Source organism: Stenotrophomonas sp. BIO128-Bstrain (assembly GCF_030128875.1).
GTDB classification, from domain to species: Bacteria; Pseudomonadota; Gammaproteobacteria; order Xanthomonadales; family Xanthomonadaceae; genus Stenotrophomonas; species Stenotrophomonas bentonitica_A.
Genome location: NZ_CP124620.1, coordinates 1,839,865 through 1,895,613, shown reverse-complemented (window position 1 = coordinate 1,895,613; position 55,749 = coordinate 1,839,865). Strand labels below are relative to the sequence as shown.

Genomic DNA, 55,749 nt, shown 5'->3' with positions numbered 1-55,749 from the left:
AGTCCGGGCTGCGGGTCATGGTGGTCTCGGTCACCGATGGCGAGGCCTGCTATCCCGACCAACCGGCATGGTCGCCCGAGCGGTTGCGAATCGCCCGTGCGGCAGAGCTGGATGACGCGCTCCATTGCCTTGGCTTGTCAGGCGCAGAGCGTATCTCCTGGCACATCGGCGATGGCGAGGTAACGGCCAATGAGGCGTGGATCGCCGCGCAGTTGGCGGCCGTGCTGCAGCGGGACGATCTGGTGCTGGCGCCGTGGCGGTTCGATGGCCATCCGGACCACGAAGCCGTGGCGCGTGCGTGCCTCCAGGCATGCAGTGAGCGCGGTGCCGACCTGAAGGAATATCCCGTGTGGGGCTGGCACTGGCTGGACCCGCAGGCGGCGCCGACGGCCTGGGCGTCGGCCACGCGTGTTGCGCTGGATGACGCCCTGCTGGACCGCAAGCGCGACGCCATCCAGCAATTCGTGACCCAGACCGGCGCGGTGGAGGGGCTGGACTGCGACCCCATCCTGCCGGCCGCCGTGCTGCAGCGCTTCGAACGGAACTACGAGGTACTGATCGGATGAGTGATATCGCCTACTTCAACGCGCTGTACGAGAAGGACGATCCCTTCCAGTACCGCACCCGCTGGTATGAGCAGCGCAAGCGCGCGCTCACCCTGGCCAGCCTGCCGCGGGAGCGCTTCGCCCGTGGCTGGGAGCTGGGCTGTTCCAACGGAGTGCTTACCGCCGCCCTGGCCGAGCGCTGCGATCAACTGCTCGCGACCGACCTGAGCGACGGCGCGGTCCTGGCCGCGCGCGCGATGACGCGGCGCCATGCGCATGTCAGCATCGAGCAGGCGCGTCATCCACAGGACTGGCCAGCGGGGCGCTTCGATCTGATTGTGCTTGGTGAGATGGGTTACTACCTGTCTCCGGAGGACATGCAGCAAACGGCCGCGCAGGTGGTGCGGTCACTCACGCCGCAGGGCGTGGTGATCGCCTGTCATTGGCGTGTGCCGTTCGAGCAGGCACGCTGCAGCGCCAGCTTCGTGCATGCCCAGCTGGATGACGGCCTGCCACGGCTGTTTTCCTATCGTGACGAGGACATGCTGCTGGAAGGCTGGTCGGCCGATACCACCTCGGTGGCGGAGCGGGAGGGCCTGCGATGATCGCGGTGACCCTTCCTGCGCACAACGAAGAACAATTGATCGCAGCCTGCCTGCAGTCGCTCAAGGTGGCTGCGCTGCATCCTGCCCTGCGCGACGAGCAGGTGGTGATCGTGGTGGCGCTGGATCGTTGCAGCGACGCCACCGGGTGGATCTGCGAGCGCTTCGGAGTAGAGGTGATCACGGTGGATGCCGGCTGTGTCGGCGTCGCGCGCGCGGCGGCGAGCGAGCGCGCCCTGGCCTTGGGCGCCCGCTGGATCGGCTGCACCGATGCCGACAGCGTGGTCCCGCCGGACTGGCTTGCACGCCAGCTGCAATGCGGTGCGAGCGCGTTCTGTGGCGTGGTGGCCGTGGGTGACTGGCTGGACTATCCGCAGGCCGTGCGCGAGCAGTTCCTGCAGGGCGAGCATGCGGTGGACGGGCATCCGCACGTCCACGGCGCGAACATGGGCTTCAGCGCGGTGGCGTATCGGCAATGCGGCGGTTTTGCGCCGCTGACGACCGGCGAGGACGTCGCGCTGATCCAGGCCATGCATGGTGCCGGCATGCAGGTGGCGCGCCTGGCCAGCCCGCGGGTGATGACCAGCGCACGTCGGCACGCCCGTGCACCGCATGGTTTCAGCGAGTTCCTGCGTCGGCTGGAACAGCGTGTTGGCTTGGCGACGGACGAGGTGGTTGTGGGCGACGCGGCGCCGCTGTCGTTGCTGGCGCGTTGATGGAAACCATTGACCTGCTCGGCTGGGCGGCGACGGCCGTGCTGATCGCCACGTTGTGGCGGCAGATCTGGAAGCAGTGGACGGCTGACGATCCCGAAGCGGTATCGACGTGGTTGTTCGTCGGTCAGATCACGGCCTCGGTGTTGTTCATCGCCTACAGCGCGGCAACCGGATCGGTCGTCTTCGTTGTGACCAATTCCCTGATTCTGCTCACCGCCATTGCCGGGCAATGTCTGTCCTGGATCAAGCGCAGGCTGGCAGGGAAGTAACACGCATTTCGCGCCTCGACGACGCGCCGTGCACATTCATCGCGCAGTGCGTTGAGCTCGCTGAACACTCGCATTTCAGTGTCACGCCGACTTCATGGCCAATGCGGAAAAGTCGACTCACCCCGACAACAACACACGGGTCAAACCGGACCAACAGGAGTACATCGCAGTGAATACCGAATCGAAGACCGCGCATAACTTGAACGACCTGATCGAAATCGCCCGCGATGGCCAGGAGTTCTACACCGAGGCCGCAGGCAAGGTCGAAGATGCCGAGTTGGCGGCGCTCTTCACCCGTATCGCCGGTGTCAAGAATGAGATCGTCCGCTCGCTGAGCGCCACCGTTGTCGCCGCCGGCGGCAAGCCGGCCGACCATGGCACCTTCGTCGGTTCCATGCAGCAGTTCTACGGCAAGGTGCGCGCCACCCTGGGCGACAAGCAGTACGGCTACGTGGCCGAGCTGGAAGAGTCCGAAGATCGCCTGCTGAAGGCGTTCAAGGACACCCTGACCGACGCCGACACCTCGCCGGCCGCGCGCCAGGAAGTCCAGCGCCTGCTGCCGCAGGTGCAGGAATGCCATGCCGTGATGCGCGACCGCAAGCACGCCATGAAGCACTGAGTTTCAGACAGGCGGTGCGCTGGCGATGCCCCATGGTCGCCAGTGGCCCGCTTCCTGAAGCGGTACCCGAACAGCCCCGGCCCTGCCGGGGCTGTTCGTTTTTGCCCGACACCGCCGGTGGCCGCCAGCGCACCGGACGGCCCCGAACGGTAGCAGGGGAATTGGTGCATACTCGGGACAAAGAGCCGCTTGGATTTGTCATGGAACACATGCGTTGGCTGACGCTTCGTCTCAGCAACAATCAATCCATCGGCCCGAAGGTGCTGATGGACCTGTGGGCCAACGCGTGCGAGACCAATCAGTCTTCGGTGACCCGCGAAACGCTGCCCGGGAAATCGACCTCCTACGCGCTGCATGCCCCCACCTCGCTCGCCTACCCAAAGCGTGCCGAGCTGCGCATGCGCAAGCTGCTGGAGGAGGCCGGGTACACGTTCACGCTCGGCTCGCTGGCCGACCGTCCGGCGCCGCAGCCGGTGCGCTTCCGCTGACGCGTTCATCGGCCACGCATTGATTCACTACCCCACCGGGCTGCCGCGGCCGCGCGTTCAGTCGATGCGGTCGGCGGCGGCGCTGCGCACCATGATCCGGACCGGCATGCCGGCGGCATGCTGCAGCGATTCCAGCGGTGCCCAGCCCAAGCGGCGATACAGCCCGCCATCATCGGCTTCGGTCTGCAGGTAGACATCTCGTACCCCGAGCGCACGGCCGCGTGCCAGCAATTCCCTGATGACCTTCTCGGCGAGGCCGCGCCCGCGGTGCGCCGGATGCACGTAGACGCCCCCCAGCCAGTGCAGGCGTTCGGGGCGTTCGGTACGTTCATGGAACTTGAGCTGCGCCGCGGCGACCGGAACCCCGTCGTCCAGGGCGATCAGCAGCAGGGGCAACTCGTCGTCCTGAAGGAAGACTTCCAGCCGCTGCTGTTCATCGAGCAGGGTCAGGCCCGGTACGTGGCTTCCCCACTCCTGGAAATACCACTGGGCCAGCACGGGTAGCAGGTCGGGGCGGTCACTGAGGGGAACGATGCTGCAGGCCACGGTGAACGCTCCATGTTGTACGGGTCGGCCGCCATGGTACGCGGATGCGGTGGCTTGCAGCGCCCTTCGCCCTGCGCGCAGACTATCGCCATGCTTGCCAGCGCCTGCCACCTGCGGTGTTACGGAACGTCCAGCGATGTGGACCGGCATGACTTTGCGCAATGGGTGCTGCCGCTGCGCGGTGATCTGGATTTTGAAGTCGACGCCTTCGGCGGCCGGCTGGATGTGCTGCAGGGGGCCTTCGTGGCGCCCGGCGAGGGGCATGCGCAGACCGGTGATGGCGAGCATCTGATGCTGATCGTGGATTGCCCGGCGGGGCTGATCGATGATGACACCCTGGAACATCTGCGCCGGCAGCGCTGGCTGGCCCTGCCGAAGCGATTGCGGCAGGGGTTGTCCGGCACGCCGCCGCAGGGCAGCGATGCGCTGCTGGCCACACTGCTGCAGCAGTACGCCCCCGCCGGCAGTGCGGCGCGTCTGCATGCCTTGTGCACCCGCTTGTCCGCCAACCCGGGCGCGGACTGGAACGTGGCCCGCATGGCCGCGCTGGTCGGCATCAGTGCCAGTCGCCTGCATGCAGCGTTCGTGCAGGAGTTCGGCGTGCCGCCGCACGCCTGGCTCAGTGCCTGCCGGCTGCGCTGGGCCAAGCACCGCTTGCTGACCAGTGCCGACAGCATCGCCACGATCGCGCTCGATGCCGGCTACTCCGAGCACAGCGCGCTGACCCGCGCCCTGCGGCGGGAGACCGGGCTGACCCCGCAGGCCTTCCGGCGGCAGTAGCCTGGGTCAAGACGCCGCCGGGCGCGGCTTCTACACTGCGCGGCCAATGCACATGCGTGAGCCGTAATGAATCGATCGATGGGAGTGGGCATCGCCAACGGCATCGCCGCCGGCGCGCTGTGGGGCGTGGTGTTCCTGGCCCCGGCGATGCTGCACAGCTTCAATGCGGTGCAGCTCTCGGCCGGCCGCTACCTGGTGTACGGCCTGATTGCCGTGGTGCTGCTGGCACCGCGTTGGCGGCAGCTCAAGGATCGGCTGGCCTGGCCCGAGTGGCGCGGCCTGCTGTGGCTGAGCCTGGCCGGCAACCTGGTGTACTTCCTGCTGCTGGCCAACGCTGTGCAGTGGGCCGGCGGCGCGGCCGCATCACTGATCGTGGGGTTGATCCCGGTGGTGGTGACCCTCGCCGGCGTGCGCGAGGAGGGCGCCGTGCCACTGCGGCGGTTGGCGCCGGCGCTGCTGCTGTGCCTGCTTGGCGTGGCGTTGGTGGGCTATGAGGCCTTGATGGCCGAGCATGCACAGGGCTCTGCCGGGCGCCGCCTGCTGGGCCTGCTGTGCGCGATCGGCGCGCTGCTGTCCTGGGCGGTGTACTCGATCGGCAACAGCCGCTGGCTGGCGCGCCGGCCGGACCTGTCCGGGCACGATTGGTCGCTGCTGACCGGCATCACCACCGGCGGCCTCGCCCTGGTGCTGGTGCCCAGCGCCTTCCTGACCAGCACCACGGTGCATGCGCCCGGCGCGTGGCTGAACTTCTGGCTGATCAGTGCGGGCGTGGCGGTGGTCGCTTCGGTGCTCGGCAACGCCTGCTGGAACCGTGCCAGCCGCCACCTGCCGCTGACCCTGACCGGCCAGATGATCGTGTTTGAAACGCTGTTCGCGCTGCTGTACGGGTTTGCCTGGCAGCAGCGCTGGCCGACCCTGATGGAAACCGTGGCCATCGTCTGCCTGATCACCGGCGTGATGATGTGCGCGCATGCGCATCGTCCGCCTGCCGCAGTGGCCGAGCATGTGGGATAGGGCAGCCCTTGCTGTATCTGGATGGTCACAATCGCAACTGTTTGGCCGACGATCGCGGCGGTTTACGTGGCGCGATCTTTTGCAGCGCAGCACTTGACAAGCAGGGCGGCAGCGTAGTTTTCTTGGCCCATGGTCATCACCGCCGCCCACATCCAGCTGCTCCTTCCCGCCTCCGCGGGCGGGCAGACCGTGTCGACCGGTACCACCATCATTACCACCGCCACCACTCGCCCGGTGCGGCCCGTCGTCTTCGCGTAATTTCCGAAAACCACGGCCCCGCACCCAGATCAGGTGGCGGGGGAAACTCTCAAGCCTGATATGCCGCGGGGCCTCGCATCGAGGTCAGCATGTCTTCTGTCGCCGCTTCCGCTCCACCCTCCGCCCAGCCTGCCGTCTCCGTCGCCTCGCGTGCCGGGGTGGCGACCGTCGTCCACAAGTTCGGCGGCACCTCGGTCGCCGATGCCGAGCGCTATCGTCACGTGGCGCAGCTGCTGCTGGCGCGTGACGAGGCGATGCAGGTCACCGTGGTGTCGGCGATGAAGGGCGTCACCGATGCGTTGATCGACGTGGCCACGCTGGCGGCCGAAGACGGTTCGGCCTGGCGCGAGCATTGGCATGCGCTGCGTGCGCGCCACCGTGGCGCCGCAGTGGCGTTGCTGGGCGAACACGCCGGCGCGACGGTGGAGTGGCTGGACCAGCGTTTCGATCAGCTGGCCGAGGTGCTGGGCGCGCTGGCGGTGATCGGTGGCCTGCCCACCGAAGTGCTGGACCGGGTGCAGGGGATGGGCGAGGTGTACTCGGCGCAGCTGCTGGGCCAGTACCTGCAGACGCTTGGCGAAGACTGCGCCGTGCTGGATGCGCGCGATGTGCTGGTGATCGAGCGCGGCGAACTGGGTGTGGACGTGGACTGGGTGCGCAGCGCCGAACGCCTTGCGCAATGGCGGCTGCAGCACCCGCAATCGCGCATCGTGGCCACCGGTTTTGTCGCCCGCGACCGCCAGGACCGCATCACCACGCTGGGCCGCAACGGCAGCGACTACTCCGGGGCGATCTTCGCCGCCTTGTTCAATGCCGATGAGCTGCATATCTGGACGGATGTGGACGGCGTGCTCTCCGCCGACCCGCGCGTGGTGCCCGAGGCGGTCCAGCTGGAGGCGCTGAGTTACGACGAAGCCTGCGAGCTGGCCTATTTCGGCGCCAAGGTGGTGCACCCGCAGACGATGTCGCCGGCGATCGAGCGCGGCCTGCCGATCATCATCCGCAACACGTTCCACCCGGACCATCCGGGTACGCGCATCACCGCCGAGCGCACCGCCTCCGGCCCGATCAAGGGCCTGACCTTGAGCCCGGACCTGGCGGTCATCAACCTGGAAGGCACCGGCCTGATCGGCGTGCCTGGCACGGCCGAGCGGGTATTCGCGGCGCTGCGCAATGCGCATGTGTCGGTGGTGATGATCTCGCAGGGGTCTTCCGAGCACTCGATCTGCTGCGTGGTGAAACAGGCCGAGGCGGTACGTGCGCGTGAGTCGCTGCTGCAGGCGTTCGCGCATGAGTTGAGCCTGGGCCAGGTGCAGCGCGTGCAGCTGACCGACAACGTAAGCGTGCTGGCGGCGGTGGGGGACGGCATGGCCGGGCAGCCCGGCGTGGCTGCGCGCCTGTTCGAGTCGCTGGGCCGCGCGCAGGTGAACATCCTGGCGATCGCGCAGGGCTCGTCCGAGCGCAACATCTCCGTGGCGGTGGACAGCCGCCATGCGACCAAGGCCCTGCGTGCGGCGCATGCCGGCTTCTGGCTGTCGCCGCAGACGTTCTCGGTCGGTGTGATCGGCCCGGGCAACGTGGGGGCGGCCCTGCTGGATCAGCTGCAGGCCGCCCAGGTGCAGCTGCTGGGCCGCGCCAACGTGGATCTGCGCCTGCGTGCGGTGGCCTCGCGCAGCCGCATGGTGCTGGACGAACGGGGCTTGAAGGGCGACTGGCGCGCGGCGCTGTCCGGCCCAGCGCAGCCGAGTGACCTGGAGGCGTTCACCGAGCATCTGCTCTCTGCCCACCTGCCGCACGCGCTGATCATCGATTGCAGTGGCAGCGCCGATGTGGCCGACCGCTATGCCGGCTGGCTGGCCGCGGGCATCCACGTGGTCACCCCGAACAAACAGGCCGGCGCCGGTCCGCTGGAGCGCTATCACGCAATCCGCGAGGCGGCCGCCGGCAGTGGCGCGCGCTTCCGTTACGAGGCCACGGTGGGGGCAGGGCTGCCGGTCATCACCACGCTGCGCGACCTGGTCGATACCGGCGATGAGGTGCTGGCGATCGACGGCATCTTCTCCGGCACGCTGGCGTGGCTGTTCAACAAATACGACGGCCAGGTGCCGTTCTCCGATCTGGTCAACCAGGCGCGTGGCATGGGCTACACCGAGCCGGACCCGCGCGATGATCTCTCCGGCGTGGATGTCGCGCGCAAGCTGGTGATCCTGGCGCGTGAGGCGGGCCGTGAACTCAGCCTGGAGCAGGTGCGCGTGGAGAGCCTGGTGCCCGAAGCGCTGCGCCAGGCCAGCGTGGAGAATTTCATGGCCGGCCTGCCGCAGATCGATGCGGTGTTTGCCGAGCGGCTGGCCGTCGCCAGGGCCGAGGGTGCGGTGCTGCGTTACGTGGCACGCCTGACCCCCGACGGCGCTGAAGTAGGACTCGTCGCGCTGCCGGCGGCGCATGCCTTCGCCAACCTGCGCCTGACCGACAACGTGGTGCAGTTCACCACGCGCCGCTACTGCGATAACCCGCTGGTGGTGCAGGGTCCGGGTGCCGGGCCGGAGGTGACCGCCGCGGGCGTGTTCGCCGATGTGCTGCGCGTGGCGGTGGGCGAAGGAGCGCGCCTGTGAGTCACGGCAGCAGCATTGAAGCACGCGCGTTCGCACCGGCCTCGGTCGGCAACGTGGGGGTAGGGTTCGATATTCTTGGCCACGCGATCGAAGGCGTTGGCGATACGGTCACGGTCCGCCGGATCGACGAGCCCGTGGTTCGCATCCACGCGATCCGCGGCACCACGGTGGACCTGCCGCTGGTGGCCGAGGACAACACTGCCGGTGCTGCGCTGATCGCGCTGTGCGCCGCCCTGGATCTGCCCTTCGGCTTTGAGGTGGAGATCGACAAGGGCATCGCCCTGGGCTCGGGCATGGGCGGTTCGGCTGCCTCCTGCGTGGCGGCGCTGGTGGCCGCCAATGCGCTGTTGCCGCAGCCGTTGTCGCGCGAAGCGTTGTATCCGTTCGCGTTGACTGGCGAGGCGGTGGCCAGTGGCGGCCGCCACGGCGATAACCTCGGGCCGATGCTGCTGGGCGGGCTGGTACTGAGCACGGCCGACCGCCTGGTGCCGGTGCCGGTCCCGGCGGCGTGGCACAGCCTGCTGGTGCATCCGGATGCGGTGCTGGAGACCCGCCGCGCACGCGCTGCACTGCAAGGGCACTACGCGCTGAGCGAGTTCGTCGCGCAGAGCGCGAACCTGGCACTGGTGCTCAGTGGCTGCTACACGTCCGATGCCGGGCTGGTCCGGGCGGGCCTGCGCGACGTGCTGGTGGAGCCACGCCGTGCCGGGCTGATCACCGGGTTTGCGGCGGCGCGCGATGCCGCGCTGTCCGCCGGGGCGATGGGCGCCAGCATTTCCGGCGCGGGGCCAAGCGTGTTTGCCTGGTTCGAACACCGCGAGGCCGCACTCGCCGCGCAGGCCGCGGTCCAGCGGGCGTTCGCCGAGGCAGGCTTCGACAGCCAAAGCTGGGTGTCGCCCTTGAATGCTCCTGCCGCCCGACTGCTGTGACGCCTCCACTCTTTCTACTTTGGGATCTCCGATGAAGTTTGTCTCCACGCGTCACGCTGCTCCCGCCACCTCGCTCAGCCAGGCGCTTGCCGCAGGCCTTGCCCCGGATGGCGGTCTGTATGTGCCCGAACACCGCCCGCAGTTGCAGAGCTGGTCAGCGCAGGCGAGCTTCGCGCAGACCGCGGCCGCAGTGCTTGCACCGTACTTCCAGGACGATGCCTTGGAAACGGTGCTGCCCGAACTCTGCGCGCAGGCCTTCAATTTCGATGCGCCGCTGCGCGCGCTGGCAACCGCCGATGACCATGTGCTGGAGCTGTTCCATGGCCCCACGGCGGCGTTCAAGGATTTCGGTGCGCGCTTCCTTGCGGCCTGTCTTGCCCGGTTGCAGCAGGGGCGCGAGCGCCCGCTGACGATCGTGGTGGCGACCTCGGGCGATACCGGCGCGGCGGTGGCCGCTGCCTTCCATCGGCAGCCGGGGATCCGCGTGGTGGTGCTGTACCCGGATGGCCGCGTCTCGCCGCGCCAGGCGCATCAGCTCGGCTGCTTCGGCGACAACATCCACACGCTGCGGGTGGCCGGTTCCTTCGATGATTGCCAGGCGATGGTGAAGCAGGCGCTGGGCGATCGTGAGCTGCAGGACGCGGTGCCGCTGAGCTCGGCCAACAGCATCAGCCTGGGCCGTTGGCTGCCGCAGATGAGTTACTACGCACACGCCGCACTGCTACATCAGGCGCAGACCGGCCATGTGCTCAATCTGGTGATTCCGACCGGCAACCTGGGCAACGCGATGGCGGCCATCCTGGCGCGGACGATGGGGCTGCCGCTGGGGCAGATCGCCCTGGCGACCAATGCCAACGATGTGTTGCCGCGCTATTTCCAGGGCGATGCCTACCAGGCGCAGACCAGCGTCGCGACCATCGCCAATGCGATGGACGTGGGCGCGCCCAGCAATTTCGAGCGGCTGCGGTGGTTGTACAACGAAGATGACGTGGCCCTGCGGGGCGCGTTCACGGCCGAAGCCGTGGATGATGCGGCGATCCGTGAAGTGATCAAGCGGCGCCATGACCTGCATGGCGAGGTGTTCTGCCCGCATACGGCGACCGCGGTGGCGCGCCTGGAGCACCTGCGTGCTGCCGGCGTGCAGGGGCATTGGGCGGTGGCGGCCACCGCGCATCCTGCCAAGTTCGAGTCGGTGGTGGAGCCGTTGATCGGCCGGCCGTTGCCGGTGCCGCCGGCCCTGGCCGCGTTGCTGGAGCGGCCGGCGCGGGCCGAGGCATGCGCGCCGGCGTATGGCGCGCTGCGTGAGGTGCTGCTGCGCGGCTGAGGCGGGGTCAGTAAGACTCGTCGGCCGACAGCTTCTGGAGACCGGCTTCGTCGAGGATCTCGACGGTGTTCAGATGGGGCAGGGCGATCAGGCCCTGCTGGCGCAGCTTGGTGAAGGTGCGGCTGACGGTTTCCATGGTCAGGCCGAGATGGTCGGCGATGTCGCCACGGCCCATCGGCAGGGTCACGCGCAGCCCCGGTTCGCCGAGCAACGCTTCGCGCGCGGCCAGGCGCAGCAGGAAATCGGCGACCTTCTCGGCCGGCTGCAGCCGGCCCAGCGCCATCGCAGCATCCTGCGCGGCATCCAGTTCCTGGCAGGCGCGCTGCAGCAGCTTCCGTTCCAAGTGGGGGAAGCGCGAGCGCAGGTCCTTCATCTGCGGCAGGGCCACGCGGCAGACCCGGCTGTCGGCGATGGCCTCGATGTCGTAGCGGTGGTGGTCGCTGCCGCTCAGGCCGAGGAAATCGCCGGGCAGCACGAAGCCGCTGATCTGGCGGCGCCCGTCGGCCAGCGTGCGGACCAGGCGCAGCGCGCCGGCCGTAATCGTATAGACATGTTGGCGCGGCTCGCCGGCACGGGCCAGGGTAGATCCCAGCGGCAGCGCCTGCGAGACGGTGACCCGCTCCAGCGCCTGCACTTCATCCGGCGACAGCGCCGAGCAGACCGCCAGGTGCCGTACCGAGCAATGCAGGCAGTCGCGCAGGGGCGAGCAACCGGGGGCGGCGGGGTCTTCAACAGCGGAAAGCGCGGTACCGGAGTGGGGCCGGGTCATGTCAGGTCAGCAAGCGGGGCCTGCCTATGATACTTCATGCCGCCATTGGCCCGGTCCTGACGCAGGATGCGGCCCGTCGCGCTGGCTGCGGCTAGAATATGCCGCTCGCTCATCCCCCCGTTTCCGCAGGAGTCCCGCAAGTGATCAAGCCCCGTACGCCGCCCGGCATCATGGAATTGCTGCCGCGTGAGCAGATCGCGTTCCAGCGCATGCTGGACGTCATCCGCCGCAACTACGAGCGGTTCGGGTTCCTGCCGGTGGAAACCCCGGTGTTCGAGCTGTCCGATGTGCTGCTGACCAAGTCCGGCGGCGAGACCGAGCGCCAGGTGTATTTCGTGCAGTCCACCGGCGCGCTGGCCAATGCCGCCGAAGCCGAAGAGAAGGCGCTGCCCGAACTGGCCCTGCGCTTCGACCTGACCGTGCCGCTGGCGCGCTACGTGGCCGAGCACGAACACGACCTGACTTTCCCGTTCCGCCGCTACCAGATGCAGCGCGTGTACCGCGGCGAGCGTGCCCAGCGTGGCCGCTTCCGTGAGTTCTACCAGTGCGATATCGATGTGATCGGCAAGGACACGCTGAGCACCCGTTACGACGCCGAAGTGCTGGCGGTGATCCATGCGGTGTTCGCTGAACTGCGCATCGGTGATTTCTCGGTGCAGCTCAACAACCGCAAGCTGATGCGCGGCTTCTTCGAAAGCCTGGGCGTGGCCGATGGCGAGCGCCAGCTGGCCGTGCTGCGTGAAGTGGACAAGCTGGACAAGCGTGGCGCCGATTACGTGCGCGAGACGCTGGTGGGCGAGGGCTTTGATATTCCCGCCGAGCAGGTCGAGCGCATCCTGGCCTTCGTCGCCGTGCGCTCGAGCAGCCATGCCGATGCGCTGGCCCAGCTGGACGCACTGCTGGCCGATGCGGCCGCCAGCGAGACGCTCAAGCAGGGCGTGGCCGAGCTGCGCGAAGTGCTGCAGCTGGTCAAGGCGCTGGGCGTGCCGGAAACCGCGTACTGCCTGAACTTCTCGATCGCGCGCGGCCTGGACTACTACACCGGCACGGTCTACGAGACCACGCTGACCGACCACCCGCAGATCGGCTCGATCTGCTCGGGCGGCCGTTACGAAGACCTGGCCAGCCACTACAGCAAGTCCAAGCTGCCGGGCGTGGGCATCTCCATCGGCTTGACCCGCCTGTTCTGGCAGCTGCGCGAGGCCGGCCTGATCGCCGGTATCGAGGACAGCAGCGTGCACGCGCTGGTGGCCCTGATGGACGACAACGGCCTGCCGGAGTCGCTGGATATCGCCCGTCGCCTGCGCGTGGGCGGCATCAATGCCGAAGTGCAGATGGAGCCGAAGAAGATCGGCAAGCAGTTCCAATACGCGGCCAAGGCGGGTATCCGTTTCGTCGTGCTGGCCGGTGAGGATGAGCTGGCGCGTGGCGTGGTGGCGGTCAAGGATCTGCTGCGCGAGCAGCAGTTCGAGGTCGCCCGCGACGAATTGGCCAGCGCGCTGCAGGTCGAGCTGGAGCAGGCCAAGGCGATGGCATGAAGCGGCTGGGGGCGGGGGCACTGATGGTGCTCCTGCTCGCCGGCTGCCAGAGCGATCCGCAGCTGCGCAGCAAGCGGATCGGCCCCGGGCATTTCCGGTTGACGGTCGACCGCTGCCACATGGTTGACCCGCAGTTGTTGGAACACGACCTGCGCGAACTGGCCAGCAGCGCCTGCCCCAAGGGTACGGGCCCGCTGGAAGCGCTGGAGTCGCTTCCCAGCCGCCAGGGCGGCCTGCTTGGCGAATGCCTGCGCAGCGGTGCCCTGCGTGCCGAGGTCCGCTGCCGGTAGGTGCCGACCGCTGGTCGGCACGCTTCTCCGTGGATACCCATCCAACGCCCGCCAACGCGGGCGTTGTTCGTTTCCAGACCCTGAACCGGCCCATTCCGCCTGCGCAGCGGTTTGACCGTGCGCCGTCATTTGCGCTAATGTAATAGCACGCTATTACATTGATACGATGAAACTACGTCCGATCCCCCGCGAAAAAGATGCCCAGGCCGATCTGGCCTCGCTGGCGCGTGCGTTTGCTGCCCTGTCCGATCCGGAGGCAGTGACCGCGTTCCTGCGCGACCTGTGCACGCCTGCCGAGCTGGAGGCGCTGTCCGACCGCTGGAAAGTGGTGCCGTTGCTGCAGCAGGGCGTGCCGTATCGCGAGATCCATGAGTTGACCGGGGTCAGCGTGACCACCACCGGGCGCGTGGCGCGCTCGCTGGACCACGGCCACGGCGGCTATGCCGCCGCCATCGCCGCCACGCCGACCTCCCCCGAATCCGAGTAGAGACCTCCCCATGAGTGCAACCCAGACCGCCCCGGCACGTGACCGGCTGCGCATCGCCATCCAGAAGAACGGGCGGCTGGCCGAGCCCGCGCGCAGCCTGCTGACCGCCTGCGGGCTGAGCTGGCGGCAGAGCCGAGACAAGCTGTTCTGCTACGGCGAATCGCTGCCGGTGGACCTGCTGCTGGTCCGCGATGACGATATCCCCGGCCTGATCGCCGATGGCGTATGCGACTTTGGCATCGTCGGCCGCAACGAGCTGGACGAGCAGGGGGCCGCGCGCCGCCGGATCGGCCTGCCGGACGCCTACCAGGCGCTGCGCGGGCTCAACTTCGGCCAGTGCCGCTTGATGCTGGCGGTGCCGGAGGAATGGGAATGGACCGGCGTCGAACAGCTGGCCGGCAAGCGCATTGCCACCAGTTACCCCGCGATCCTGGCCGACTGGCTGGCCGAGCGTGGCGTGGATGCGCAGGTGGTCGAGCTGTCCGGATCGGTCGAAATCGCCCCGCGCCTGGGTACGGCCGATCTGATCTGCGACCTGGTCTCCAGTGGCGCGACGTTGGCCGCCAACCAGCTCAAGCCGGTTGAAACCCTGCTGGAGAGCGAAGCGGTACTGGCCGGCCCGGTGCGCACGCCCGATGACGCCCGTGCCGGCCTGATGGCGATGCTGCTGCGCCGTCTCGATGGTGTGGTGAAGGTGCAGGACAGCAAGCTGCTGATGTTCCGCGCCGAGCTGGATCGCGTGTCCGAGCTGACCCGCCTGCTGCCCGACGCCGACCCGCTGGTGCAGCTGCCCGATGATGGCGGCCACCTGCGTTTGCAGACCATGTGCCACGGTGCGTTGACCTGGCAGCGGTTGGAGGAACTGGAGCGCGCGGGCGCGCAGGGCTTGATGGTATTGAGTGTGGAGCGGTCGCTGGCATGAATCGTTTGACGTGGTCCCAATTGGATGCCGGCGCCCAGGCGCAGGCGCTGCAACGCCCGGTCCAGGCCGTGGCGGCACGCACCCGCGAGTCGGTCGCGGCCCTGATCGCCGCGGTGCGCGAAGGCGGCGATGCTGCGCTGCGCGAGATCACCCTGCGCTTTGACGGGGTGGCGCCGGATACCTTCGAGGTGAGCGAGGCGGAATTCGCCGCCGCCGAGCAGGCCGTCTCCGCCGAACTGCGGCAGGCGATGATCGATGCCGCCGCCCGCATCCGCACCTTCCACCAGGCGGGCATGAGCCAGGGCTATGCGGTCGAGACCGCGCCCGGCGTGCGCTGCGAGCGCGTGGTGCGTCCGATCGCCCGAGTGGGGGTGTATGTACCGGCCGGCAGTGCACCGCTGCCATCCACCGCCTTGATGCTGGGCGTGCCCGCGCAGCTGGCCGGCTGCCGCGAGGTGGTGCTGTGCACGCCGCCGCGAAAGGACGGCAGTGCCGACCCTGCGGTGCTGGTGGCCGCGCGCCTGACCGGCGTGCACCGCGTGTTCAAGCTGGGCGGCGCCCAGGCCATTGCGGCGATGGCCTATGGCACCGACAGCGTCCCGGCCTGCGACAAGCTGTATGGCCCGGGCAACAGTTTCGTGACCGAAGCCAAGCAGCAGGTGGCCCAGGACGGCGCGGCGGCCATCGATATGCCGGCCGGCCCGTCCGAAGTGCTGGTGATCGCCGATGCCGGCGCCAATCCGGCGTTCGTCGCCGCCGATCTGCTCTCGCAGGCCGAGCACGGCCCGGATTCGCAGGTGCTGCTGCTGACCGATGACGCGGCGATGGTGGATCGGGTTGAAGCGGCCGTCGAGGCGCAGCTGGCGCAGTTGTCGCGTGCGCAGATCGCCGCGCAGGCGCTGGCGTCTTCGCGCCTGATCCTGGTGGATTCGCTTGATGAGGCCTTCGCGATCAGCAACCGGTACGCGCCGGAGCACCTGATTCTCGCGCTGCGCGAGCCGCGCGCGTGGTTGGAGAAGGTGGAGGCCGCCGGTTCGGTGTTCCTCGGCGACTACACCCCCGAAGCGCTGGGCGACTACTGCAGTGGCACCAACCACGTGCTGCCCACCGCCGGTGCGGCACGCGCCTACAGCGGCGTCAGCGTGGCCAGTTTCCAGAACCTGATCAGCGTGCAGTCGGCCACCGCCGCCGGCATCGCCGCGATCGGGCAGTGCGCGCGTGTGCTGGCGCGCGCCGAAGGCCTGGATGCCCATGAGAACGCAGTGACCCTGCGCATGGAGGCGGCCGCATGAGCACTGCTTCCGTCCTGTCCCTGGTCCGCGAGGACCTGCAGGCCTTTGCCGGGTACTCCTCGGCGCGCAGCAGTGCGCTGACCGGTGATGTCTGGCTCAACGCCAACGAATCGGCCTGGGCCAACCCGGCCGACGCCGAGGGTGGCGCGCGCCGCTATCCGGATCCACAGCCGGCCGCCCTGCGTGATCGCCTGGCGGACCTCTACGGCTGCGCCCCCGGACAACTGCTGATCGGCCGTGGCAGTGACGAGGCCATCGATCTGCTGGTCCGTGCGCTGTGCGAGCCGGGCCGCGATGCAGTGGTGACCACGCCACCGGTGTTCGGCATGTATGCCGTCTGCGCCCGCCTGCAGAACGCGCCGCTGATCGAGGTGCCGCTGGTGGACCAGGGCGATGCACTGGTCGCCGATATCGACGCGGTCATCGCCGCTGCGCTGGCCGGCAAGGCGAAGCTGGTGTTCCTGTGCTCACCCTCCAATCCCGCTGGCAGCGTGATCCCCCTGGCGGAGATCGAGCGAGTGGCCGCCGCGTTGCAGGGCAGGGCACTGGTGGTGGTGGATGAGGCCTACGTCGAGTACGCCGAGCAACCGTCCGCAACGACGCTGCTGAGCCGTTACGACAACATCGCCGTGCTGCGGACGCTGTCCAAGGCGCATGCCCTGGCGGCGGCGCGCATCGGCAGCCTGATCGCGGATGCCGCGCTGATCCAGTTGCTGCGCCGCTGCCAGGCCCCGTATCCGGTGCCGGCGCCCTGCGCGGATCTGGCGCTGGCGGCGCTCTCACCCGAGAGCCTGGCCGTCACCGCCCAGCGCACCGCGCAGATCAAGGCAGAACGCGCCCGCCTGCAGTCCGGCCTGGCCGCGCTGCCCGGCGTCGCGCGCGTCTATCCTTCGCAGGGCAACTACCTGCTCGCCCGCTTTGCCGATGCACAGGGTGCCTTCGACGCGTTGCTCGCCGCCGGTGTGGTGGTGCGTGACCAGCGGGCTGCACCCCAGCTTGGCGATGCGCTGCGCATCACCATCGGCAGCCCCGAGCAGAATGACCGTGTACTTGCCGCCCTGATGGCCCGGAGGGCTGCCGCATGATCCCGATTCTGTTCGTCGACCGCGACGGCACCCTGATCGAAGAGCCCGCCGATTTCCAGATCGACGCCTACGAGAAGCTGCGCTTCGTGCGCGATGTGATCCCGGCGATGCTCAAGCTGCGCGATGCCGGCTACCAGTTCGTGATCGTCAGCAACCAGGACGGGCTCGGAACCGACGGCTACCCTCAGGCCAGCTTCGATGGCCCCAACGAGCTGATGCTGCAGATCTTCGCCAGCCAGGGCATCACCTTCCGTGACGTGCTGATCGACGGCACCTGGCCGCAGGACAACGCGCCCACCCGCAAGCCGGGTATAGGGCTGATGCTGCCGTACCTGCAGGACCGCAACATCGACTGGGCCCGCTCGGCCATGGTGGGCGACCGCCTGACCGACATCCAGTTCGCCGAGAACATGAAGATCCGTGGTTTCCAGCTGCGCACCGAGCAGTTCGGCGGTGACTGGGACTGGACCTCGATCGCGCACGAGCTGGCCGACGCACCGCGCCGCGCCAGCGTGCAGCGCAACACCAAGGAGACCAGGATCCGGGTCGAGGTCGATCTGGACCGCACCGCCGAACCGCAGACCCACACCGGCCTGCCGTTCTTCGATCACATGCTGGAGCAGATCGGCAAGCACGGCGGTTTCGCGCTGAGCGTGCAGGCCGAGGGCGACCTGCACATCGATGAGCACCACACGATCGAAGACACCGGCCTGGCGCTGGGCCAGGCCCTGCGGGAGGCACTCGGCGACAAGCGCGGGATCGGCCGCTATGGGTTCACGCTGCCGATGGACGAAACGCTGGCCAGTGCCGCGCTGGATTTCAGCGGCCGCCCGTATTTCGTGTTCGAAGGCGAGTTCAAGCGTGAGCGCGTGGGCGACATGCCGACCGAGCTGGTGCCGCATTTCTTCCGCTCGCTGTGCGATGCGGCCGGGCTCAACCTGCACCTGAGCGTGCGCGGTGACAACGACCACCACAAGGTCGAGGCCTGCTTCAAGGCGCTGGCCCGTGCACTGCGCCAGGCCTTGCCGCGCCAGGGCACCGCGTTGCCGAGTACCAAGGGGGCGCTGTGACGGAGGTTGCGCTGATCGATGCGGGTGGGGCCAACCTTGGCTCGGTCCGCTATGCGCTGGAGCGGCTGGGCGTGCAGGTGCGCCTGGTGCGCGATGCGCAGGGGCTGGAGGGCGTCAGTCGGGTGATCCTGCCCGGCGTCGGCGCCGCCCCGCACGGCATGGCGCGCCTGCATGCGCAGGGACTGGTCGAGCCGCTGCGCAACCTGCAGGTGCCGCTGCTCGGCATCTGCCTGGGCATGCAGCTGCTGTTCGACGGTTCCGAAGAGGGGCACGTCGAATGCCTGGGCCTGCTGCCCGGGGTGGTGCGTCACCTGCGCCCGGCCACCGGCATCCGCGTACCGCACATGGGCTGGAACCGGCTGCTGCCACTGCGCGAGTCGCCGTTGCTGGCCGGTGTGCCGGCACGCGCCAGTGCCTACTTCGTGCACAGCTATGCGGCACCGTTGGGCGAAGACACCGTGGCGGCCTGCGATCACGGCGGGCTGTTCGCGGCGGTCGTGCAGCGCGGTCGGCACAGTGGCGCCCAGTTCCACCCGGAGCGCTCGGCCGATACGGGCGCGCGCATCCTGCGCAACTTCATCGAGAACGAACCCACATGAGTTTCATCGTCTATCCCGCCCTGGACATCCGCGAAGGCCGTGTAGTGCGGCTGCTGCAGGGCGATTACGCGCAGCAGACCACCTACGGCGATGACCCGCTGCCGCGCGCGCAGGCCTTTGCCGCGGCCGGCGCAAGCTGGATGCACCTGGTGGACCTGGATGCGGCCCGGGCAGGCGGTTACACGCTGGCGCCGCTGCTGGCTGCGATCGCGGCGCAGACCGGCCTGAAGGTGCAGACCGGCGGCGGCGTGCGCTCGCGCGATGATGTCGCCCGGATTCTTGATGCCGGTGCGGCCCGGGTGGTCGTCGGCTCTGTCTCGGTGCGCGAGCCGGACACGGTGATCGGCTGGCTGCGCGAGTTCGGTCCGGACCGGCTGACCATCGCACTCGATGCCCGCCAGGCCGAGGACGGCCGCTGGCTGTTGCCGGTGCATGGCTGGACCGAGACCGCCGAGGACACGCTGGAGGCGCTGGCCCAGCGCTACGCCGAGGCCGGCATGCAGCACCTGCTGTGTACGGATATCGCGCGCGACGGCATGCTGTCCGGGCCGAACATCGAGCTTTACCAGCACTTGGCGCGGCTGTTGCCCGGCGTGGCGGTGCAGGCCTCCGGCGGCGTGCGCGATGCCCGGGACGTGGCCCAGGCCAAGGCCGTCGGCTGTGGCGGCGCGATCCTCGGCAAGGCGCTGCTGGAAGGGCGCATGACCCTGGAAGGAGCGCTGGCATGCTGAGCCGCCGCCTGATTCCATGCCTGGACGTGCGCGACGGCCGCGTGGTCAAGGGTGTGCGCTTCCGCGACCACGTGGACATGGGCGATATCGCCGAGCTGGCGATGCGCTACCGCGACCAGGGCGCGGACGAACTCGTGTTCTACGACATCGGCGCCAGCCCGGAAGGGCGCGCGGTGGATGTGGGCTGGATCGAACGCATCGCGCGCCTGATCGACATTCCGTTCTGCGTGGCTGGCGGCATCAGCGATGTGGAGACCGCGCGGCGCGTGCTGCATGCCGGTGCCGACAAGATCTCGATCAACTCCCCGGCGCTGGGCCAGCCGGAACTGATTGAGGAACTGGCCGATGCGTTCGGTGTGCAGTGCGTCGTCGTTGGTATCGATTCGGTACGTGAGCCGGATGGCGAATGGCGGGTGCGCCGGTTCAGTGGCGACCCGGACAAGACCCAGGCGGTGGCCGTACGCACGCTGGACTGGCTGGTGGAGGCGCAGCGCCGCGGCGCCGGCGAGATCGTGCTGAACTGCATGGACAGTGATGGCGTGCGCCGCGGCTACGACGTGGCCCAGCTGCGCCAGGCGCGTGCGCTGTGCCAGGTGCCGCTGATCGCCTCCGGCGGTGCTGGCGAGATGCAGCACTTCGCCGATGTGTTCGACCAGGCCGACGTCGATGGCGCGCTGGCTGCCAGCGTCTTCCACAGTGGCGCCATCGCCATTCCCGCGCTCAAGCAGTTCCTGCGCGAGCAGCAGATCGAGGTTCGAGATGTCTATTGAGGTGAATTCCATCGACGTGCGGCCGTCGCGCGAGGCGCTGGCGCAGCTGGACTGGGGCAAGGGCGATGGCCTGCTGCCGGTGGTGGTGCAGGACACGGACACGCTGCGTGTGTTGATGCTGGGCTATGCCAATGCGGCCTCCCTGGAGCAGACCCTGGCCACGGGCCAGATGACCTTCTTCAGCCGCAGCAAGCAGCGGCTGTGGACCAAGGGCGAGTCCTCCGGCAACGTGCTGGCGGTGACCGCCATGCGGATCGACTGCGACAACGACACCGTGCTGGTCAGTGCGCGCCCTGCCGGCCCCACCTGCCATACCGGCAGCGAGAGCTGCTTCCCGCAGGCGCCGGGCAACTTCCTGGGCCGGCTGGATACCGTGGTACGCGAGCGCGAGCAGCAGCGCCCGGCTGGCAGCTACACCACCTCGCTGTTCGACGGCGGTACCCGCCGCGTCGCGCAGAAAGTGGGGGAGGAGGGGGTGGAGACGGCGCTGGCCGGCGTGGCGCAGGATGACGAGGCGCTGCTCGGCGAGTCGGCCGACCTGCTGTTCCACCTCACCGTGCTGCTGCGGGCGCGTGGCCTGTCGCTGGACGACGCGGTCGCGGTGCTGGCGGCGCGCCACGCGGGGTAAGGCCGGGCTGCACATCGTTTAACGTCGGTGAAACGCGGTGCAGGCGATGATGTGCGGCTCTACAATTCCCCACCCCCGACCGGACCACCCCCGATGACTCGTACTGCCGCCTGGCTGGCTTGCCTGCTGTTGATGACTTCGCCTGCCTGGGCTGCTGAAACGACCGTTACCGGCAAGGTGTATCAGGAGCGCGACGGCAAGCCGGGCCGCGGCCCGACCGATCCCGGCCTGGCCGGTGTACAGGTTTCCAACGGTGAAACGATCGTGCGCACCGCCGCCGATGGCAGCTACAGCCTGCCGGTGCGCGAGGGCCAGACGGTGTTCGTGATCAAGCCGGACGAGTACCGTTTCCCGGCCGCTGCCAACGGACTGCCGTCCTACTGGCGCCACTATGCGCCGCAGGGGTCGCCGAAGCTGAAGTACGACGGCATCCGTGCCACCAGCGGTGCCACCCGCAACTGGGATTTCGCGCTGGAGCCGGCCAAGGGCACCGATGCCGCGCGCAACGGTTTCGAGATGCTGGTGTTCACCGATTCGCAGACCGCCAGCCGCCAGGACATCGGCTACTACCAGCGCGCCATCGTCGAGCCGATCATCGGCAAGCACCCGGCACGGCTGGGCACCACGCTGGGCGACATCGTCAACGACGACCTGAGCCTGTACCCGGACATCAACAAGGTCACCGCCCAGCTGCAGGTGCCGTGGTTCCACGTGCCGGGCAACCACGACCTGGACATGGACGCCGGCAACGATGCCCATTCGCTGGACAGCTGGCGCGCGGTCTACGGGCCGGATACCTACGCGGTGGAAGAGGGCGGGGCGAGCTTCGTGTTCCTCGATGACGTGGTCTACGACCCCAAGGCCAAGCCGAGCTACGTGGGCGGGCTGCGCGCGGACCAGTTCACCTTCCTCGGCAACTACCTCAAGGGCCTGCCGCGTGATCGCCTGGTCGTGCTCGGCATGCACATCCCGCTGTTCGATGCGGCGCCGGGCCGTGAGACGTTCCGTCATGCGGACCGCACGCGCCTGTTCGCGCTGCTCAAGGACTTCCCGAATGTGCTGGTGCTCAGCGGCCACAGCCACACCCAGCAGCACTACTACCACGGTGCCGCCGAGGGCTGGCAGGGCCGCAAGCCGCTGCACGAATACAACGTGGGCGCCGCCTGCGGTGCGTTCTGGTCCGGGGTGAAGGACAGCAGCGGGATACCTGATGCCACCATGAGCGATGGCACCCCGAATGGCTACGCGGTGCTCTCGGTCAAGCCCGGTGGCGAGTACGGGCTGCGCTATTACGTGGCGCGCGCGCCGGACGATTACCAGATCGCCCTGCATGCGCCGAAGGTGTTGCGCCAGGGCGCGTATCCGGCGTGGGGCGTGTACGCCAACGTGTTCATGGGCCAGGCCGATTCGCTGGTGGAGTACCGCGTGGACGATGGCGCCTGGCAGCCGATGAAGCGCGTCGAGCAGCCGGACCCGCGCCTGCTGCAGGAAAACGTCGCCGACGATACCGCCGAGCGCCTGCGCGGGTTCGACCGCTCGCCCGAAGCCACGCCGTCGCCGCACCTGTGGCGCGGCGCACTGCCCACCCACCTTGCGGTGGGGGAGCACAAGGTGGAAGTGCGTGCGGTGCAGGGCGATGGCCCGACCGCCACGGCCAGCACCAGCTACCGCCTGCAGACCGCCAAGCCCTGAGCGCGGCGTTGTCGTTTCAGTACGCCGCTGTATGGCAGGCGCGGCTTTGCAATCCCCCGGCGATGCCTGAGAATCGCCGGGATTCAATCGATTCAACCAAGGCAAGCGAGTGAGCGCAGCGGTACCGGTTCCGGCTCAACCTGAGGTGTCGCCGACCGCGGCGCAGCGGGATTCCCTCCCTGACAGGCTGATCGTGGCCGACGTCGGCGGTACCTTCGCCCGCGTCGCGTTGGCCAGCGTGCGCGCTGGTGCAGCGCCACAGCTGAGCGGTCTTCAGCGCTATGCCTGCGCCGAGCACGCCAGCCTGGCCGCGATCCTGGCCGATTTCATCGCCACGCTGCCCGCCGCGCCGGACAATGCGGTGGTCGCGATTGCCGGCCTGCTGGACGGCGATCACCTGGTCAACACCAATCTGCCGTGGCCGGTCTCGGTCGCGCAGACCCGTCACGATTCGGGGCTGGCTTCGCTGGCGCTGATCAACGATTTCGAAGCAGTGGCCTACGCGATTCCGCACGTAGCGCCGGAGTCCATGGTGGCCCTCAATGGCGATCCGGGCGCGGGCCCGCGTTGGCCGGCATTGGTGTTGGGGCCGGGCACCGGGCTGGGCGCGGCACTGCGCTTTGAAGGCGGCGAGCGGCCGGTGCTGGCCAGTGAAGCCGGCCATGCCGCGTTGAATGCCTGCAATCCGTTGGAGCTGGAGGTGCTCTCGCGCCTGCTCCAGCGCTGGGACCACGTGGACAACGAGCGCGTGCTGTCCGGTGGCGGCCTGATGAACCTGTATCCCTGCCTGTGCGATATCCGTGGCGTCACACCGCACTGGACCAGCACCGAGGCGCTGATCGCCGCCGCGCACGAGGGCGTGGATCCGGTGGCGGTGGAAACGCTGGAGGTGTTCTGCGCCTGGCTTGGCAGCCTGGCCGGCGACCTGGCCACCACCTTTGGTGCCCGCTCGGTCTATCTGGCAGGCGGCATCTCCACGCGGGTGGATCGCTTCCTGCGTGATGGCCGTTTCCGCGCGCGTTTCCTGGCCAAGGGCGTGATGCACGAGGTGCTGCGCCAGGTGCCGATCTGGCGGGTGGACCACGGCGAGCTGGGCGTTCTTGGCGCGGCGGTCTGGCGCGCGGAACATCGCTGTATCGTCGTGTAATTCTTTCCTTGCCCGTTCGCTGGAGACCTACCCATGACTGACCGCAGGCGATTTCTCCAGGCCGGTGCCCTGGCCGCTGGCGCCCTCGCACTGCCGACGCTGCAGGCGCGTTCCGCCGCCGGTGCTCGGGTGGTGTCCACCTGGGATTTCGGCGTAGGGGCCAACCAGGTCGCCTGGAAAACGCTGTCGGCCGGTGGTTCGGCGCTCGATGCCGTGGAAGCCGGTGCGCGCTGGGCCGAGAGTGATCTGTGCAATCCCACGGTCGGGCGCTGCGGCAATCCCGATCGTGATGGCGTGCTGAGCCTGGATGCCAGCATCATGGATGGCGATGGCCGCTGTGGTTCGGTGGCGGCGCTGAGTGATATCGCGCACCCGGTCTCGGTGGCACGGCGGGTGATGGAGCAGACCCCGCACGTGATGCTGGTCGGCGAGGGCGCGCAGCAGTTCGCCGTGCAGCAGGGCTTTGAGCGGAAGAAGCTGCTCACCCCGGAAGCCGAGAAGGCCTGGCGCGAGTGGCTCAAGACCGCGCAGTACACCCCCGAGATCAATGCCGAGCGGCGCAGCCGCCCCGGTGACAGCAGCAACCACGACACGCTGGGCATGCTCGCCATCGATGCCCAGGGGCGTCTGGCCGGTGCCTGCACCACCAGTGGCATGGCCTGGAAGATGCACGGCCGCGTGGGCGACAGCCCGATCATCGGGGCGGGCCTGTACGTAGACAACGAGGTCGGTGCCGCCACCGCTTCGGGCGTGGGCGAGGAAATGATCCGCAATGCCGCCTCGTTCCTGGTGGTCGAGTTGATGCGCCAGGGGCGCTCGCCGGCCGAGGCCTGCCGCGAGGCGATCGCGCGGGTGGTGCGCAAGCGCCCCGAGGCGAGCAGGACCCTGCAGGTCTGTTTCCTCGCCTTGAACAAGCACGGCGAAGTGGGTGCCTACGCACTGCACCGCGGTTTCGTCTACGCGGTCTGCGACAAGGACCGGCAGGACGATCTGCGTGATTCCGCTTCGGTGTACACGAGCGAGCAGACGTGAGCGCGCCGCGCCGGCTGCTGGAGATCGCCTCGAATTCGGTGGCCTCCGCCCTGGCGGCCCAGCACGGCGGGGCGGATCGGGTCGAGCTGTTCGACAACCTCGCCGAGGGCGGCACGACCCCGTCGCAGGGCAGCATCGCGGTCGCCCGTGATCGCCTGCGGATTCCCTTGTTCGTGCTGATCCGGCCGCGGCCCGGGGATTTTCGCTACACCGCGCTCGAGGCCGAGATCATGCTGCGCGACATCGCGCATTGCCGCCAACTCGGCTGCGACGGCGTAGTGATTGGTGCGCTGGATGCCGACGGTGGCATCGACATGCCGCTGTGCCGGGAACTGGTGGCGGCGGCTGGCCCGCTCGGCATCACCTTCCATCGCGCCTTCGATGCCGCGCGTGATCTGCCCGCGGCGCTGGAGCAGATCGTGACGCTGGGGTGCCATCGCATCCTGAGCTCGGGCGGGCAGGCAAGTGCGCTGGCCGGTGCCGATGTCCTGGCCGCGTTGGTGGCGCAGGCAGGTGATCGGCTATCACTCATGGCCGGGGCGGGAATTACGGCGGGCAACATCGTGGAGCTGGCCCAGCGCAGTGGGTGCCTCGAACTGCATGCCTCGGCGAAGACCACACACCATTCGGCGATGCGCCATCACAATCCGGCGCTGATCGGGCTGTCGCCGGACTGGACCGTCACCGACGCGGCGCAGGTCAGCGCACTGCGCGCGGCGCTGGATTAAAAAAAACGGCAGCCGCCTGTGAAAGCGCAGCTGCCGTGGAGGACCGTTGCCCCGCCCGGAGGCGGGGGCGGGTGACGCTTAGAACTTCCAGTTCACGCCGAAGTACAGCTGGCGGCCGGTGTAGGTGTTGGACACCAGGCGGGCCTTGGTGTCGTTGCCCAGATGGATGCGCTGCTCGGACTTGGTCGCGTTCAGCACCGAGGCGGTGAAGGTCAGCGCTTCGGTGAAGTTGTAGGCCACGTTGAGATCCAGCTGGTCGTACGGTTCGGAGTACTGGCTCATGCCGTTGACCGGACCGCCCACGACTTCACCGCGGCGGTTGTACGACGCCCGTGCCAGGAACTTCTCGTTCTCGTAGAAGAGGGTGACGTTGGCCTGGTTCTTGGCGCTGCCCACCAGCGGCGAGGAACCGATCTCTTCGCCATCGAGCACGATGGCGGCCAGGTTGGTGTCGTTGTAGGTGTAGTTGGCCTGGATGCCGAAGCCCGTGTCGAAGGTGTACTGACCGTACAGCTCCACGCCCTGCGAGACGCCATCGCGGCCGTTGGCCTGGGTCTCGTACTTCTGCACCGTGACCGTTTCGCCGCCGACATTCATCTGCTGGTCGCGGACCACCGGCACCGTGAAGTTGTCCACGTTCTTGCGGAACAGGCCCAGGCCCGCCACCGCGCCGGGCTTGAAGTACCACTCCAGGCCGACGTCGAACTGGGTCGCTTCGAACGGTTCCAGGTTCTTGTTGCTGCCATAGCCGTACCAGCCGGGCGTGTCGGTACCACCGGCGACACGACGGTCGTTGCTGTACTCCTCGCTGATGTAGTTCAGCGCACCCGGCGCAGCGATGCTGGTGTAGCTCGGGCGTGCGATGACCTTGGAGGCCGCACCACGCAGCACCAGCGTGTCGGTGATGTCCCAGGCGATGTTGAAGCTCGGCAGGAAGTCCGTGTAGGTCTTGTCCATCGAGGTGAAGGCGTACGTTTTCTCGCGTGCCAGGCCATCCGGCAGGCGCACGAAGCCGCTCTGGCAGACATAGCCGGTATTGGAGGCGATCAGCGGCGCGGCAGCAGGATCGTTGCAGCCCATCGGCGAGCCGGCGGCGTTGTCCTGGAAGTAGTCGTTGAACTTCTCGACCGAGTCACTGGATTCGGCGAACTGCTTGGTCCGGACCACGCGCACGCCGACGTTGCCGCGCACTCGCTCGGTACGGAAGTTGGCCTGGAAGTAGCCCGAGTAGATCTTCTCGTTGACGTTGTAGACGAAGTCCTCTTCCTTGCGGCTGTGCGATCCGCCGTACTTCTCGTTGAGGTAGTTGATGTAGGCCGGGTAGTTGATGCCCGGGAACACGTTGGCGTTGAAGCCGCCGGCGATGTTGCTGATCGGGTTGGACAGGAAGAAGCCCGGCTGGGCGACACCGGCGGTGGCATCGCAACCGGCCTGGTAACGGTTGTTGTCGTAGTCGGCCGGATCCTTGCCCTGGCACACCCAGTAGGTGTTGCCGGTATTGCGGTGCACATCGCCGTCGCGGTACTTGGCACCGAACTGGATGGAGTCCAGCCAGCCGCTTTCAAACAGCTTGGTGAAGTCGGCCTGGAAGTAGTTCTGCTTGACCTCGGTCTGCATCCACGACGAGCCGGTCGAGCCGGTGTCGATCTCGGCGATGCCGGCCATCAACTGGTCCTGCAGGTTCGGCGAGAAGGTGGCGCTCGGCGTACCGGTCAGATCCCATGCGCTGTAGGTGTTGCCAGACTGCCACACACCGTCGACCTGGCGGCGCGGCTTGGCGGACATGCCGAAGTTCATCGACGGGCCACCTTCGGACCAGGTGCGGCCACCGGTGAAGGAGGCCTTCCACAGCGGGCTGATATCCCACTCGACGGTCAGGTCGCCGGTCTGCGAGAGCGCCTTTTCCTTGCTGTAGGTACCGGTCAGCTGCGGGGTGGGGATGGTGCAGTCGTCCGGACCCCAGCCGCCCGGCGCCATGCCGGCGGCCGCAGCCTGTTCTTCGCTGCAGTAATAGGTCTTGCCGGCCAGCTTTTCGTACTGCGCGCCGGTCACGATGCTGCCGGAGGGGTCGAAGTTCAGCCCGTTGAGCAGGCGGCCGCCGTCCCAGTTGCCGTCGCCGTTGAAGCGGGCGAGGTTCCATTCCGGGATCTTCAACATGTTCTGGGTGTAATTGCCTTCCAGCTCGAAGCGGAAGTAATTGGCGGTCAGCGTCAGGTTGTCGGTCGGCTTGAACTGGAAGGTCAACTGGCCACCGGTGCGCTCGCGCTTCTCTTCCTTCACGGCGAAGTTCACCGAGGTCGGCATGAAGAATTCGCTGTAGTTGCGGCCGCTCTGGTCATTGAAGCCGGACTGGCCCCACCAGTAGTGGATACCGTCCTGCAGCTGCGGATTGCCGTAGGCATCCACCGCGTCGGTACCGTTGCCGTACCACTGGTAGTCCTCGGTGCTCGCCTGCATGGTGCGGCTGGTGCGGGTCTGCTTGGTCGCGCCGACCAGCACGCCGAAGCGCTCATCCTTGCTGTGCCAGGAGTACAGCGCCGACGTCTGCGGATCCACGTCGTGGCTGGTGTCCGAGGAGGTGCCCTCCAGGTTCACGTAGCCGGAGTTGGCTTCCATGTCGAGCGGGCGACGGGTGTGCAGGATCACGGTGCCGCCGATGCCGCCTTCATCCAGGCGGGCCTCCGGCGATTTGAACAGCTCGGCGCTGGACAGCATGTTGGCCGGCAGCAGCGTGTAGTTGAACGAACGGGTGGCCTCGTTGTTGGTTTCCGAGGTCGCCACGTAGTTGCCATTCAACTGGGTCAGGGTCAGGTCCGGAGCGAGGCCGCGGACACTGACGGTCTTGCCTTCGCCACCGCTGCGCTCGATGACCACGCCAGGCACGCGCTGCAGCGCGTCGGCGACGTTCTTGTCGGGGAACTTGCCCACGTCCTCGGCGGTGATGACTTCCACCACGGCGTTGGCGTCGCGCTTCTGCTGCAGACTCTTTTCGATGGCGTAGCGGTAGCCGGTGACAGTCACGCTGTCGAGCGTGGTGGCATCGGGTGTACCCGTGGCCGGGGTGGCTTGCTGCGCGAGCGCGGCCGGCACGACGGCCGTGGCCAACGCGCTGGCAATGGCCGCGGACAACGCAACGCGGCGGTGCATGCGTGACATCTTCATTCCACTCTCTCCCTCTCCTGGATTGAAACGGTGGCGATACGAATTCTTTGAATCGATCTAATGGGTGGAGCCAAATTATCTCGAGCGTCGAGTTGCCTGGCGCGTCCCGCATGCATCGCGTGGGGCAGTCCCCCGGCTCCCCACTTCCGGCAATCGTGACCGTTTTATGTTGGATCGATCTAAACGCTTGGCGGGGGATTTTTAGCACGACCGCGCGAGGGAAGCATGCTGCTCCGCAATATGGACGCGGGGCGTGCTTTCTCTTGACCCGGGCCGATCCCGCGACCTTGCTGGGTCCGAGGCTTCAGCCCGCCATATCGGCCGATGAGGCGGAATGTCGGCCCCCGGCACCAGGCACTGCCAGGCACTGCGCGGGCTCGGGCAGGGCGGGGTGCTGGCGACCGGTCCTCGATGTTGCAGCGCAGAATGCATCGATTGAAATTCACGTGCTTTACTTAAATCGATCTAAATTCACCGGGGTGTGGATTGGGTCGCCCAGTCCAGGGAATTAGAGGCGCCCGCCGCCACTGGTTCGCGCTGCCGCCACGTCCGCCAAGGAGTCCGTGTCCGTGACCCGTCTTTCTCACCGTCCTTCCGTCGTTTCCGCCGCCGGCGCCATCCCGGCCCGCCGCCGCCCGCTCGCCGGCCTGGCCTGCCTGCTGGCGCTGAGTTGCGCGCCGCTGATGCTGCAGGCCGCGCCCGCCGCGCTGGAGCGCGAGGTCAACACCTTCATCGGCAGCAAGGACGATGGCAATACGTTCCCGGGTGCCTCGGCGCCGTTCGGCCTGATCCAGGTCAGCCCGATCGGTGAGCACTACGCCGGGTGGCGCTACGACGATCCGAAGATCCGGGGTTTCGGGCATTCCTTCCTCTCCGGTGCGGGCTGCTGGGAGCAGGGCGGCCAGGTCTCGGTCCTGCCGGTGACCGGCAGCATCGGCCCGGGCGGCGACTTCAATACCGACGACGCCAAGAGCTTCGATCACAAGCGCTACGCCTCCAGCTATACCCACGATGGCGAAGTCGGGCAGGCGGGCTACTACAAGGTGCGCCTGACCAACTACGGCGGCATCGATGCCGAAGCCACCGCACGCACCCGTGCCGCGGCCGAGCGTTACACCTTCGCCGCCGATGCAGGCACCGGCCACGTGCTGGTGAACCTCGGCCAGGCCAACGAGCGCCATTCGGTGATCGGCAGCGTGGTCGATGTGGTCGGCGACCGCGCCGTGGAAGGCAAGCTGGTCACCAAGAGCTTCTGCGGTGGCCATCAGTACACCACGTGGTTCCGCATCGAGTTCGACCGCCCGTTCAAGTCGTTCGGCACCTGGGGCGAGGGCGGTGGCCTGCCCGGCGCCCGCCATGGCATGGAAGGTGAGCTCAAGCCGAGTGGCGCCTGGCTCAGCTTCGACCTGGGCAAGGGCCGCGCGGTGACCGCGGTCAGCGCGATCTCCCACGTGGATGCCGAAGGCGCGCGCGCCAACCTGCGCAGCGATGGCATGCAGGGCGACCGCCTGCTTGGTTTCGACCAGGTGCGGCAGATGGCACAGCAGCAGTGGCGCAAGGAACTGGCGGCCGTGCGTGTGCAGGGCGGCAGCAACGATGACCGTACCGTGCTCTACACCGCGCTGTACCACGCGCTGCTGCAGCCACTGACCGGCAGCGATGCCGACGGCCGTTACCGTGGCTACGACGACAACATCCATCGCGCTGACGGCTGGACCTACTACGAGTACTTCTCGCTGTGGGATACCTACCGCGCGCAGAACCAGTGGCTGGCCCTGACCAAGCCGGAGGTCGCGCGCGACATCGGCCGCACGCTGCTGGCCATCGAGGCGCAGGGCGGTTGGCTGCCGCGCTGGGGCTATGCCAACTTCGAAACCAACGTAATGACCGGTGATCCGGTGACGCCGTTCCTGGTCGACCTGTGGCGTTTCGGCGCGCTGGCCGGCCGCGAGGGCGAGGCCTACACCGCGCTGCGCAAGAACGCCTTCGAGGTGCCGCCGATGAACTCGCGTCATGCAGGCCGTTCGGGCAACCCGAGCTACCTGGCCAACGGCTACGTGCAGTACGACCGCGCCTTCCCCTCCAAGGGCATGGACGTGGACCCGCACCACGGGGGCTCGGCAACGCTGGAATACGCGCTGGCCGACTGCGCGCTGGCGCAGATGGCCGATGGCCTCGGTCATACTGCCGATGCCGGCGTGCTGCGTGAGCGTGGCCGCAACTGGCGCAAGGTGTGGGACCCGTCGGTGCGTGACGAGGAGGGCGATTTCAACGGCTTCCCGCGGCCGCGCATGGAAGATGGCGCGTGGTACCTGCCGGCCGATGGCAAGTACAGCCCGCGCTCGCACCATGGCTTCCATGAAGGCACTGCGTGGCAGTACCAGTGGCTGGCGCAGCAGGACGTGCCGGGCCTGGTCCAGGCCATGCACGGCCGCGAGCAGGCCGCTCGCCGCCTGGACACGTTCTTCGCCTACGACGCGCTGGTGACCTCGCCGCTGACCGCCGCACGCAAGGAATGGGTGGTTGGCCCGTACAGCTACTACAACCAGTACCGCTACAACCCGAACAACGAGCCGGATCTGCATGCACCGTGGATGTACACGCTGATCGGCCAGCCGTGGAAGACCGCCACCGTGGTGCGCGCCGCGCAGCAGCTGTTCACCAACGCGCCCAACGGGGTCACCGGCAACGATGACCTGGGCACGATGTCGGCCTGGTACCTGTTCAGCGCACTCGGCCTGTACCCGGCCGTGCCGGGCAGCGGCGAGTTCCTGCTGCATACCCCGCGCTTCGCCCGCGCCGAGATCGATCTGGGCCAGGGCAGGACGCTCACCCTGAAGGCACCGGGCGCCGACGGCCGCAAGCTGCAGTACGTCCAGAATGTCCAGGTCGATGGCCGCGCGCATGCGCCGGTGTGGCTGGACTGGGCGCAGCTGCAGCGCGGTGGCACCATCGCCTTCGCGCTGGGCGGCACCGCGCCGGAGAATGGCTGGGGCACCCAGGCCGAGGCGCTGCCAGCCTCGTTCTGCGCCACCCCGGGCGCGGCGCTCGAATGAGCCACGCACCGGCCCGTGCCGTGGCCAGCCCATCGGGGCTGATCGCCGGCACGGGCACGGACCGCTGGTCAATGCGATCGTTTAGGCTTGCACCTTGCTTGAGGAACCCGACGACCCGATGAAAGACAAGGCCACCCCCGCCGGCAAAGGCACGCGCGCGGTCACCGTGACCGACATCGCCGAAGCGATCGGCGTGTCGCGCGCGACCGTCTCGCTGGTGCTGCGTGGCAGCCCGCTGGTCAATGTCGACACCCGTGCCAAGGTGGAGGCCGAACTGCGGCGCCAGCGCTATGTCTACAACCGTGGCGCGGCCAATCTGCGCCGGCGTACCTCATCCAGCGTGGCGCTGGTCATCAACGACCTGTCCAACCCGTTCTTCGCCGAGTTCGCCTCCGGGGTGGACGAAGCGCTGGGCGGCAAGGGCTTCGTGACCCTGCTTGGCAGCACCGGTGAATCGCCGGAGCGGCAGCAGGCAGTGCTGACGACGTTGATGGAGCACATGCCGGCCGGGCTGATCCTGTCGCCCGCCGAAGGCAGCGATGCCGGGCAGCTGCGCCAGGTGCTCGGGCACGCCAACGTGCTGCTGTTCAACCGCGAGCTGCCCGGTGCCGACTGGGACTTCCTGACCCTGGACAACCAGCAGGGTGCCTACCTGGCCACGCGGCATCTGATCGAGCAGGGCCACCGCCGCATCGCGTTCTATGGCGGCCATGCGGTCTCCAGTTCCTGCCATCAGCGCCGTACCGGCTATGCGCAGGCCCTGGTGGAAGCTGGCATGCCGGTGCAGCCGGAGTGGCTGATCGAAACCTCGCCCAGCCGCCTGGATGCGGCCGCGCGCACCGGCGAGCTGTTCGCGCTGGATGCCGTGCCGACCGCAGCGGTCTGCTACAACGACAGCGTCGCGCTGGGTCTGATGCTGGGCCTGGCCTCGCGTGGCGTGCAGCCGGGCCGCGATTTCGCGGTGACCGGTTTCGATGATATTTCCGAGGCCTCGGTGGCATCGCCGCCGCTGACCACGCTGACCGTCAACCCGCGCGAACGCGGGCGACAGGCAGCCGAACTGCTGCTGCTGCGTCTGGATCATCCCGACGCCGCACCGGCCCGTACCGTTGCACCGGTCCAGCTCCGCGTTCGCGAGAGCAGCGGCGCGATGACTGTCTGATGGCTCCCCCAATCACCTGCTCGCGCACTGAGGCGCGTACCTGAATGCCCATCTCTCCAACGCCCCGCCTCCCATCCTCATCCTCCGCCGCGCCCGTGGTGAACACGCGCGTTGCGCTGGCCGTGGCGACCACGATCTTCTTCATGTGGGGCTTCCTCACCTGCCTCAATGACATCCTGATCCCGCATCTGAAGGCCGTGTTCGATCTGACCTACGCCCGCGCGATGCTGGTGCAGTTCACCTTCTTCGGCGCGTACTTCCTGATGTCGGTGCCGGCCAGTCGCCTGGTCGCACGGCTGGGCTACAAGAACGGCATCGTGGCCGGCCTTGCCATCGCGGCAGTGGGCGCGCTCGGCTTCTGGCCCGCGGCCGAGCTGCGCGTGTATGAAGCCTTCCTGGGTGCGCTGTTCGTGCTGGCCACGGGTATCACTGTCCTGCAGGTGGCGGCCAACCCGTATGTGGCGCTGCTCGGTCCGGAACAGACGGCGTCGAGCCGACTGACCCTGGCCCAGGCGCTGAACTCGCTGGGGACCGCGATCGCGCCGATCTTCGGTGGCCTGCTCATCCTGGGCAACACCGTCAAGAGTGCGGACGAGATCAATGTGCTGCCGATGGCCGAACAGCTGGCCTATCGCACCCAGGAAGCCCAGTCGGTGCAGGGCCCGTATGTCGGCCTGGCAATCGCGCTGGTCCTGCTTGCCGTGTTCGTCTATCTGTTCCGCCTGCCGGCACTGAATGAGACGACCGAGCAGAACAGCGGCGACAAGCACACCCTGATGGAGGCGCTGCGTCACCGCCACGTCCGGTTCGGCGTGCTCGGCATCTTCTTCTACGTGGGTGCGGAAGTGGCGGTCGGCAGCGTGCTCGTGAACTACCTGTCGCTGCCGAACATCGGTGGCTTCAGCGAACAGCAGGCCACGCATTACGTCTCTGCGTACTGGACGATGGCGATGATCGGCCGCTTTGCCGGTTCGGCCATCATGACCCGCTTCTCGCCGCGTCTGCTGCTGACCCTGTTCGCCAGCATGAACGTGGCGCTGCTGGCGCTGACCATGCTCACCCAGGGGCAGGTGGCGTTGTACTCGGTGGTGGCGATCGGCCTGTTCAATTCGATCATGTTCCCGACGATCTTCGCGCTGAGCATCGAACGCCTGGGCACGCTGACCACCAAGGCGTCGAGCCTGCTGATCATGGCGATCGTCGGCGGGGCGCTGATCCCGGTCCTGCAGGGCAAGCTGGCCGACCATATCGGCCTGCAGCCGTCCTTCATCCTGCCGCTGCTGTGCTACGGCTACATCATCTTCTACGGCCTGTGGGGCTCGCGCCCGGCCGCTGGAATCCGCCAGGGAGCTTGAGGCCACGATGTCCAAGATTGTTTGTTTCGGCGAGATTTTGATCGATCTACTTGCCCAGCCACCGGCCACCCCGGACACCCCGCGTGCCTTCCTGCAGTATGCCGGCGGTGCGCCCGCCAACGTCGCCGTTGCTGCGGCGCGGCTTGGGGCGGACACCCATTTCGCCGGCATGCTCGGCCAGGACATGTTCGGCGACTTCCTCGCCGAGAGTCTGGCCAGTGCCGGCGTGGCGACCGACTGCATCGTGCGTACCGACGCGGCGAAGACCGCGCTGGCGTTCGTGGCACTGGATGCCAGCGGCGAGCGCAGCTTCAGCTTCTACCGCCCGCCGGCGGCGGACCTGCTGTTCCGCAGTGCGCACTTCCATCCGAACTGCTTTGAAGGCACGCGCAGCTTCCATGTGTGCTCCAACAGCCTGACCGAGGCCGAGATCGCCGAGGCGACGCTGGAGGGCATGCGCCGCGCGCGCCAGGCCGGTGCGATGGTCAGCCTCGACCTCAACCTGCGCCCGGCGCTGTGGCCGACCGGTGTCGACCCGCTGCCGCGGTTGTGGGAAGCGCTGTCGCTGGCCGATCTGGTCAAGCTTTCGCGCGAAGAACTCGAGTATCTGGCGGTCTCGGTGCCGGGCGGTGACGCCGCCGTGGTCGCGCGTCTGCTCGCCGCGCAGGCGCAGGCGGTGGTGATCACCGACGGTGCCGCGCCGATCCGCTGGCATACCCGCCACACCCACGGCGTACTCACCGGCTTCCGCGTCACCACGGTCGATTCCACTGCGGCGGGCGATGCCTTTGTCGGCGGGCTGCTGTTCGGCATCGGCGAGCGCGGTGGCGACGGGACGGGCTTTGCCGCCTTCTGCGACGACCCCGCCGCGCTGGTGGAGGCGATCCGTTTCGGTGCGGCCGTCGGTGCGCTCGCGGTCACCCGCAAGGGCGCCTTCGCCGCGATGCCCAGCCGTGATGAAGTCCAGCACCTGCTCCAGCAACAACAGGATGACGCCGCATGACCACGCCGGTTCCGCCGACCCCCGATTTCCGCTCGCCCGCGTTCCTGCGCGCCCATATCGCGCAGACGATGGCGTTCTACCAGCCGCATGAAATCGACCCCAAGGGCGGTTTCTTCCATTACTACCGTGACGATGGCAGCGTCTACGACGCCAGCCACCGTCATCTGGTCAGCAGCACCCGGTTCGTGTTCAACCACGCGATGGCCTACCGCGAGTTCGGCAAGCCGGAGGACCTGGCCGCGGTCGAACACGGCCTCCGCTACCTCCGCGAGGTGCATCGCAACCCGGCGACCGGCGGTTACGCCTGGACGCTGCGCGATGGGGTGGTCGAAGATGCGACCAACCACTGCTACGGCGTGGCGTTCGTGCTGCTGGCCTACAGCTGCGCGCTGAAGGCCGGCGTCAACGAGGCCCGTGCGTGGATGGACGAGACCTGGCAGCTGCTGGAGACGCGCTTCTGGGAGCCGGCGTTCGGCCTGTACAAGGACGAAGCCGACGCCGACTGGACCTTCAGCGATTACCGCGGCCAGAACGCCAACATGCACATGTGCGAAGCGATGCTGGCTGCATTCGAGGCCAGTGGCGAGCAGCGCTACCTGGAACGTGCGCTGCTGCTGGCCGACCACATGACCCGCCGCCAGGCGGCGCAGGGCGACGGGCTGGTGTGGGAGCACTACGACACCCACTGGCAGATCGACTGGAACTACAACCGTGACAATCCCAAGCACCTGTTCCGCCCCTGGGGTTTCCAGCCGGGGCATCAGACCGAGTGGGCCAAGCTGCTGCTGATCCTGGATCGCCACGTACAGGCCGACTGGCTCGTGCCGACCGCGCGGCATCTGTTCGATGTGGCGGTGGAACGCAGCTGGGACGCCGAACGCGGCGGGCTGTACTACGGGTTCGCCCCGGACGGCAGCGTGTGCGATGACGACAAGTACTTCTGGGTGCAGGCCGAATCGCTGGCCACCGCCGCGCTGCTGGCCAAGCGCACCGGCGACGCCGTGTACTGGGACTGGTACGACAAGCTGTGGGGCTACGCCTGGCAGCACATGATCGATCATCGCTACGGCGCCTGGTATCGCATCCTGGACGCGGACAACCGCAAGTACAGCGATGAAAAGAGCCCGGCCGGCAAGACCGACTACCACACCATGGGCGCGTGCTACGAAGTGCTCAACGTAGTGCGTTGAATCGGTAGCCGACCGCCGGTCGGCTACCCCAACCCGGTAGAGCCGACCGCCGGTCGGCTGCACCAACCCGGTAGAGCCGACCGTTGGTCGGCTGCTCCAACCCCGGTAGAGCCGACCGTTGGTCGGCTGCTCCCGCAGCCAGGCAGATCCCCCATGCGCACGCACAGCCGTCTCCATGTCGTTGCACCGGCCTGCTGGCTGATGCTGGTCCTGCTGGCCGCCTGGGCACTGCCCGTGGCAGCCGCCCCGCTGGCGGCGGAGTGGTCATTCCGCCTGCTACCCGGTGACGCGCGCGGTGCTGCGCATCCTGGCCTGCAACAGTGGCGCCCGGCGCAGGTGCCCGGCGCCGTGCACACCGACCTGCTGGCGCAGGGGCAGATTCCGGATCCCTACGTCGGCGCCCCGGAGGCCGGCCTGCAGTGGATCGGCCTGGCCGATTGGGAGTACCGCGCACGGTTCGATGTGGATGCCGGCACGCTCGCCCGTGCGCATGCCGAGCTGGCGTTCGACGGGCTGGACACGTTCGCCACCGTCACCCTCAACGGTCAGCCACTGCTGCAGGCCGACAACAGCCATCGCACCTGGCGGGCCCGGGTCGACGGGAAGCTGCGCGCGCGCGGCAATGAACTGCGCATCGTGCTGCGCTCGCCGATCCGCACCCTGCTGCCGGGCGTGCGGGCGATGCCGCACAAGATCGCCGGCAACTATCCCTCGCCCTATGGCGATGAGCCCAAAGACGCGATGGTCGGCAATTTCGTGCGCAAGCCGGGCTACCACTTCGGCTGGGACTGGGGCCCGCGATACGTGACCGCCGGCATCTGGCGGCCAGTGCGACTGGAGAGCTGGGACGCGCAGCGCCTGACCGCGCTGGCCGTGCAGACCCGCGACCTGGATGCGACGCGGGCGGACCTTGAGGTTGCGGTGGAGGTGGAGAGTGCTGCCGTCGGCACTGCAGCGATGCAGATCGAGGTGCTGGATCCGGACGGCAAGCGCGTGGCGCGCATCGACCGCAAAGCCCTGCTCAAGGCCGGTGACAACCGGATCGTCATGCCGGTCGCGCTACCGCAGCCACGGCGCTGGTGGCCGGCCGGGCAGGGCGAGCAGGCGCGCTACACCGTGCGCGCCACGCTGGCCCCTGGCACGACGGACGCGACCCGCATCGAGCAGCGCACCGGCCTTCGCACCGTCGAGCTGCGCCGGGAAGTGGACCGCAACGGCGGGCAGGGGTTCGCATTCGTGATCAACGGCGTGCCGATCTTCGCCAAGGGCGCCAACGTGATCCCGTTCGACATGTTCCCGGCGCGCGTGGACGCGGCGCGGATCCGGCGTGAGCTGACCGCTGCACGCGATGCCAACATGAACATGCTGCGCAACTGGGGCGGCGGCTACTACGAAGATGACGTGTTCTTCGACATCGCCGACGAACTCGGTCTGCTGGTCTGGCAGGACTTCATGTTCGGGGGCGGCATGCAGCCCGGCTACGATCCGGACTTCCGCGCGAACGTGGTCGCCGAGGCGCGCGACAACGTGCGGCGCCTGCGACATCACCCCAGCGTGGTGCTGTGGTGTGGCAACAACGAAGAAGAAACCGCGTGGAAGGACTGGGGCCACGGCCGCGACCTGACCGCCGCCGATCCCGCGTTCGCCGCGAAGGTCTGGCAGGGCTACGTGGACCTGTTCGGCAATGACCTGCGCCAGGTGGTGGCCGAGGAGGGGCTGGGCGTGCCGTACTGGTCGAGCTCGCCGAGCAATGACCTGGACGAGAAGGCCAACGATTCCACCCGCGGCGACAAGCACTACTGGCAGGTGTGGGGCAATCCGGCCCTGCCGGTCACCGCCTACCTGCACGAAACGCCGCGCTTCATGTCCGAGTACGGGCTGCAGGCCTGGCCGGTGCTGCGCACGCTGGACGGCATCATTCCCGCCGCGGAACAGCAGGTGGACAGCCCGACGGTGCGCGCGCACCAGAAATTCATGGCAGGCGAGGGCAACCAGCGCCTGCTCAAGTACATCGAGGAGGAGTACGGCACGCCGCGCGACTTCCCGGCCTTCGTGTATCTGAGCCAGGTGATGCAGGCCGACGGCATCCAGCTCGCCGCGCTGCATCACCGCGCCTCCAGGCCGTACACGATGGGCTCGCTGTACTGGCAGCTCAACGATGTGTGGCCGGGCGCCTCGTGGTCCAGCATCGACTACGCCGGCCGCTGGAAAGCGCTGCACTTCCACGCCAAACGGTTCTTCGCCGACCACGCGGTGGCCGCATTGCGCGACGAAGGCGTGACCCGGGTGAGCCTGCTCAACGATCGTCAGCAGGGCCTGCAGGCGACGTGGCGGATGCGGGTGATGGATCTCGATGGCGCGCTGCGCAATGAGCAGCGGCATACCGTGGCACTGCCGCCGTTGTCTGCGCTGGAGGTGGGGCGATTCGCCGACGCGGACCTGTTGAAGGGCGCCGATCCCACCCGCACGGTTGCGGTAGTCGAGCTGTTCGATGGCGCCACGCTGTTGTCGCAGCAGGTGGTGTATTTCGCACCGGCCAAGGCGTTGGCGCTGTCACCGGCGAAGATCGACAGCACGCTGCGCGCGGACGGCGAGGGTGCCGTGCTGACCCTGCGTGCGCCGAAGCTGGTGCGTGCGTTGTGGATCGACTTCGACGGCGTGGATGCCACCCTGGACGACAACGCGCTGGACCTGGTGCCGGGCGAGACGGTCACCATCCGCCTGGGCAGTAAAGCGGACCTGCCGACCCTGCGCCGCACCCTCCGCCTCACCTCGCTGGCCGACGCAAGGTAGAGCCACCCCATGGGTGGCTGGCGCGGTGCCGGCATCGCGCCAAACGCAGCCACGCATGGCGTGGCTCTGCCGATGGGGAGTCTTACAGCGTGATCTGCTGGAAATTCTCGACGCGGTCGTGGCCGTGGGTGGCTTCACCGCTGCGCGGCAGCGGGTAATCGTCCAGGCGATCCAGCAGACGGGTCTGCAGGCCCGCGTCGCGCGCGGCATCCAGTTCTTCGACCACGTCGGACAGGAACAGGATCTGCCCGGCCGGCACGCCGATCGCCTCGACGATGTGGCGGTAGCTGTCCGCCTCACGTTTGCCGCCAACCTCGGTGTCGAACCAGCCCGAGACCAGCCCGGTCAGATCGCCGGCTTCGCTGAAGCCGAAGAACAGCTTCTGTGACGGGACCGAGCCGGAGGAATAGACGTACAGCGGCTTGCCCTCGGCATGCCAGCCCTTCAGCACGGCGGCCACTTCGGGATAGAAGTGCGCCTTGTAGTCGCCGTTGCGGTAGCCGGCTTCCCAGATCATGCCCTGCAGCGCCTTGAGCGCGGTGTGCTTGCGGTCCTGGTCGATCCAGCCCTGCAGCGTCTCCACGATCAGGCTGTCCTGGCAGGCGCCGCCGATCTCGACCGCCACCGCATCCAGCCAGCGGCGCACCTGCGGCTCCTGGCCATGCGCGGCGACGAACGCCGGCAGCGCCTTGCGCGCATACGGGAACAGCACGTTCTTGACGAACGAAATGCTGCTGGTGGTGCCCTCGATATCGGTGAGGATGACGGTCGGATGCGGCATGGATCAGTCGGCCTGGTGCTGTGCGGGGTGGTAACGCGGGAAGGTCTGGGCAATGTCGCTGCCGGTGAAATGGCCGACCCAGCCATCCGGCTCGGTGAAGAAGCGGATCGCCACGAAGCTCGGCTCCTCGCCCATGTCGAACCAGTGGGTGATGCCATCGGGCACGGCGATCAGATCGTTCTTCACGCACTCGATCTCGTAGACCTTGCCATCCACGTGCAGGGTGAACAGCCCCGAGCCGGCGACGAAGAAGCGGACTTCATCTTCCTTGTGGAAGTGCTCGTCCAGGAACTTCTTGCGCAGCTCGGCGCGGTTGGGGTTGTCCGGCGCGATCGAGGCGACATCCACACTCTTGAAACCGTGCTTGGCGACCAGCCGGTCGATGTCGACCTTGTAGGCGGCGAACACCTCGTCCTGGCTGGCGCCCGGGGCGACCTCATGGGCCGCCTGCCAGCGCTCGAACGTTACGCCGATCGGGGTCAGTTCGGCTGCGATCGCCTCGCCATCCCGGCTGTCGAACAGCGGGACATCCGGGGCGGTGTCATCAAATATGCGGAGTCGGCTCATGGCGGCATCGAGGCGAAGAGGGGAAGGAAAGGGTACCAGTGCGGCGCCGGGGTGGGGGCGACGCACTGATGCCGATGCGCGGAATACAGATTCTCTTCAGGAATCTGAGCGCGATCAGCCGCGCAGCTTGCGCAGCTCCAGCTCACAGTGGAGCAGGAATTCGAAGGCTTCCATATGGCGGCGTGCCTCGGCCATGGTGCGGCCCCAGGCATACAGGCCGTGGCCATCGATCAGGTAGCCCCACAGCGGCTGGGTGTCGAGCAGGGCATCGACCTGGGCCGAGAGCACATCCATGTCCTGGGTGTTGGCGAACACCGGCACATCCACCGCCATCTCGTGGGTGCTGTTGCCGTGGAAGGCCTTGAGCAGCTCGTAGCCTTCCAGGCGGATATGGCCCTGCGGCGCATACAGCCGCGAGGCGATGGTCTGCACCGGCGAATGGGTGTGCAGCACGCAGCCGATCTCCGGGAAGCGGCGATACAGCTGGGTGTGCAGCAACGTCTCGGCAGACGGGCGCAGCGGCCGGCCGACGGCCTTGCCGTCGAAATCGACCACCATGATGTCGTCCTCCATCAGCCGGCCCTTGTCCTTGCCGGAGACGGTGATCGCGGCATGGCGGTCATCCAGGCGGTGGGAGAAGTTGCTGCTGGTGGCCGGGGTCCAGCCGGCGTGGGCCAGCTCGCGGACGTTGTCGATCAGCAGCTGGGCCAGCTCGCTCAGGCGCGCGGTGTCGTACGGGAAGGTGGGGGTGCTCATGCCGGTCATTTTAGCTAGGTCAAACGCTAAAAGCAGGTTTGTCGACTGGGCCGGACGGGGTGGGGTTTGCGGGGGACGCCGCAAGTACGTCCCTGTAGGCTTATGTCGCCGCATCCATGCGGCTCATACCCCCTCAAACCCCACCCCGTCCGTCCTTCCGCACAGTGAGGCGAAGCCGAAGTCGAACCGGAAGCCGAAGGCCGGGTGTTTGGCGTTGCATTTGACGTGGGCACCGTCATCCGCACGCTGTCAGAGGCGGGGTGGTATGGGTTGGCGGGGGTATGAGCCGCAGGGATGCGGCGACATAAGCCTCCATGGATGGATTCACGGCGTCCCCCGCGAACCCATACCACCCCGCCAAACCGACCGAAACAGGAGAACTGACGCTTCGGCCGGTGCTTCGGCCGTTGGCTTAGGCGTGATCCTTAATTCCCGCGCAGGCGGCTATGGCGATACCCATAACCGAAGTAGATCGCGAAACCGCCCAGCGTCCAGAAGCCCATCAGCATCCAGTTGTGGGCCGTCATCGCGGTCAGCAGCGCGATGCAGCTCAGCACGCCCAGACTGCAGATCAGCCACGCCATCGGCATCCGGAACGGACGCGGCAGGTCCGGCTGGGTGCGGCGCAGGATCAGCACGCCGGCGCAGACCGCCGCGAACGCGATCAGCGTGCCCATCGAGGTCAGCTCGCCCAGAACGTCCAGCGGGAACACCGCCGCCAGCAGCGCGATGCCGATGCCGGTGATCACGGTGTTGATGTGCGGCGTGCGGTACTTGGGGTGGATCTTGGTGAACAGCGGCGGCAGCAGCCCGTCGCGGCCCATGATCATGAAGATGCGCGGCTGCGCGATCACCATCACCAGCACCACCGAGGACAGCCCGATCAGCGCGCCGATCTCCACGACCACGCGCAACCAGCCCAGCTGCGGATGTGCGGCCACCGCGGTCACCACCGGCTCATCGGTACCCAGCAGCTGGTACGGCACCAGCCCGGTCATCACCGCGGCCATGGCGATGTACAGCACGGTGCAGATCACCAGCGAGAGCAGCATGCCGATCGGCATGTCGCGCTGCGGCTTGTGCGATTCCTGCGCGGCTACGGACACCGCCTCGAAACCGATATAGGCGAAGAACACCATCGCGGCACCGCGCAGCACGCCGTCGAAGCCGTACTTGCCCGGGCCTTCGTTGTCCGGAATGAACGGGGTCCAGTTCGCCGGATCCACATATTTCCAGCCCACCACGATCACCAGCAGGATCAGCGCGGTCTTCAGCACCACCATGGCCATGTTCATGGCCGAGGACTTGCTGATGCCCACGTAGCACAGCCAGGTCAGCAGCAGGACCAGCACGGCGGCCGGGATGTTGGCGATCGCGCCGGTCGGGCGCAGCTGGCCATCCAGCGGCGCGCTGACCAGCGCGGCGGGTAGATGGATATCGAAATGGCTGAGCAGGCTCAGGAAGTAGCCGGTCCAGCTGACCGCCACCGCCGAGGCGGAGACGCCATATTCCAGTACCAGCATCCAGCCGATGAACCAGGCCGAGAGCTCGCCGAACGTGGCATAGGTATAGGTGTAGGCGCTGCCGGAGACCGGCACCATCGCCGCGAATTCGGCATAGGCCATCGCGCAGAACGCGCAGCAGATCGCGGCCAGCACGAACGACAGCATGATCGCCGGGCCGGCATGGTTGGCTGCGGCCTGGCCGGTGATCACGAAGATGCCGCCGCCGATCACCGCACCGATGCCCAGCGCGGTCAGGCCCCACGGGCCGAGGGTACGGCGCAGGCTCAGGCCATTGGCGTCTTCATGGGCGGCGTGCGGATGCTTGGTGGCCCACAGTTGCTTGAACATGGTTTGGATTTCTTCTCAGGCGCGATGTAACAAACGACCGGGCCGGCACTGGGCCGGCCCGGCAGCACTCAGGCGGACTTCTTGTTCAGCTTGCTGTGGCGGATGCCGTAGCCGAAGTAGATGCACAGGCCCAGCAGGGTCCAGGCCACGAACAGGTGCCAATGCACCACGAACGCCTGGTAGAACAGGAACAGACAGGCCAGTGCACCCAGCGGGCAGATCACCCACACCAGCGGCACGCGGAACGGACGCTCCAGTTCCGGGCGCGTGTAGCGCAGGATCAGCACGCCGATGCAGACCGTGGCAAAGGCCAGCAGGGTACCCATCGAAACCAGTTCGCCCAGCACGTTCAGCGGCACGGTACCGGCAAGCGTGGCGGCGATGACGCCGACCACGATCGTGCTCCAGTACGGCGTGCGGAAGCGCTTGTGGACCTTGCCGAAGATCTTCGGCAGCAGGCCGTCGCGGGAGATCGTGTAGGCGATGCGGGTCTGGCCCATCATCATCACCAGCACCACCGAGGAGAGGCCGGCGATCGCGCCGATTTCCACGGCGGTTTTCAGCCAGGACAGGGTCGGGTAGGGCTCCAGCGCGGTGGCGACCGGCTTGTCCGTGCCCAGCAGGTGGTACGGCATCATGCCGGTAAGCACCGCGCAGACAATGATGTACACGATGGTGCACACGGCCAGCGAGCCGAGCAGGCCGATCGGCATGTTGCGCTGCGGGTCCTTGGTTTCACCAGCGGCCGTGGAGACCGCATCGAAGCCGATGTAGGCGAAGAACACGATGGTCGCCGCGCGGAACACGCCGCTCCAGCCGAACTCGCCGGGCACGCCGGTGTTCTCCGGAATGAACGGGGTCCAGTTGGACGGGTCCAGATGCGCGGCGCCGAAGCCGATGAACAGGCAGATCACGGTGACCTTGATCGCCACGATGATCGCGTTGACGAAGGCCGACTGGGTCACGCCGACGTACAGCAGGCCCGAGACGGCCGCCACGATCAGCACTGCGGGCAGGTTGAACAGCTTGCCCGAGGCGATGAACTCGTGGCCGGTCCATGCGATCGGCGCGGCGCTGAGCGCGTCGGGGAATGGCATGTTCAGCGTGGTGGTGATGAAGCTGATCAGGTACGCCGACCAGCCCACCGCGACCGAAGCCGAGGCGAACAGGTATTCCAGCACCAGGCACCAGCCGATGAACCAGGCCATGCCTTCGCCGAGGGTGGCGTACGAATAGGAGTAGGCGCTGCCGGACACCGGCATCATCGCCGCGAACTCGGCGTAGCACAGGCCGGCCAGCGCGCAGGCAAAGCCGGCGAATACGAACGACAGCATCACCGCCGGGCCGGCATGGTTCGCCGCCGCCTGGCCGGTAAGCACGAAGATACCGGCACCGATCACCGCACCGATGCCCAGCAGGATGAGGTGTTTCGCTGTGAGGGTCCGTTTCAGTGTGGGCTCGCCATCCAGGCTGCCTTCGATGGGCTCGCCAGCATCGACGTGCGGTGCCGGTGCGACCGGTTTGACCCTCAACAGAGACTTCAGCATGCAGTGCTTCCCTAAAAGAACAAAGGTGAGGCGCGCGGTACATTGCCGCACGCCCTGATGGCGACTGGGCGCCCCAGCGGTGCGGGGCCCGCTGTACCTTAGCCAAAGCTGAAGCCGCTGTACAAGCACAAATGCAGCATGGCCGAGCGATAATCGGCCAAATCCGCACGATGCCTGCTCCTGCCATGTCGCTGAACCCCGAATCCGTTGCCATTCCTGACGCTGCACTGCGCAGTCAGCTTGATGCCTACGCCCGCCGCCACCCGGATCAAGCCGCACTGGCTGACGAATTCAGCATACTCCTGGACGATCCTCTGGATCCCTTCCTGCGTGAGCGGCTGGCCGGCCACTTCACCGGCAGCGCCTGGCTGGTCAGCGCCGACGGGCAGCGGGTCCTGCTGACCCACCACCGCAAGCTGGACCGCTGGCTGCAACTGGGCGGCCACGCCGATGGCGAGCGCGATCTGGCCCAGGTGGCGCTGAAAGAGGCCGAGGAGGAATCCGGGCTGACCGCGCTGGTGCTGGAGGACGGCGAACTGTTCGACATCGACAAGCACTGGATCCCGGAACGCAAGGACGTGCCGGGGCATTGGCACTACGACGCCCGCTATGTGGTGCGGGCGCTGGGCAGCGAGAAGTTCGCGATCAGCGAAGAATCACTGGCGCTGGCCTGGCGTGAGATCCGTGACGTGGCCAACGCGGCGATCGAGACCCCCGATGGGGATGATTCGCTGCCGCGCATGGCCAAGCGCTGGCTGACCCGTCAATAAAGAACGCGGGTGCGCAGGGTGCCCGGGATGGCCGCCAGCTCCTCGCGCACCGCGCCGGCCTGGGCTTCGCTGGCGGTGATGTCGATCACCACGTAGCCGACCTTGGGGTCGGTGCGCAGGAACTGGCCGTCGATGTTGACGTTGTGGCGCGAGAAGATCTCGTTGACCTTGGAGAGCACGCCCGGCACGTTCTGGTGGATGTGCAGCAGGCGCAGGCTCTCGGCATGCTCGGGCAGGGTCACTTCCGGGAAGTTGACCGCCGACAGGGTGCTGCCGTTGTCGCTGTAGCGCACCAGTTTGGCCGCCACTTCCACGCCGATGTTGTCCTGCGCTTCCAGCGTGCTGCCGCCCACGTGGGGGGTCAGGATCACGTTGTCGTGCGCGGTCAGCGGCGAGACGAAGGCATCGCCGTTGCCCTTGGGCTCGACCGGGAACACGTCCACCGCCGCGCCGCCGAGGTGGCCTGAACGCAGCGCCGCATCCAGCGCGTCGATGTCGACCACGGTGCCGCGCGCGGCATTGATCAGGTGCGCGCCAGGGCGCATCCGGGCCAGTTCATCGGCGCCGATCATCCACTGGGTGGCCGGGGTCTCGGGCACATGCACGGTGACGATGTCCGCACGTGCCAGCAGGTCGTCCAGGCTGATCGCCGCCCGGGCATTGCCCAGCGACAGCTTGGTTTCGACATCATGGAAGATCACCTGCATGCCCATCGCTTCGGCCATCACGCCGACCTGGGTGCCGATATGGCCGTAGCCGATGATGCCCAGCGTCTTGCCGCGCACCTCATGGCTGCCGGCGGCCGACTTGGACCAGCCGCCGCGATGGCATTCGGCGTTCTTCTGCGGGATGCCACGGGTGAGCATGATCGCCTCGGCGATCACCAGCTCGGCCACGCTGCGGGTGTTGGAGTAGGGCGCGTTGAACACCGGGATGCCGGCCAGTTCTGCCGCCTCCAGGTCCACCTGATTGGTGCCGATGCAGAAACAGCCGACCGCCATCAGACGCTTGGCATGTACCAGGACGTCCGCGCTGAGCTGCGTGCGCGAGCGGATGCCGACGATGTGGGCCTCGGCGATGCGTGCCTTGAGCTCGTCTTCGGGCAGCGCCTTGCTGTGCAGTTCGATCTGCGAATAGCCGGCCGCGGTGAACACGTCGATCGCGGTCTGGCTGACCCCCTCGAGCAACAGTACGCGGATATCCTGCTTCGGGAACGAGGTCTTTTTCGGCGACATGGGCGGCGTGCGACGTGTGGCGGCGGGAGCCCTCAACTATGCCAGAAGCGGGCGGCGATGGTGCGGTGCGCCAATCGGTGGCAAAACGGTTTCAGATGCACCTATTTCCGTTGCGCGCCCTGGGGATCGCCACGGGCTCCGGCACCCGGGGCTCCGCTACTGGACGCGGCCCGTGGTGGCTGGCAGGCTTGCGGGCTCCCCCGGCACCGCCAGACGCCCCATGACCGATCCGCGCCTTGATTCGCTCCTGCACGACTGCCCCGGGCTGCGCCTGAAGACCGACCCGGCCGATCTGGAGCACTACGGCCGCGACTGGACCCGGCGCTGGGTGCCGGCACCGTTGGCGATCGCACTGCCGGGAACGGTCGATGAGGTGCAGGCGATCCTGCGCTGGGCGAGCGCCCAACACGTGGCCGTGGTTCCCTCGGGCGGCCGTACCGGCCTGTCCGGTGGCGCGGTGGCGGCGCACGGCGAGCTGGTGCTCAGCCTGGAGCGCATGAACAAGCCGCTGGCCTTCGATGCGGTCGACCGCACCTTGACCGTGCAGGCCGGCATGGCGCTGGAGGCGGTGCACAACGCCGCGCTCGAACACGGGCTGATCTACCCGGTGGATTTCGCTGCGCGCGGTTCCTGCTCGATCGGTGGCAACATCGCCACCAATGCCGGCGGCATCCGGGTGATCCGCTACGGCAACACGCGCGAGTGGATCGCCGGGCTGAAGGTGGTGACCATGGCCGGTGAGCTGGTCGAGCTCAACAAGGGCCTGATCAAGAATTCCAGCGGCTACGATTTCCGTCAGCTGCTGGTCGGCTCGGAAGGCACGCTCGGCGTGATCGTCGAAGCCACCCTGAAGCTCACCGATCCGCCGCCGGCCAGCAACGTGATGCTGCTGGCGCTGCCCTCGTTCGAGGTGCTGATGCAGGTGTTCGCCGCGTTCCGCGAGCGGCTGCAGCTGCAGGCGTTCGAGTTCTTCACCGACCGCGCGCTCGAGCATGTGCTGGCGCATGGGGCGCAGGCACCGTTCGCCGAGGTCTACCCGTATTACGTGGTCACCGAGTTCGCGTCCGGCGATGAGGCCCAGGAAGCGGCGGCCATGGCGGCGTTCGAAGACTGCATGGAGCACGGCTGGGTCAGCGATGGCGTGGTCAGCCAGAGCGATGCGCAGGCCGCGCAGCTGTGGCGCCTGCGCGAGGGCATCACCGAGGCGGTGGCGCGCTACAAGCCGTACAAGAACGATGTCTCGGTGCGCATCTCGGCCATGCCGGCCTTCCTCGCCGAAACCCAGGCGCTGATCGGGCAGGCGTACCCGCAGTTCGAGGTGGTCTGGTTCGGGCACATCGGCGACGGCAACCTGCACATCAATGTGCTCAAGCCTGACGATACCGCCGATACGGAGTTCCTGACCCAGTGCGAGCACGTCACCAAACTGCTCGCCGGTGTGCTGAGCCGTTTCGATGGCAGCATCTCGGCCGAGCACGGCATCGGCCTGGTCAAGAAGGGCTACCTGGACAGCACGCGCAGTGCGCCGGAAATCGCCCTGATGAAGGCGGTCAAACGCGCGTTTGATCCCCAAGCGCTGCTGAATCCGGGCAAGGTTTTCGACCTCTGAGGCAAGACAGGATTTCACGCAGCCTATACGCTCTGTGTTTTCCACCGCGAACGACACCCCGATGATGCGTCCGATCCTGCTCCTTGCCGTGCTCGCCCTGCCGTTGTCGGCGATGGCCTCCAGTTTTGCCGGCAGCTCCGCCGGTTCCGCCTCCGGCGCGTCGTCGGCCGGTTCGTCCAGCTCCGGCGACGACAAGATCGTGATTGATGCCCGCGACGACGCTGCTGCCTTCGTGGCCAGCGATGGCGCCATCCGCGGTGCACGCCTGGAAGCGGCGCTGCTGCACCTGCGCGAGCAGAGCGTCGCGCAGCAGCAGGCCAGTGACATGGTGTTGGCCAGGACGCTGCTGGCCCGCTGATGCGCCCTTCCGGTCAGGTCCGCCGCTGGCGCTGGGCGGTCCTGGTCGCATGGCTTGCCGCGCCATGGGCGCACGCGGCACTCACGTTGGAGCTGCAGCCGCAGGGACTGGATCCGGCGCAGATCGTCGCGGCCGAGCGTACCCTGCAGCAGGTGCGCGGCCGCTTGCCGCCGCAGTGGCAGGCACGGTTCCAGCACCCGGTGCAGGTGCGCTGGTCGGACACGCTCCCCGCGCACGTGCATGGGCGCGCCCGCAACGGGGCGATCACCCTGCAGCGCGCCTTGCTCGACACCGTGAAAGACGATCAACCGCTGCCGCGCCCGCTCGAGGCCGCGCTGATCCATGAACTGACCCACGTACTGGACCGTTCGCCGCAGGGCGGTTGGTCGCGCGATGCGCGGCTGCGCGATCTGGCCGGGTGGCAGCGGCGACCGTGGAAACTTGGCCGTACCGCCAACGCCTTCAGCGGGCGCAGCCCCGACGACTATGAGCGCGCACGCCCCGCGGAATTCCTGGCGGTGAATGCCGAGCACCTGCTGCTCGATCCCGATTACGCCTGCCGTCGGCCGGCGGTGGCCGCCTGGTTCGCCGAGCATCTGGGGCCGATCGACCACACCGTGGCCTGCGACAGCCGCCTGCCGTTGATGCAGGCCGAGGAAGACGCGGGCGCGGCGAGCCTGCTGGAACTGGACCCGGCCCGGATCTACGCCGTCGACTACCTGCTCGCCGAAGGCAACGAGCAGCTGATGAGCCGCTGGGGCCACAGCATGCTGCGGCTGGTGATCTGCGCACCGGGCCGGCCGCGCGGGCCGGCGTGCCGGATGGACCTGTCCCATCACCGCGTGCTGTCCTACCGCGCCTTCGTTGGCGATGTGCAGATCTCCAGCTGGCGCGGGCTGACCGGTTCCTATCCCTCGCGCTTGTTCGTGCTGCCGCTCAACCAGGTCATCAACGAGTACACCCAGCTCGAGCTGCGCGGCCTGTCTTCGGTGCCGCTGGCGCTGGATGACCAGGACATCGCCCGCCTGCTCGAGCGTGTCGCGCAGGTGCACTGGAGCTATGACGGCCGGTATCTGTTCGTCAGCAACAACTGCGCGGTGGAGACCGGCAAGCTGCTGCAGGAAGGCGTGCCACGCCTTGCTTCGCCCGGGTTGAACCGGATCACCCCGCGCGGATTGCTGACCCGGCTGGAGCGCCAGGGCGTGGCTGATGCCAGCGTGCTGGCCGATCGCGCGCAGGCGACGCGCCAGGGTTACTACTTCGCCTCGGCCGCAGACCATTACCAGCAGCTGTTCGATGTCGCCCAGCGGCAGCTGCCGCTGGGCGCGACAACGGTAGGCGACTGGTTGCGGCAGCCTGCCAGCGCCCGGTCACGCTGGGTGGAGCAGGGCGACCTGCGCGCCACCTCCGCCTTGCTGCTGCTGGAGCAGGCGGCGCTGCACCGTGAGGAGCTGCGCGCGCGCGATGCCCTGAAACGGCTGCTCGGCCATCCGCGCCCTGGCGATGCCGCGGCGCGCAACACGCTGCGCGCGCTGCTCGAGGACACCGGGCAGCTGGTCAGTCCGGCCGCCTTGGTGAGCCTTGGCGGCTACGGGCTGCCATTGGCCGGGGAGCGCGTGCAGGCTGCGGAGGCGGCGGCGCAGCTGAGCGCCCAGGGCGTCCCGGCCTGGAAGGCGCTGCAGGCGCAGTTGAAGCAGCGCCTGCCGGCCGCACAGCAACGCGAACTGGCCACGATCGACCGCAATCTGGCCCGGCTCGGCACGCGGATGCGCGAGCTGGCCCTCCAGGACGCTGCTACTGCCGCGGCAGCTCGATGACGAAACGTGCGCCGCCCAGGGTGCTGGCGCTGCAGGCGACCTGGCCGCCATGCGCATCGGCGATCGCCTTGACCACCGCCAACCCCAGCCCGCTGCCGCCGCGCTGACGCGAGCGCGAACCATCGCCGCGCAGGAAGGGATCGAAGATCTGCTCGCGCAGCGCTGCATCGATGCCGGGGCCTTCGTCATCGATGGCGATCTGCACATGGGTCGCGGTGTCGTGCACCGCGATGCGCACCCGGCCCGGCGTCGCATAGCGGCGTGCATTCTCCAGCAGTGCCATCAATGCCTGCCGCACGCGGGTCGGGTCGCAATGTGCGGGATGCTCCTCGCGTGAGGTCTCCAGTTCCAGCACGAAGCCGCTGCTGCGGAAACCCGGATCGACCAGGGTCATCACCGTGTGCACTTCCTGCACCACATCGTTGCGGGCGCGGCGCACGTCCAGGCGGGCGCTGTCGGCCAGGCTGAGCACACGCAGGTCTTCGATCAGCCGCGACAGCCCCTCCACCTGCGCCAGCAGGCTGCGGAACTGGCCTTCGTCCGGGGCGAACACCCCTTCGGCCAGGCCCTGCAGGCGGCCGCGCAGGATGGTGACCGGCGTGCGCAGTTCATGCGCGATCGCCGCGTGCCACATCACCCTGTCGGCCTCGATGTTCTGCAGCCGGCGCGCCATGGCGTTGAAGTCGTCCACCAGCAGCGCCACTTCGCCCAGCGAGCGGTCACTCACTGCCGCGCGTGCACCCAGGTCGCCATCGGCCAGCCGCCCGATGCTGTCCACCACCGCGTTGAGCGGGGTCAGGATGCGTTGGGACAGGCGCACGGACGCGGCGACCGCCAGCGTCAACCCGATCAGGGTCACGCCCACCATCCAGACCAGTTCCGGGCCACTGGGCACCCAGCTGACCGGTTCGTCCACGCCGCCGGGGTAAAACGCCACCAGCACCGCATAGAGCAGGTAGGAGCTGAGGATCACCATCACGATGACCGCCAGCACCATCATCGACATCGACACCACGATGTGCCGGCTCAGGCCCGAGCGGCGCATCAGTGGTCCGCCGCCAGCCGGTACCCGACGCCGCGCACGCTGGCCGGCACGTTCGCCAGGCCGACATCGTCAAGCTTGCGGCGCAGCTTGCTGACGTGGCTGTCCACGGTGCGCTCCAGCGCCTCGCTTTCCGGCAGGCACTCATGCATGAGTTCGCTGCGGCTGAAAATGCGCATCGGTGCCAGGGCCATGCAGTGCAGCAGCTTGAATTCGGTCAGGGTCAGCAGCAGCTCGTGGCTGTAGCCGTCGCCTTCGACATGCACCGTGTGGTGCTCCGGATCGATCACCAAACTGCCCACGCGCAGGATCTCCGGTGCACTCTGGCGCGCGGCGTTCAAGGTGCGCCGCAGTACCGCGCGCACCCGCGCGGCCACCTCGGCCGGGTTGAACGGCTTGACCACGTAATCGTCCGCGCCCATCCGCAGCGCGGTGAGCTTGTCCAGGTCCTGGTCCAGCGCGGTCAACATGATCACCGGCGTGTCGCCGCGCTGGCGCAGTGTGTTGAGCACGGTCCAGCCATCCATGCCCGGCATCTGCACGTCGAGCAGGACCAGGTCCGGGCGTGCGCTGCGGTGCAGGGAAAGGGCAGTGTGGCCATCCTGCGCGCGCAGTGTGCGCAGGCCTTCGCGGACCAGGTAGGCCGCGACGATGTCGGCGATCTCGGGTTCGTCCTCGACGATCAGGACCAGGGCATTGAGCGAATGATCCCAGCGCGCGGTCGGGGCGCCGGGTAGATCGGAGGCGGGCATGCAGGGCAAAGCCGGAAGGTGCTTGGGCTCCATCGTATCTCCACACTTCCTCCATCGAAACCCCACCGAGGCCGCGCAGACTGCCGCCATCGTGATTTCGGCCGGTGTTCCGGCAGCTGTGCAGATGAAGAGCAGGAAGACTCATGCCGCCCTGGTGGCGGCAATCCATACGCTGGGCGTGCGCGCCAGCGGGCCACGACGACGATGTCCGGTGCGCCCATGAGCGCGATACTGCAACCGGCGCACGTGGAGGCGGCCGAGGCGCGACTTTGGGACGCGCTGATCCAGTGGCAGCCGCAGCAGGTGAACGCACTGCTCTCGCCAGCGCTGTTCCTGACCGACCACGATGGCCAGCGGCAGGATGCCTCGGCGTTGCTGGCGGGCTGGAATGCGCGGCGCATCCGCATCGTTGCCATCGAGCGGCAGCAGACCGAGCAGCTCGCCTGCGGCGCCATGGTGCTGGTCACCGGCGAGATGCGCCTCCATCTCGACGGCGAGCACGGTCGGCAGCTGCATGCGATGCGGCTGCTGCGGGTCTGGGCGCGCTGCACGGGCGCACCCGGCGTGCATCTGCTTTCGCTGTGCGTGCTGCCGGCCGCGCCGCGTGCGCACTGAACCGCGTGTTCAGGCCTGCCGCCGGGGTCAGCCTCGCTTCACCCGCTCTCACGGCGCGGCAGGTACGATCAAGTGTTGTCGACGTTATCGCAAGGAGTTCCTCATGCGCGCATCTCCCTGGCTGTTGAGCCTGGCCATTACCGGCGCACTCGCCGCCTGCCAACCGGCCACCGAGAGCCGCCCTGCCGCCGATGGCAGCGAAGCGCCCCCACCGATGGATGCCTCCACCACCGATGAGCGCAGTTACGCGTTCCGCTGTGGCGAGCTGGAAGTGCATGCCACGTATCGCGGCCAGGATTCGGCCACGGTGGTGGTTGCCGATCGCACGTTTGCCATGTCCTCGCAGCCGGCCGCCTCCGGCGCGAAATACGGAGACGGGCAGGGCAACGAATTCTGGACCAAGGGCACCACTGACGGGATCCTGATCCTCAAGGGCGAGCCCGATCGCACCTGCACCGGTACCGGCGAGCAGGGCGGCGAAGCGCCGCCGGCCAATGCGGCCGCCAAGGCCGATACTGAAGCCGGCGCCGATGCAGCCGCCGGGTTCCGCGCGACCGGCAATGAGCCCGGTTGGCTGGCCCAGGTCGGCGCGGGGGCCACCCCGGCGCTGCACATCGAGATGGATTACGGCGAGCGCAAGCTCGAGATCGCCAGCCCCACCCAGGGCCGTGATGGCTGGTCCGGTACCGCTGCTGACGGCACCCCGGTGAAGCTCACCTTCCAGCGCACCGTGTGCCAGGACAACATGAGTGGCCAGGCCTTCGGCGCCACGGCCATGCTTACCGTCGGCGCGCGCCAGTACCACGGCTGCGGCGATTTCGCCGGTGCGCCGTCGTTGGCTGCCAAGCCCTGATCGAAGGGAACGCACCGGATTGCGCGCCTGCGCGTCCGGTGCAGGGTCACAAGCCGCGTGGGCAGGGGTTGGGTTGCGCCCGGCTGTCCGCATCCAGCGCGAGCTCGTTACGCGTGCCCAGCAGCATCAGCTCGGTGTGCACAAGGCAGTTGTCGGCGTGGCGCTGCAGCAGCTGATTGAACAGCGCAGCCCGGTCGTCGCAGGTTTCGTGGATCGCATACGCCAGTTCGCGGGCGCGGTCCTCGTCGTAGGCTTCTTCGCCAGCGAAGTGCTGACAGGCGCTTTCGCGCGTCAGAAACGCCTGCACGTCGCCCGGCATCGCGCAGTACATGCGGATGTCCTCGGCCACGAAGATCTCTGCAGGCACTTCGCAGCGCGCATCAGCGGTGTTCCCCACCGGCGCTGTGCCCGTCGCCGAAGGCACGGGCGCCAGCGTCTCGCTCTCCACTGCCCGCGGCGAACACGCCGCGAGCAGCAGGAGCAGGACGGTCGGTGCGGCGCGCTTAGTCGGCACGGCCGGCGAATTCACCGGTGGTGGTGTTGACCAGCACGCGCTCGCCGTTGGCGATGTATTCCGGCACCATGATTTCGATGCCGGTGTTGAGCTTGGCCGGCTTCGGGCGCTTGGTGGCCGTGCCACCCTTGAGTTCCGGCGGGGTCTCGACCACTTCCAGCACCACGCTGGTCGGCAGCTGCACGCCCACCGGGGTCTCGTCGATCACCTGCACGTAGATGCCGGTCAGGCCGTCGGTGATGTAGCCGGCGTCATCGCCGAGCACATCGGCATCGACCATGTACGGGGTGTAGTCCTCGTCATCCAGGAAGACGAAGGCATCGCCGTCCATGTAGGAGTAGGTCGCCTGGCGGCGCAGCAGTTCGACTTCCGGCAGGTTGTCGTCGGCGTCGAAGCTGGAATCGAGCTTGTTGCCGCCCGGCACGCTGTACATGATGAAACGGAAGCGGACATTGCCGCCGCGGCCCTGCGGGGAGCTGCGTTCGATGTCGCGGATCTGGTAGACGCCGTTGTTGAATTCGACGACGTTGCCTTTCTTGATGTCGCTGGCTTTCATGGGAATGAAGGTCGGTTCGTGGAGGTGGCGGGTGCCGGAACCGGGCACCCTGCGGGTTGCGTGCTCGCTTACTTCGGCGCCAGACGCACGGCGCCGTCAAGGCGGATGGTCTCGCCGTTGAGATAGGTGTTGCCCAGGATGTAGGCAACCAGCCCGGCAAAGTCTTCCGGCTTGCCCAGGCGCGGCGGGAACGGGATGGAGGCGGCCAGCGATTCCTGCACCGCCGGCGGCATGCCATCGACCATCGGGGTCCAGAAAATGCCCGGGGCGATGGTCATCACGCGGATGCCGAAGCGCGACAGCTCGCGTGCCATCGGCAGGGTCATGCTGACCACGCCGCCCTTGGAGGCGGCATAGGCGGCCTGGCCGATCTGGCCCTCATAGGCGGCCACGCTGGCAGTGTTGATGATCACGCCGCGCTCGCCATCGTCGCCCGGGGTGTTGTGCTGCATGCGGTTGGCGGCCGCCTTGGCGACGTTGAAGCTGCCGACCAGGTTGACCATCACCGTGCCCTGGAAGTTGGCCAGCGGCATCGGCGCCTCCTTGCCCAGCACGCGCCCGGCGCCCAGGATGCCGGCGCAGTTGATCGCGGTGTTCAGCCCACCCAGGAAGTCGCAGGCGGCATCGATCTGCGCGGCCACAGCGGCTTCGTCGCTGACATTGGTGCTGTAGTAGCGCGCGTTGGCTTCGCCAAGCGCGGCCACGGCGGCCGCACCCTTGTCGTCATTGAGATCGAACAGGGCCACCTTGGCGCCGTTGGCGACCAGGTGCTGGGCCACGGACAGGCCAAGGCCGGAGACACCGCCGGTGATGACGGCGCGGACAGAAGACAGCTGCATTGCACGATCCCGCTGGTTCAAGAACCGCTGATTCTAGCGGAAGCGGCCGCCATCACCGTTGTGCACTGCCCACCGCGACGCG

The 55,749-nt window shown here is 67.8% G+C and carries 54 protein-coding genes (2 of these 54 cut by a window edge); 39 read left to right on the top strand and 15 right to left on the bottom strand.

The features are described from left to right. The 6 genes from POS15_RS08390 to POS15_RS08365 all read left to right on the top strand — a co-directional run. On the top strand, positions 1–566 hold the 3' portion of the coding sequence (locus POS15_RS08390; RefSeq protein WP_284129435.1) for a PIG-L family deacetylase. The gene continues 184 nt to the left of window position 1, outside the view; only the last 566 of its 750 coding nucleotides appear in the window; its start codon lies off the left edge, out of view; the stop codon is at positions 564–566. Next, entirely contained in the window at positions 563–1,150 is a 588-nt protein-coding gene (locus tag POS15_RS08385; protein ID WP_046272596.1) for a class I SAM-dependent methyltransferase, read from the top strand. Before POS15_RS08390 ends, POS15_RS08385 begins: the two co-directional genes overlap by 4 nt. Beyond that, positions 1,147–1,863: a glycosyltransferase gene (locus POS15_RS08380; protein ID WP_046272597.1), complete on the top strand. Its 717-nt coding sequence runs from the start codon at positions 1,147–1,149 to the stop codon at positions 1,861–1,863. Before POS15_RS08385 ends, POS15_RS08380 begins: the two co-directional genes overlap by 4 nt. Then, the gene (locus POS15_RS08375) at positions 1,863–2,132 is read left to right on the top strand and encodes a PQ-loop domain-containing transporter (RefSeq protein WP_284129434.1); all 270 of its coding nucleotides are present in this window, start codon (positions 1,863–1,865) and stop codon (positions 2,130–2,132) included. The genes POS15_RS08380 and POS15_RS08375 overlap by 1 nt, the downstream gene beginning before the upstream one ends. 169 nt (positions 2,133–2,301) lie before the next feature. Beyond that, positions 2,302–2,751, top strand: coding sequence for a PA2169 family four-helix-bundle protein (locus POS15_RS08370; protein ID WP_019183020.1), 450 nt, complete (start codon positions 2,302–2,304; stop codon positions 2,749–2,751). A gap of 200 nt (positions 2,752–2,951) precedes the next feature. Further along, entirely contained in the window at positions 2,952–3,239 is a 288-nt protein-coding gene (locus POS15_RS08365) for a hypothetical protein (RefSeq protein ID WP_046272599.1), read from the top strand. A gap of 57 nt (positions 3,240–3,296) precedes the next feature. Here the strand turns inward: POS15_RS08365 and POS15_RS08360 are convergent, their stop codons facing one another. Then, positions 3,297–3,785 (bottom strand): GNAT family N-acetyltransferase, encoded by a 489-nt coding sequence (locus POS15_RS08360; RefSeq protein WP_046272600.1) that lies wholly within the window; start codon positions 3,783–3,785, stop codon positions 3,297–3,299. Positions 3,786–3,875: 90 nt separating this feature from the next. Here POS15_RS08360 and POS15_RS08355 point away from each other — a divergent pair, with 90 nt between their 5' ends. The 6 genes from POS15_RS08355 (at position 3,876) to thrC (ending at position 10,702) form a co-directional block, all read left to right on the top strand. Further along, complete coding sequence (locus POS15_RS08355; protein ID WP_284129433.1) at positions 3,876–4,565, top strand: AraC family transcriptional regulator; 690 nt, start codon at positions 3,876–3,878, stop codon at positions 4,563–4,565. 66 nt (positions 4,566–4,631) lie between these two features. Next, positions 4,632–5,579, top strand: coding sequence for a DMT family transporter (locus POS15_RS08350; protein ID WP_284129432.1), 948 nt, complete (start codon positions 4,632–4,634; stop codon positions 5,577–5,579). Positions 5,580–5,708: 129 nt separating this feature from the next. After that, on the top strand, positions 5,709–5,837 hold the full coding sequence (locus POS15_RS08345; protein ID WP_019183015.1) for a hypothetical protein: 129 nt from the start codon (positions 5,709–5,711) through the stop codon (positions 5,835–5,837). Between the two features lie 89 nt (positions 5,838–5,926). Continuing rightward, on the top strand, positions 5,927–8,449 hold the full coding sequence (gene thrA / locus POS15_RS08340) for a bifunctional aspartate kinase/homoserine dehydrogenase I (RefSeq protein WP_284129431.1): 2,523 nt from the start codon (positions 5,927–5,929) through the stop codon (positions 8,447–8,449). Between the two features lie 14 nt (positions 8,450–8,463). Beyond that, complete coding sequence (locus POS15_RS08335) at positions 8,464–9,378, top strand: homoserine kinase (protein WP_026069748.1); 915 nt, start codon at positions 8,464–8,466, stop codon at positions 9,376–9,378. A 31-nt stretch (positions 9,379–9,409) separates the two neighbouring features. Beyond that, complete coding sequence (thrC, locus tag POS15_RS08330; protein ID WP_019183012.1) at positions 9,410–10,702, top strand: threonine synthase; 1,293 nt, start codon at positions 9,410–9,412, stop codon at positions 10,700–10,702. A 7-nt stretch (positions 10,703–10,709) separates the two neighbouring features. Here thrC and POS15_RS08325 read toward each other — a convergent pair whose 3' ends face one another. Further along, positions 10,710–11,471, bottom strand: coding sequence for a helix-turn-helix domain-containing protein (locus POS15_RS08325; protein WP_019183011.1), 762 nt, complete (start codon positions 11,469–11,471; stop codon positions 10,710–10,712). Positions 11,472–11,611: 140 nt separating this feature from the next. Between POS15_RS08325 and hisS the strand changes: the two genes are divergently transcribed. From hisS to POS15_RS08250, 15 genes are all read left to right on the top strand, one after another. Next, a complete protein-coding gene (gene hisS / locus POS15_RS08320; RefSeq protein ID WP_019183010.1) occupies positions 11,612–13,009 on the top strand; it encodes a histidine--tRNA ligase in 1,398 nt (465 codons plus the stop codon). After that, positions 13,006–13,299: a hypothetical protein gene (locus POS15_RS08315; RefSeq protein ID WP_019183009.1), complete on the top strand. Its 294-nt coding sequence runs from the start codon at positions 13,006–13,008 to the stop codon at positions 13,297–13,299. The genes hisS and POS15_RS08315 overlap by 4 nt, the downstream gene beginning before the upstream one ends. A gap of 166 nt (positions 13,300–13,465) precedes the next feature. Then, positions 13,466–13,786 carry a YerC/YecD family TrpR-related protein gene (locus tag POS15_RS08310; protein WP_019183008.1) on the top strand — a complete coding sequence of 107 codons (321 nt, stop codon included), beginning with the start codon at positions 13,466–13,468 and terminating at the stop codon, positions 13,784–13,786. Between the two features lie 10 nt (positions 13,787–13,796). Next, positions 13,797–14,708 carry an ATP phosphoribosyltransferase gene (gene hisG, locus POS15_RS08305; protein WP_019183007.1) on the top strand — a complete coding sequence of 304 codons (912 nt, stop codon included), beginning with the start codon at positions 13,797–13,799 and terminating at the stop codon, positions 14,706–14,708. Beyond that, positions 14,705–16,000, top strand: coding sequence for a histidinol dehydrogenase (gene hisD / locus POS15_RS08300; RefSeq protein ID WP_284129429.1), 1,296 nt, complete (start codon positions 14,705–14,707; stop codon positions 15,998–16,000). The genes hisG and hisD overlap by 4 nt, the downstream gene beginning before the upstream one ends. Then, the gene (gene hisC, locus POS15_RS08295) at positions 15,997–17,085 is read left to right on the top strand and encodes a histidinol-phosphate transaminase (RefSeq protein WP_019183005.1); all 1,089 of its coding nucleotides are present in this window, start codon (positions 15,997–15,999) and stop codon (positions 17,083–17,085) included. The genes hisD and hisC overlap by 4 nt, the downstream gene beginning before the upstream one ends. Beyond that, positions 17,082–18,155 carry a bifunctional histidinol-phosphatase/imidazoleglycerol-phosphate dehydratase HisB gene (gene hisB, locus POS15_RS08290; protein ID WP_019183004.1) on the top strand — a complete coding sequence of 358 codons (1,074 nt, stop codon included), beginning with the start codon at positions 17,082–17,084 and terminating at the stop codon, positions 18,153–18,155. Before hisC ends, hisB begins: the two co-directional genes overlap by 4 nt. Then, on the top strand, positions 18,152–18,754 hold the full coding sequence (gene hisH, locus POS15_RS08285; protein ID WP_019183003.1) for an imidazole glycerol phosphate synthase subunit HisH: 603 nt from the start codon (positions 18,152–18,154) through the stop codon (positions 18,752–18,754). The genes hisB and hisH overlap by 4 nt, the downstream gene beginning before the upstream one ends. Beyond that, positions 18,751–19,485, top strand: coding sequence for a 1-(5-phosphoribosyl)-5-[(5-phosphoribosylamino)methylideneamino]imidazole-4-carboxamide isomerase (gene hisA / locus POS15_RS08280; protein WP_284129428.1), 735 nt, complete (start codon positions 18,751–18,753; stop codon positions 19,483–19,485). The genes hisH and hisA overlap by 4 nt, the downstream gene beginning before the upstream one ends. After that, positions 19,479–20,255 (top strand): imidazole glycerol phosphate synthase subunit HisF, encoded by a 777-nt coding sequence (gene hisF, locus POS15_RS08275; protein WP_284129427.1) that lies wholly within the window; start codon positions 19,479–19,481, stop codon positions 20,253–20,255. Before hisA ends, hisF begins: the two co-directional genes overlap by 7 nt. 1 nt (position 20,256) lies before the next feature. After that, a complete protein-coding gene (hisIE, locus tag POS15_RS08270) occupies positions 20,257–20,883 on the top strand; it encodes a bifunctional phosphoribosyl-AMP cyclohydrolase/phosphoribosyl-ATP diphosphatase HisIE (protein ID WP_284129629.1) in 627 nt (208 codons plus the stop codon). Positions 20,884–20,976: 93 nt separating this feature from the next. After that, the gene (locus POS15_RS08265; RefSeq protein ID WP_261997501.1) at positions 20,977–22,575 is read left to right on the top strand and encodes a calcineurin-like phosphoesterase family protein; all 1,599 of its coding nucleotides are present in this window, start codon (positions 20,977–20,979) and stop codon (positions 22,573–22,575) included. A gap of 145 nt (positions 22,576–22,720) precedes the next feature. Further along, positions 22,721–23,722, top strand: coding sequence for a glucokinase (locus POS15_RS08260; protein WP_284129425.1), 1,002 nt, complete (start codon positions 22,721–22,723; stop codon positions 23,720–23,722). A 33-nt stretch (positions 23,723–23,755) separates the two neighbouring features. Beyond that, the gene (locus tag POS15_RS08255; protein WP_019182996.1) at positions 23,756–24,754 is read left to right on the top strand and encodes a N(4)-(beta-N-acetylglucosaminyl)-L-asparaginase; all 999 of its coding nucleotides are present in this window, start codon (positions 23,756–23,758) and stop codon (positions 24,752–24,754) included. Next, positions 24,751–25,482, top strand: a complete 732-nt coding sequence (locus POS15_RS08250) for a copper homeostasis protein CutC (protein WP_019182995.1) — start codon at positions 24,751–24,753, stop codon at positions 25,480–25,482. Before POS15_RS08255 ends, POS15_RS08250 begins: the two co-directional genes overlap by 4 nt. 78 nt (positions 25,483–25,560) lie before the next feature. Here the strand turns inward: POS15_RS08250 and POS15_RS08245 are convergent, their stop codons facing one another. Beyond that, on the bottom strand, positions 25,561–28,644 hold the full coding sequence (locus POS15_RS08245) for a TonB-dependent receptor (protein ID WP_019182994.1): 3,084 nt from the start codon (positions 28,642–28,644) through the stop codon (positions 25,561–25,563). 683 nt (positions 28,645–29,327) lie between these two features. Here POS15_RS08245 and POS15_RS08240 point away from each other — a divergent pair. The 6 genes from POS15_RS08240 to POS15_RS08215 all read left to right on the top strand — a co-directional run bounded on the left by POS15_RS08240 (position 29,328) and on the right by POS15_RS08215 (position 39,203). Further along, positions 29,328–31,700 carry a GH92 family glycosyl hydrolase gene (locus POS15_RS08240; protein ID WP_152663752.1) on the top strand — a complete coding sequence of 791 codons (2,373 nt, stop codon included), beginning with the start codon at positions 29,328–29,330 and terminating at the stop codon, positions 31,698–31,700. Between the two features lie 118 nt (positions 31,701–31,818). Further along, the gene (locus POS15_RS08235) at positions 31,819–32,862 is read left to right on the top strand and encodes a LacI family DNA-binding transcriptional regulator (RefSeq protein ID WP_019182992.1); all 1,044 of its coding nucleotides are present in this window, start codon (positions 31,819–31,821) and stop codon (positions 32,860–32,862) included. A gap of 44 nt (positions 32,863–32,906) precedes the next feature. Then, positions 32,907–34,217, top strand: a complete 1,311-nt coding sequence (fucP, locus tag POS15_RS08230; RefSeq protein ID WP_019182991.1) for an L-fucose:H+ symporter permease — start codon at positions 32,907–32,909, stop codon at positions 34,215–34,217. Between the two features lie 7 nt (positions 34,218–34,224). After that, entirely contained in the window at positions 34,225–35,220 is a 996-nt protein-coding gene (locus POS15_RS08225) for a carbohydrate kinase (RefSeq protein WP_284129423.1), read from the top strand. Beyond that, positions 35,217–36,410, top strand: a complete 1,194-nt coding sequence (locus POS15_RS08220; protein WP_284129422.1) for an AGE family epimerase/isomerase — start codon at positions 35,217–35,219, stop codon at positions 36,408–36,410. Before POS15_RS08225 ends, POS15_RS08220 begins: the two co-directional genes overlap by 4 nt. A gap of 153 nt (positions 36,411–36,563) precedes the next feature. Next, positions 36,564–39,203 (top strand): glycoside hydrolase family 2 protein, encoded by a 2,640-nt coding sequence (locus POS15_RS08215; RefSeq protein ID WP_284129421.1) that lies wholly within the window; start codon positions 36,564–36,566, stop codon positions 39,201–39,203. Positions 39,204–39,285: 82 nt separating this feature from the next. Here the strand turns inward: POS15_RS08215 and mtnC are convergent, their stop codons facing one another. From mtnC to POS15_RS08190, 5 genes are all read right to left on the bottom strand, one after another. Next, the gene (mtnC, locus tag POS15_RS08210; protein ID WP_019182987.1) at positions 39,286–39,984 is read right to left on the bottom strand and encodes an acireductone synthase; all 699 of its coding nucleotides are present in this window, start codon (positions 39,982–39,984) and stop codon (positions 39,286–39,288) included. Positions 39,985–39,987: 3 nt separating this feature from the next. Beyond that, positions 39,988–40,551, bottom strand: a complete 564-nt coding sequence (locus tag POS15_RS08205; RefSeq protein ID WP_019182986.1) for an acireductone dioxygenase — start codon at positions 40,549–40,551, stop codon at positions 39,988–39,990. A gap of 114 nt (positions 40,552–40,665) precedes the next feature. Then, positions 40,666–41,307, bottom strand: a complete 642-nt coding sequence (locus POS15_RS08200; protein WP_284129420.1) for a methylthioribulose 1-phosphate dehydratase — start codon at positions 41,305–41,307, stop codon at positions 40,666–40,668. 425 nt (positions 41,308–41,732) lie between these two features. After that, positions 41,733–43,160 carry an amino acid permease gene (locus tag POS15_RS08195; RefSeq protein ID WP_284129419.1) on the bottom strand — a complete coding sequence of 476 codons (1,428 nt, stop codon included), beginning with the start codon at positions 43,158–43,160 and terminating at the stop codon, positions 41,733–41,735. A 68-nt stretch (positions 43,161–43,228) separates the two neighbouring features. After that, complete coding sequence (locus tag POS15_RS08190) at positions 43,229–44,707, bottom strand: amino acid permease (RefSeq protein ID WP_046273457.1); 1,479 nt, start codon at positions 44,705–44,707, stop codon at positions 43,229–43,231. 185 nt (positions 44,708–44,892) lie between these two features. Here POS15_RS08190 and POS15_RS08185 point away from each other — a divergent pair, with 185 nt between their 5' ends. Continuing rightward, positions 44,893–45,477, top strand: a complete 585-nt coding sequence (locus POS15_RS08185) for an NUDIX hydrolase (protein WP_284129418.1) — start codon at positions 44,893–44,895, stop codon at positions 45,475–45,477. Here the strand turns inward: POS15_RS08185 and serA are convergent. After that, positions 45,471–46,712, bottom strand: coding sequence for a phosphoglycerate dehydrogenase (gene serA / locus POS15_RS08180; protein ID WP_046273456.1), 1,242 nt, complete (start codon positions 46,710–46,712; stop codon positions 45,471–45,473). The genes POS15_RS08185 and serA overlap by 7 nt on opposite strands. A 220-nt stretch (positions 46,713–46,932) precedes the next feature. Here serA and POS15_RS08175 point away from each other — a divergent pair, with 220 nt between their 5' ends. The 3 genes from POS15_RS08175 (at position 46,933) to POS15_RS08165 (ending at position 50,496) form a co-directional block, all read left to right on the top strand. Further along, the gene (locus POS15_RS08175) at positions 46,933–48,321 is read left to right on the top strand and encodes an FAD-binding oxidoreductase (protein ID WP_284129417.1); all 1,389 of its coding nucleotides are present in this window, start codon (positions 46,933–46,935) and stop codon (positions 48,319–48,321) included. Between the two features lie 61 nt (positions 48,322–48,382). After that, positions 48,383–48,679, top strand: a complete 297-nt coding sequence (locus tag POS15_RS08170; protein ID WP_026069743.1) for a DUF2388 domain-containing protein — start codon at positions 48,383–48,385, stop codon at positions 48,677–48,679. Next, positions 48,679–50,496 (top strand): DUF4105 domain-containing protein, encoded by a 1,818-nt coding sequence (locus POS15_RS08165; protein ID WP_284129416.1) that lies wholly within the window; start codon positions 48,679–48,681, stop codon positions 50,494–50,496. Before POS15_RS08170 ends, POS15_RS08165 begins: the two co-directional genes overlap by 1 nt. On the opposite strand, the gene POS15_RS08160 is transcribed toward POS15_RS08165, so the two are convergent. Together POS15_RS08160 and POS15_RS08155 are read right to left on the bottom strand one after the other, a co-directional pair. Next, a complete protein-coding gene (locus tag POS15_RS08160; RefSeq protein WP_046273453.1) occupies positions 50,474–51,541 on the bottom strand; it encodes an ATP-binding protein in 1,068 nt (355 codons plus the stop codon). The two genes, POS15_RS08165 and POS15_RS08160, sit on opposite strands and share 23 nt — an antisense overlap. Continuing rightward, a complete protein-coding gene (locus POS15_RS08155) occupies positions 51,541–52,290 on the bottom strand; it encodes a response regulator (protein ID WP_284129415.1) in 750 nt (249 codons plus the stop codon). Before POS15_RS08155 ends, POS15_RS08160 begins: the two co-directional genes overlap by 1 nt. A gap of 219 nt (positions 52,291–52,509) precedes the next feature. Here POS15_RS08155 and POS15_RS08150 point away from each other — a divergent pair, with 219 nt between their 5' ends. Beyond that, the gene (locus POS15_RS08150) at positions 52,510–52,905 is read left to right on the top strand and encodes a nuclear transport factor 2 family protein (RefSeq protein ID WP_157266876.1); all 396 of its coding nucleotides are present in this window, start codon (positions 52,510–52,512) and stop codon (positions 52,903–52,905) included. Positions 52,906–53,008: 103 nt separating this feature from the next. Beyond that, positions 53,009–53,758, top strand: coding sequence for an MliC family protein (locus POS15_RS08145; RefSeq protein WP_019182974.1), 750 nt, complete (start codon positions 53,009–53,011; stop codon positions 53,756–53,758). Positions 53,759–53,804: 46 nt separating this feature from the next. On the opposite strand, the gene POS15_RS08140 is transcribed toward POS15_RS08145, so the two are convergent. The 4 genes from POS15_RS08140 to POS15_RS08125 all read right to left on the bottom strand — a co-directional run. Then, on the bottom strand, positions 53,805–54,272 hold the full coding sequence (locus tag POS15_RS08140; protein WP_080114812.1) for a hypothetical protein: 468 nt from the start codon (positions 54,270–54,272) through the stop codon (positions 53,805–53,807). Beyond that, complete coding sequence (gene yeiP, locus POS15_RS08135; protein ID WP_019182972.1) at positions 54,262–54,828, bottom strand: elongation factor P-like protein YeiP; 567 nt, start codon at positions 54,826–54,828, stop codon at positions 54,262–54,264. Before yeiP ends, POS15_RS08140 begins: the two co-directional genes overlap by 11 nt. 68 nt (positions 54,829–54,896) lie before the next feature. Next, the gene (locus POS15_RS08130; protein WP_019182971.1) at positions 54,897–55,667 is read right to left on the bottom strand and encodes an SDR family NAD(P)-dependent oxidoreductase; all 771 of its coding nucleotides are present in this window, start codon (positions 55,665–55,667) and stop codon (positions 54,897–54,899) included. A gap of 52 nt (positions 55,668–55,719) precedes the next feature. After that, positions 55,720–55,749, bottom strand: partial view of an EAL domain-containing protein gene (locus POS15_RS08125; RefSeq protein WP_019182970.1) — the final stretch only. The gene runs 2,559 nt beyond the window's last position; only the last 30 of its 2,589 coding nucleotides appear in the window; its start codon lies off the right edge, out of view; the stop codon is at positions 55,720–55,722.

Excerpts from the sequence above, each read along its gene's own strand:
- POS15_RS08385 (WP_046272596.1), top strand. The coding sequence starts at position 563 with ATGAGTGATATCGCCTACTTCAACGCGCTGTACGAGAAGGACGATCCC.
- POS15_RS08380 (WP_046272597.1), top strand. The coding sequence starts at position 1,147 with ATGATCGCGGTGACCCTTCCTGCGCACAACGAAGAACAATTGATCGCA.
- POS15_RS08375 (WP_284129434.1), top strand. The coding sequence starts at position 1,863 with ATGGAAACCATTGACCTGCTCGGCTGGGCGGCGACGGCCGTGCTGATC.
- POS15_RS08365 (WP_046272599.1), top strand. The coding sequence starts at position 2,952 with ATGGAACACATGCGTTGGCTGACGCTTCGTCTCAGCAACAATCAATCC.
- POS15_RS08355 (WP_284129433.1), top strand. The coding sequence starts at position 3,876 with ATGCTTGCCAGCGCCTGCCACCTGCGGTGTTACGGAACGTCCAGCGAT.
- POS15_RS08350 (WP_284129432.1), top strand. The coding sequence starts at position 4,632 with ATGAATCGATCGATGGGAGTGGGCATCGCCAACGGCATCGCCGCCGGC.
- POS15_RS08345 (WP_019183015.1), top strand. The coding sequence starts at position 5,709 with ATGGTCATCACCGCCGCCCACATCCAGCTGCTCCTTCCCGCCTCCGCG.
- thrA (WP_284129431.1), top strand. The coding sequence starts at position 5,927 with ATGTCTTCTGTCGCCGCTTCCGCTCCACCCTCCGCCCAGCCTGCCGTC.
- thrC (WP_019183012.1), top strand. The coding sequence starts at position 9,410 with ATGAAGTTTGTCTCCACGCGTCACGCTGCTCCCGCCACCTCGCTCAGC.
- POS15_RS08325 (WP_019183011.1), bottom strand. The coding sequence starts at position 11,471 with ATGACCCGGCCCCACTCCGGTACCGCGCTTTCCGCTGTTGAAGACCCC.
- POS15_RS08315 (WP_019183009.1), top strand. The coding sequence starts at position 13,006 with ATGAAGCGGCTGGGGGCGGGGGCACTGATGGTGCTCCTGCTCGCCGGC.
- POS15_RS08310 (WP_019183008.1), top strand. The coding sequence starts at position 13,466 with ATGAAACTACGTCCGATCCCCCGCGAAAAAGATGCCCAGGCCGATCTG.
- hisG (WP_019183007.1), top strand. The coding sequence starts at position 13,797 with ATGAGTGCAACCCAGACCGCCCCGGCACGTGACCGGCTGCGCATCGCC.
- hisD (WP_284129429.1), top strand. The coding sequence starts at position 14,705 with ATGAATCGTTTGACGTGGTCCCAATTGGATGCCGGCGCCCAGGCGCAG.
- hisC (WP_019183005.1), top strand. The coding sequence starts at position 15,997 with ATGAGCACTGCTTCCGTCCTGTCCCTGGTCCGCGAGGACCTGCAGGCC.
- hisB (WP_019183004.1), top strand. The coding sequence starts at position 17,082 with ATGATCCCGATTCTGTTCGTCGACCGCGACGGCACCCTGATCGAAGAG.
- hisA (WP_284129428.1), top strand. The coding sequence starts at position 18,751 with ATGAGTTTCATCGTCTATCCCGCCCTGGACATCCGCGAAGGCCGTGTA.
- hisF (WP_284129427.1), top strand. The coding sequence starts at position 19,479 with ATGCTGAGCCGCCGCCTGATTCCATGCCTGGACGTGCGCGACGGCCGC.
- POS15_RS08265 (WP_261997501.1), top strand. The coding sequence starts at position 20,977 with ATGACTCGTACTGCCGCCTGGCTGGCTTGCCTGCTGTTGATGACTTCG.
- POS15_RS08255 (WP_019182996.1), top strand. The coding sequence starts at position 23,756 with ATGACTGACCGCAGGCGATTTCTCCAGGCCGGTGCCCTGGCCGCTGGC.
- POS15_RS08245 (WP_019182994.1), bottom strand. The coding sequence starts at position 28,644 with ATGAAGATGTCACGCATGCACCGCCGCGTTGCGTTGTCCGCGGCCATT.
- POS15_RS08240 (WP_152663752.1), top strand. The coding sequence starts at position 29,328 with ATGCTGCAGGCCGCGCCCGCCGCGCTGGAGCGCGAGGTCAACACCTTC.
- POS15_RS08235 (WP_019182992.1), top strand. The coding sequence starts at position 31,819 with ATGAAAGACAAGGCCACCCCCGCCGGCAAAGGCACGCGCGCGGTCACC.
- fucP (WP_019182991.1), top strand. The coding sequence starts at position 32,907 with ATGCCCATCTCTCCAACGCCCCGCCTCCCATCCTCATCCTCCGCCGCG.
- POS15_RS08225 (WP_284129423.1), top strand. The coding sequence starts at position 34,225 with ATGTCCAAGATTGTTTGTTTCGGCGAGATTTTGATCGATCTACTTGCC.
- POS15_RS08220 (WP_284129422.1), top strand. The coding sequence starts at position 35,217 with ATGACCACGCCGGTTCCGCCGACCCCCGATTTCCGCTCGCCCGCGTTC.
- POS15_RS08215 (WP_284129421.1), top strand. The coding sequence starts at position 36,564 with ATGCGCACGCACAGCCGTCTCCATGTCGTTGCACCGGCCTGCTGGCTG.
- mtnC (WP_019182987.1), bottom strand. The coding sequence starts at position 39,984 with ATGCCGCATCCGACCGTCATCCTCACCGATATCGAGGGCACCACCAGC.
- POS15_RS08205 (WP_019182986.1), bottom strand. The coding sequence starts at position 40,551 with ATGAGCCGACTCCGCATATTTGATGACACCGCCCCGGATGTCCCGCTG.
- POS15_RS08200 (WP_284129420.1), bottom strand. The coding sequence starts at position 41,307 with ATGAGCACCCCCACCTTCCCGTACGACACCGCGCGCCTGAGCGAGCTG.
- POS15_RS08195 (WP_284129419.1), bottom strand. The coding sequence starts at position 43,160 with ATGTTCAAGCAACTGTGGGCCACCAAGCATCCGCACGCCGCCCATGAA.
- POS15_RS08190 (WP_046273457.1), bottom strand. The coding sequence starts at position 44,707 with ATGCTGAAGTCTCTGTTGAGGGTCAAACCGGTCGCACCGGCACCGCAC.
- POS15_RS08185 (WP_284129418.1), top strand. The coding sequence starts at position 44,893 with ATGTCGCTGAACCCCGAATCCGTTGCCATTCCTGACGCTGCACTGCGC.
- serA (WP_046273456.1), bottom strand. The coding sequence starts at position 46,712 with ATGTCGCCGAAAAAGACCTCGTTCCCGAAGCAGGATATCCGCGTACTG.
- POS15_RS08175 (WP_284129417.1), top strand. The coding sequence starts at position 46,933 with ATGACCGATCCGCGCCTTGATTCGCTCCTGCACGACTGCCCCGGGCTG.
- POS15_RS08170 (WP_026069743.1), top strand. The coding sequence starts at position 48,383 with ATGATGCGTCCGATCCTGCTCCTTGCCGTGCTCGCCCTGCCGTTGTCG.
- POS15_RS08165 (WP_284129416.1), top strand. The coding sequence starts at position 48,679 with ATGCGCCCTTCCGGTCAGGTCCGCCGCTGGCGCTGGGCGGTCCTGGTC.
- POS15_RS08160 (WP_046273453.1), bottom strand. The coding sequence starts at position 51,541 with ATGCGCCGCTCGGGCCTGAGCCGGCACATCGTGGTGTCGATGTCGATG.
- POS15_RS08155 (WP_284129415.1), bottom strand. The coding sequence starts at position 52,290 with ATGCCCGCCTCCGATCTACCCGGCGCCCCGACCGCGCGCTGGGATCAT.
- POS15_RS08150 (WP_157266876.1), top strand. The coding sequence starts at position 52,510 with ATGAGCGCGATACTGCAACCGGCGCACGTGGAGGCGGCCGAGGCGCGA.
- POS15_RS08145 (WP_019182974.1), top strand. The coding sequence starts at position 53,009 with ATGCGCGCATCTCCCTGGCTGTTGAGCCTGGCCATTACCGGCGCACTC.
- yeiP (WP_019182972.1), bottom strand. The coding sequence starts at position 54,828 with ATGAAAGCCAGCGACATCAAGAAAGGCAACGTCGTCGAATTCAACAAC.
- POS15_RS08130 (WP_019182971.1), bottom strand. The coding sequence starts at position 55,667 with ATGCAGCTGTCTTCTGTCCGCGCCGTCATCACCGGCGGTGTCTCCGGC.